The organism is Mucilaginibacter sp. CAU 1740, assembly GCF_039839285.1.
Taxonomy (GTDB): Bacteria; Bacteroidota; Bacteroidia; order Sphingobacteriales; family Sphingobacteriaceae; genus Mucilaginibacter.
The window spans coordinates 634,387-692,057 of the sequence record NZ_JBDOQS010000001.1; the positions used below are offsets into that span (position 1 = coordinate 634,387).

Annotated in this window: 53 protein-coding genes (2 of these 53 only partly in view); 35 read left to right on the top strand and 18 right to left on the bottom strand. The window is 48.7% G+C overall.

Going from position 1 to position 57,671, the window contains the following annotated elements:
- The 17 genes from AAFN85_RS02835 to AAFN85_RS02915 form a co-directional block, all read left to right on the top strand.
- Positions 1-1,531 carry the end of a SusC/RagA family TonB-linked outer membrane protein gene (locus AAFN85_RS02835; protein WP_347525440.1) on the top strand. It extends 1,793 nt beyond the left edge of the window, so only the last 1,531 of its 3,324 coding nucleotides appear in the window; its start codon lies beyond the left edge, outside the window; its stop codon occupies positions 1,529-1,531.
- Position 1,532: 1 nt separating this feature from the next.
- Positions 1,533-2,987 (top strand): RagB/SusD family nutrient uptake outer membrane protein, encoded by a 1,455-nt coding sequence (locus AAFN85_RS02840; protein WP_347525441.1) that lies wholly within the window; start codon positions 1,533-1,535, stop codon positions 2,985-2,987.
- A 59-nt stretch (positions 2,988-3,046) separates the two neighbouring features.
- Positions 3,047-5,680 (top strand): prolyl oligopeptidase family serine peptidase, encoded by a 2,634-nt coding sequence (locus AAFN85_RS02845; RefSeq protein WP_347525442.1) that lies wholly within the window; start codon positions 3,047-3,049, stop codon positions 5,678-5,680.
- An 18-nt stretch (positions 5,681-5,698) separates the two neighbouring features.
- A complete protein-coding gene (locus AAFN85_RS02850) occupies positions 5,699-7,099 on the top strand; it encodes a thioredoxin fold domain-containing protein (RefSeq protein WP_347525443.1) in 1,401 nt (466 codons plus the stop codon).
- A gap of 101 nt (positions 7,100-7,200) precedes the next feature.
- On the top strand, positions 7,201-9,561 hold the full coding sequence (locus AAFN85_RS02855; protein WP_347525444.1) for a sugar-binding domain-containing protein: 2,361 nt from the start codon (positions 7,201-7,203) through the stop codon (positions 9,559-9,561).
- 80 nt (positions 9,562-9,641) lie between these two features.
- The gene (locus AAFN85_RS02860) at positions 9,642-11,186 is read left to right on the top strand and encodes a right-handed parallel beta-helix repeat-containing protein (protein ID WP_347525445.1); all 1,545 of its coding nucleotides are present in this window, start codon (positions 9,642-9,644) and stop codon (positions 11,184-11,186) included.
- Positions 11,187-11,197: 11 nt separating this feature from the next.
- Entirely contained in the window at positions 11,198-12,664 is a 1,467-nt protein-coding gene (locus AAFN85_RS02865) for a S8 family serine peptidase (RefSeq protein WP_347525446.1), read from the top strand.
- Between the two features lie 24 nt (positions 12,665-12,688).
- On the top strand, positions 12,689-13,522 hold the full coding sequence (locus tag AAFN85_RS02870; protein WP_347525447.1) for a helix-turn-helix transcriptional regulator: 834 nt from the start codon (positions 12,689-12,691) through the stop codon (positions 13,520-13,522).
- 176 nt (positions 13,523-13,698) lie between these two features.
- The gene (locus AAFN85_RS02875) at positions 13,699-14,583 is read left to right on the top strand and encodes a multidrug resistance efflux transporter family protein (protein ID WP_347525448.1); all 885 of its coding nucleotides are present in this window, start codon (positions 13,699-13,701) and stop codon (positions 14,581-14,583) included.
- Positions 14,584-14,585: 2 nt separating this feature from the next.
- On the top strand, positions 14,586-15,602 hold the full coding sequence (locus AAFN85_RS02880) for an NAD-dependent epimerase/dehydratase family protein (protein ID WP_347525449.1): 1,017 nt from the start codon (positions 14,586-14,588) through the stop codon (positions 15,600-15,602).
- Positions 15,599-16,606, top strand: a complete 1,008-nt coding sequence (locus AAFN85_RS02885) for a PLP-dependent cysteine synthase family protein (protein ID WP_347525450.1) — start codon at positions 15,599-15,601, stop codon at positions 16,604-16,606. Before AAFN85_RS02880 ends, AAFN85_RS02885 begins: the two co-directional genes overlap by 4 nt.
- Before the next feature lie 100 nt (positions 16,607-16,706).
- Positions 16,707-17,582: an AraC family transcriptional regulator gene (locus tag AAFN85_RS02890; protein ID WP_347525451.1), complete on the top strand. Its 876-nt coding sequence runs from the start codon at positions 16,707-16,709 to the stop codon at positions 17,580-17,582.
- A gap of 135 nt (positions 17,583-17,717) precedes the next feature.
- Entirely contained in the window at positions 17,718-19,007 is a 1,290-nt protein-coding gene (locus AAFN85_RS02895) for an aminotransferase class I/II-fold pyridoxal phosphate-dependent enzyme (protein WP_347525452.1), read from the top strand.
- Positions 18,982-19,635 carry a TetR/AcrR family transcriptional regulator gene (locus tag AAFN85_RS02900; RefSeq protein WP_347525453.1) on the top strand — a complete coding sequence of 218 codons (654 nt, stop codon included), beginning with the start codon at positions 18,982-18,984 and terminating at the stop codon, positions 19,633-19,635. Before AAFN85_RS02895 ends, AAFN85_RS02900 begins: the two co-directional genes overlap by 26 nt.
- A 367-nt stretch (positions 19,636-20,002) precedes the next feature.
- On the top strand, positions 20,003-20,689 hold the full coding sequence (locus AAFN85_RS02905) for a hypothetical protein (RefSeq protein ID WP_347525454.1): 687 nt from the start codon (positions 20,003-20,005) through the stop codon (positions 20,687-20,689).
- Between the two features lie 255 nt (positions 20,690-20,944).
- A complete protein-coding gene (locus AAFN85_RS02910; RefSeq protein ID WP_347525455.1) occupies positions 20,945-23,068 on the top strand; it encodes an AAA family ATPase in 2,124 nt (707 codons plus the stop codon).
- Between the two features lie 11 nt (positions 23,069-23,079).
- A complete protein-coding gene (locus AAFN85_RS02915) occupies positions 23,080-23,313 on the top strand; it encodes a hypothetical protein (protein ID WP_347525456.1) in 234 nt (77 codons plus the stop codon).
- A gap of 205 nt (positions 23,314-23,518) precedes the next feature.
- Here the strand turns inward: AAFN85_RS02915 and AAFN85_RS02920 are convergent, their stop codons facing one another.
- A complete protein-coding gene (locus tag AAFN85_RS02920; protein WP_347525457.1) occupies positions 23,519-24,550 on the bottom strand; it encodes a hypothetical protein in 1,032 nt (343 codons plus the stop codon).
- A gap of 104 nt (positions 24,551-24,654) precedes the next feature.
- On the opposite strand from AAFN85_RS02920, the gene AAFN85_RS02925 reads away from it, so the two are divergent.
- The 3 genes from AAFN85_RS02925 to AAFN85_RS02935 are packed head-to-tail and all read left to right on the top strand — an operon-like array spanning position 24,655 to position 26,580.
- On the top strand, positions 24,655-25,338 hold the full coding sequence (locus AAFN85_RS02925) for a hypothetical protein (protein WP_347525458.1): 684 nt from the start codon (positions 24,655-24,657) through the stop codon (positions 25,336-25,338).
- Positions 25,339-25,384: 46 nt separating this feature from the next.
- On the top strand, positions 25,385-25,798 hold the full coding sequence (locus tag AAFN85_RS02930; protein ID WP_347525459.1) for a hypothetical protein: 414 nt from the start codon (positions 25,385-25,387) through the stop codon (positions 25,796-25,798).
- 8 nt (positions 25,799-25,806) lie between these two features.
- Entirely contained in the window at positions 25,807-26,580 is a 774-nt protein-coding gene (locus AAFN85_RS02935; protein WP_347525460.1) for a DUF6615 family protein, read from the top strand.
- Between the two features lie 10 nt (positions 26,581-26,590).
- On the opposite strand, the gene AAFN85_RS02940 is transcribed toward AAFN85_RS02935, so the two are convergent.
- The 3 genes from AAFN85_RS02940 to AAFN85_RS02950 form a co-directional block, all read right to left on the bottom strand.
- On the bottom strand, positions 26,591-26,791 hold the full coding sequence (locus tag AAFN85_RS02940) for a hypothetical protein (RefSeq protein ID WP_347525461.1): 201 nt from the start codon (positions 26,789-26,791) through the stop codon (positions 26,591-26,593).
- Positions 26,792-26,833: 42 nt separating this feature from the next.
- Positions 26,834-27,322: a hypothetical protein gene (locus AAFN85_RS02945; RefSeq protein ID WP_347525462.1), complete on the bottom strand. Its 489-nt coding sequence runs from the start codon at positions 27,320-27,322 to the stop codon at positions 26,834-26,836.
- A gap of 130 nt (positions 27,323-27,452) precedes the next feature.
- Positions 27,453-28,520, bottom strand: a complete 1,068-nt coding sequence (locus tag AAFN85_RS02950) for an MBL fold metallo-hydrolase (RefSeq protein WP_347525463.1) — start codon at positions 28,518-28,520, stop codon at positions 27,453-27,455.
- Between the two features lie 35 nt (positions 28,521-28,555).
- On the opposite strand from AAFN85_RS02950, the gene AAFN85_RS02955 reads away from it, so the two are divergent.
- From AAFN85_RS02955 to AAFN85_RS02965, 3 genes are all read left to right on the top strand, one after another.
- Complete coding sequence (locus AAFN85_RS02955; protein WP_347525464.1) at positions 28,556-30,121, top strand: hypothetical protein; 1,566 nt, start codon at positions 28,556-28,558, stop codon at positions 30,119-30,121.
- An 8-nt stretch (positions 30,122-30,129) separates the two neighbouring features.
- Positions 30,130-30,327, top strand: a complete 198-nt coding sequence (locus tag AAFN85_RS02960) for a hypothetical protein (protein WP_347525465.1) — start codon at positions 30,130-30,132, stop codon at positions 30,325-30,327.
- Positions 30,328-30,548: 221 nt separating this feature from the next.
- Entirely contained in the window at positions 30,549-31,178 is a 630-nt protein-coding gene (locus tag AAFN85_RS02965) for a hypothetical protein (RefSeq protein ID WP_347525466.1), read from the top strand.
- A gap of 186 nt (positions 31,179-31,364) precedes the next feature.
- Here the strand turns inward: AAFN85_RS02965 and AAFN85_RS02970 are convergent, their stop codons facing one another.
- Both AAFN85_RS02970 and AAFN85_RS02975 read right to left on the bottom strand, forming a co-directional pair.
- A complete protein-coding gene (locus AAFN85_RS02970; RefSeq protein ID WP_347525467.1) occupies positions 31,365-31,544 on the bottom strand; it encodes a histone H1 in 180 nt (59 codons plus the stop codon).
- A 276-nt stretch (positions 31,545-31,820) separates the two neighbouring features.
- Entirely contained in the window at positions 31,821-31,964 is a 144-nt protein-coding gene (locus AAFN85_RS02975; RefSeq protein ID WP_347525468.1) for a hypothetical protein, read from the bottom strand.
- Positions 31,965-31,994: 30 nt separating this feature from the next.
- Here AAFN85_RS02975 and AAFN85_RS02980 point away from each other — a divergent pair, with 30 nt between their 5' ends.
- Positions 31,995-32,411 carry a DUF5655 domain-containing protein gene (locus AAFN85_RS02980; protein ID WP_347525469.1) on the top strand — a complete coding sequence of 139 codons (417 nt, stop codon included), beginning with the start codon at positions 31,995-31,997 and terminating at the stop codon, positions 32,409-32,411.
- Position 32,412: 1 nt separating this feature from the next.
- On the opposite strand, the gene AAFN85_RS02985 is transcribed toward AAFN85_RS02980, so the two are convergent.
- Positions 32,413-32,745 (bottom strand): hypothetical protein, encoded by a 333-nt coding sequence (locus tag AAFN85_RS02985; RefSeq protein WP_347525470.1) that lies wholly within the window; start codon positions 32,743-32,745, stop codon positions 32,413-32,415.
- Positions 32,746-32,786: 41 nt separating this feature from the next.
- Entirely contained in the window at positions 32,787-33,332 is a 546-nt protein-coding gene (locus tag AAFN85_RS02990; protein ID WP_347525471.1) for a hypothetical protein, read from the bottom strand.
- A gap of 430 nt (positions 33,333-33,762) precedes the next feature.
- On the opposite strand from AAFN85_RS02990, the gene AAFN85_RS02995 reads away from it, so the two are divergent.
- On the top strand, positions 33,763-33,897 hold the full coding sequence (locus tag AAFN85_RS02995) for a hypothetical protein (RefSeq protein ID WP_347525472.1): 135 nt from the start codon (positions 33,763-33,765) through the stop codon (positions 33,895-33,897).
- Positions 33,898-34,122: 225 nt separating this feature from the next.
- Here AAFN85_RS02995 and AAFN85_RS03000 read toward each other — a convergent pair whose 3' ends face one another.
- Complete coding sequence (locus tag AAFN85_RS03000; protein WP_347525473.1) at positions 34,123-35,772, bottom strand: hypothetical protein; 1,650 nt, start codon at positions 35,770-35,772, stop codon at positions 34,123-34,125.
- Positions 35,773-35,892: 120 nt separating this feature from the next.
- Here AAFN85_RS03000 and AAFN85_RS03005 point away from each other — a divergent pair, with 120 nt between their 5' ends.
- Together AAFN85_RS03005 and AAFN85_RS03010 are read left to right on the top strand one after the other, a co-directional pair.
- Positions 35,893-37,281, top strand: a complete 1,389-nt coding sequence (locus tag AAFN85_RS03005) for a HAMP domain-containing sensor histidine kinase (protein ID WP_347525474.1) — start codon at positions 35,893-35,895, stop codon at positions 37,279-37,281.
- Positions 37,250-37,933: a response regulator transcription factor gene (locus AAFN85_RS03010; protein ID WP_347525475.1), complete on the top strand. Its 684-nt coding sequence runs from the start codon at positions 37,250-37,252 to the stop codon at positions 37,931-37,933. The genes AAFN85_RS03005 and AAFN85_RS03010 overlap by 32 nt, the downstream gene beginning before the upstream one ends.
- Before the next feature lie 32 nt (positions 37,934-37,965).
- Here AAFN85_RS03010 and AAFN85_RS03015 read toward each other — a convergent pair whose 3' ends face one another.
- From AAFN85_RS03015 to AAFN85_RS03030, 4 genes are read right to left on the bottom strand one after another with little or no spacing between them, the layout of a single operon-like run.
- Complete coding sequence (locus tag AAFN85_RS03015) at positions 37,966-39,132, bottom strand: PepSY-associated TM helix domain-containing protein (RefSeq protein WP_347525476.1); 1,167 nt, start codon at positions 39,130-39,132, stop codon at positions 37,966-37,968.
- On the bottom strand, positions 39,116-41,788 hold the full coding sequence (locus AAFN85_RS03020) for a TonB-dependent receptor (RefSeq protein ID WP_347525477.1): 2,673 nt from the start codon (positions 41,786-41,788) through the stop codon (positions 39,116-39,118). The genes AAFN85_RS03015 and AAFN85_RS03020 overlap by 17 nt, the downstream gene beginning before the upstream one ends.
- A 36-nt stretch (positions 41,789-41,824) precedes the next feature.
- The gene (locus AAFN85_RS03025) at positions 41,825-42,775 is read right to left on the bottom strand and encodes a FecR domain-containing protein (protein WP_347525478.1); all 951 of its coding nucleotides are present in this window, start codon (positions 42,773-42,775) and stop codon (positions 41,825-41,827) included.
- Positions 42,776-42,828: 53 nt separating this feature from the next.
- The gene (locus AAFN85_RS03030; protein WP_347525479.1) at positions 42,829-43,359 is read right to left on the bottom strand and encodes a sigma-70 family RNA polymerase sigma factor; all 531 of its coding nucleotides are present in this window, start codon (positions 43,357-43,359) and stop codon (positions 42,829-42,831) included.
- Between the two features lie 151 nt (positions 43,360-43,510).
- Between AAFN85_RS03030 and AAFN85_RS03035 the strand changes: the two genes are divergently transcribed.
- Together AAFN85_RS03035 and AAFN85_RS03040 are read left to right on the top strand one after the other, a co-directional pair.
- On the top strand, positions 43,511-44,317 hold the full coding sequence (locus tag AAFN85_RS03035) for a helix-turn-helix domain-containing protein (protein ID WP_347525480.1): 807 nt from the start codon (positions 43,511-43,513) through the stop codon (positions 44,315-44,317).
- 64 nt (positions 44,318-44,381) lie between these two features.
- A complete protein-coding gene (locus AAFN85_RS03040; protein WP_347525481.1) occupies positions 44,382-45,839 on the top strand; it encodes an alpha/beta fold hydrolase in 1,458 nt (485 codons plus the stop codon).
- A 225-nt stretch (positions 45,840-46,064) separates the two neighbouring features.
- Here the strand turns inward: AAFN85_RS03040 and AAFN85_RS03045 are convergent, their stop codons facing one another.
- From AAFN85_RS03045 to AAFN85_RS03055, 3 genes are all read right to left on the bottom strand, one after another.
- Positions 46,065-47,252, bottom strand: coding sequence for an FAD-dependent monooxygenase (locus tag AAFN85_RS03045; protein ID WP_347525482.1), 1,188 nt, complete (start codon positions 47,250-47,252; stop codon positions 46,065-46,067).
- A 76-nt stretch (positions 47,253-47,328) separates the two neighbouring features.
- Positions 47,329-48,186, bottom strand: a complete 858-nt coding sequence (locus AAFN85_RS03050; protein WP_347525483.1) for a helix-turn-helix transcriptional regulator — start codon at positions 48,184-48,186, stop codon at positions 47,329-47,331.
- Entirely contained in the window at positions 48,179-48,427 is a 249-nt protein-coding gene (locus AAFN85_RS03055) for a hypothetical protein (protein WP_347525484.1), read from the bottom strand. Before AAFN85_RS03055 ends, AAFN85_RS03050 begins: the two co-directional genes overlap by 8 nt.
- A gap of 78 nt (positions 48,428-48,505) precedes the next feature.
- On the opposite strand from AAFN85_RS03055, the gene AAFN85_RS03060 reads away from it, so the two are divergent.
- Complete coding sequence (locus AAFN85_RS03060) at positions 48,506-49,795, top strand: HAMP domain-containing sensor histidine kinase (protein WP_347525485.1); 1,290 nt, start codon at positions 48,506-48,508, stop codon at positions 49,793-49,795.
- 347 nt (positions 49,796-50,142) lie between these two features.
- Positions 50,143-50,403, top strand: a complete 261-nt coding sequence (locus tag AAFN85_RS03065) for a hypothetical protein (protein WP_347525486.1) — start codon at positions 50,143-50,145, stop codon at positions 50,401-50,403.
- 53 nt (positions 50,404-50,456) lie between these two features.
- Here the strand turns inward: AAFN85_RS03065 and AAFN85_RS03070 are convergent, their stop codons facing one another.
- Positions 50,457-52,820 carry a phosphoketolase family protein gene (locus AAFN85_RS03070; protein ID WP_347525487.1) on the bottom strand — a complete coding sequence of 788 codons (2,364 nt, stop codon included), beginning with the start codon at positions 52,818-52,820 and terminating at the stop codon, positions 50,457-50,459.
- Between the two features lie 132 nt (positions 52,821-52,952).
- On the opposite strand from AAFN85_RS03070, the gene AAFN85_RS03075 reads away from it, so the two are divergent.
- Genes AAFN85_RS03075 through AAFN85_RS03090 form a run of 4 tightly spaced genes read left to right on the top strand, consistent with a single transcriptional unit; the run spans position 52,953 to position 57,481 of the window.
- Entirely contained in the window at positions 52,953-53,345 is a 393-nt protein-coding gene (locus tag AAFN85_RS03075; RefSeq protein ID WP_347525488.1) for a hypothetical protein, read from the top strand.
- 46 nt (positions 53,346-53,391) lie between these two features.
- A complete protein-coding gene (gene pta / locus AAFN85_RS03080; protein ID WP_347525489.1) occupies positions 53,392-55,485 on the top strand; it encodes a phosphate acetyltransferase in 2,094 nt (697 codons plus the stop codon).
- Positions 55,486-55,500: 15 nt separating this feature from the next.
- Positions 55,501-56,715, top strand: coding sequence for an acetate kinase (locus tag AAFN85_RS03085; protein WP_347525490.1), 1,215 nt, complete (start codon positions 55,501-55,503; stop codon positions 56,713-56,715).
- A gap of 43 nt (positions 56,716-56,758) precedes the next feature.
- Positions 56,759-57,481, top strand: a complete 723-nt coding sequence (locus AAFN85_RS03090; RefSeq protein ID WP_347525491.1) for a TIGR00730 family Rossman fold protein — start codon at positions 56,759-56,761, stop codon at positions 57,479-57,481.
- Between the two features lie 3 nt (positions 57,482-57,484).
- On the opposite strand, the gene AAFN85_RS03095 is transcribed toward AAFN85_RS03090, so the two are convergent.
- A protein-coding gene (locus tag AAFN85_RS03095) for a hypothetical protein (RefSeq protein ID WP_347525492.1) crosses the window boundary here: on the bottom strand, positions 57,485-57,671 show its 3' portion. 5 nt of this gene lie beyond the right edge of the window; only the last 187 of its 192 coding nucleotides appear in the window; its start codon lies off the right edge, out of view — the gene reads right to left on this strand; its stop codon occupies positions 57,485-57,487.

The following is a 57,671-nucleotide window of genomic DNA, read 5'->3' on the forward strand; positions in this document are numbered from 1 at the left end:
GCCATTTACTTTGAGGGAATCAGACTTTAATCAAAATGATATCCAATCTATAATAATTGAACCACAAATTACTTTTTCACCAAAAGTAGGCAACGGATTATTAGATGTACTTCTTGGAGCAACCTACCAAAGCAAAACGGCAACTTACGAAAATATACATGCTTATGATTTTCCTAATGATCAATTAATGAATTCCTTGGCGGCCGCTTCCCGATATACAGGCAGCAACCCCACTTCGCAATACAAATACAATGCGATATTTGGTAGAATTAGCTATAATTTAAAAGATAGGTATTTATTAAATGCAAACTTAAGAAGGGATGGCAGCAGCCGGTTTGGACCAGGTAAACAATTTGGAAATTTTGTTTCTCTTGGAGCAGCATGGGTGTTTTCTGAAGAATCAATCATTAAAGATAAAATTTCCATTCTAAGTTTTGGTAAACTTAGAATTAACTATGGTACTTCCGGAAATGACGGAATACCCGATTATGGATATTTTGAAAGGTACAATCCAACGTTTAGCACTTATCAGGATCAAAAAGGGTATTTGACCTCAGGCGTTTTCAATTTAAATTATGGATGGGAAAGTACAACGAAAGCTGAATTAGGAATCGATGCCAGTTTTTTTCATGACAGATTATTGTTAAGTTTCAATTTTTACCGGAACCGCTCATCCAATCAACTTGTTAATTATCCACTTCCATCAATATCGGGCCCTGGCAACTACACTATCAATTTACCCGCTGTAGTGCAAAATAGTGGATTTGAATCATCGGTTAGTGCCAAAATCATTGATAAAGCCTTTCTTAGATGGACCATGTCCGGAAACATCAGCATTAACCGAAATAAATTAGTAGAATACCCAAATCTCGCAAGTTCATCGTATTATCTTGATTATGCAATTGGGTCACCGATTGGAATGGTAAAGGCTTATGATTTCGCCGGCGTAGACCCAGCTACAGGGCAATATCAATTCCGCGACAAAGACGGCAAATTTACATTTGATCCAAGCCAAGACCCTCAAAATAAGACGCAGTTTATCGATTTGCAGCCAAGGTTTTATGGTGGCTTACAAAATAGTTTCACATATCAAAATTTGACTTTTGATTTCCTTTTTCAATTTGTGAAGCAAAAGGGAAGAAATTATTTGTATGATTTCTCTAATACTCCCGGCTACATCGGTATAAATCAGCCTATAGAATTGTTGAATAGGTGGAAGAGTCCCGCCGAGCTTGGGAAATATCAAAGATATAATCAAGATATATCGCTATCAGATGCATACACATTTGCCTCTCAGAGCACCGCAGCCTATACAGACGCATCCTTTATTCGCTTAAAAACTGTGACCTTATCATACAGTCTTCCAATAGCATTAAAATCAAACCTGGGAGTTAACGATCTAAAAATTAATGTTAGCGGGCAAAATCTTTGGACCATAACAGGTTATAAAAGTCTGGACCCGGAAACGCAAAGCGTCAGCACACTACCAACGATGGCTATAATTACAATTGGCCTTAAAGCAACTTTTTAAAATGAAAGAAAATGCCATGAAAAAATTTGAAAAAGTGAAGTATAATATTGCATTTAAAAAAATTTGTTTATATATTTTTTATACAACGACTATAATTTACACTGCATCTTGTAAGAAATTTGTGGAAATCAATCCACCTAGTGATCAATTAACAGGGGCTAATATCTACAATGACCCAGGTACTGCAGCTGGAGTACTTACTAGTATTTACCATCAATTAAGTGTCGGCAGCTTTGCTGCAGGTGGAAATAGTTTGTCGGTAGATGGTGGCCTTTCAGCCGATGAGCTGGATCTCTTAAACAAAAATGAGGATTATTCGCTTAGGTTTTACATCAATAAGTTATCTGCCAACACAAATCCACCCAGATTTTGGTCTGAATTTTATGAGTTTATTTTTCGAGCAAACTCAGCTATAAAAGGGTTGAACGCATCGCATTCCTTAAATGATAAAGTAAAAGTTCAGTTATTAGGTGAAGCGAAATTTATTCGTGCACTTTGTTATTTCTACCTTGTCAATCTGTATGGGGATGTGCCACTTATTTTAACTACTGATCCGAAGGAAACTGGAAATATCAGTCGTACTCACAAAACTGTTGTTTATCAACAAATAATCGTCGACCTACTAGACGCTCAACGACAACTAAATGAAAATTATTTAAAAGCAGATGCGCTAACGCAAATAGAAGACGAAAGGGCGCGACCAAACCGTGCCACGGCTACCGCTCTTCTTGCCAGAGTTTATTTGTACTTGAATCAATCAGCAAACGCTGAAAAGCAATCAACAGTAATAATTGAAGACAGCCGTTATATTCTTTTGGATAGTTTAAACGACGTTTTTTTAAAAAATAGCAAGGAGGCAATTTGGCAGCTGCAACCTATTAATAGTGGAAACACCCCCGATGGAGGTTATTTTATTCCAACAGGAGACGCGCCATCTGTATTTTTAAGTAACGACCTATTCCAAAGTTTTCAGTCAAACGATAAACGAAAGTTTCAATGGATAGGCAGTATCACTGCAAACGGGAATAGTTATAGCTACCCGTTTAAATATCAAATTAAAATATCATTCGACGCGCCTCAAGAATATACCATGGTTTTTCGCTTAGGTGAACAATACCTAATAAGGGCGGAGGCGCGGGCCATCTCAGGTAATCTAAGTGGAGCTCGTGATGATTTAAATAAAATTCGCCATCGAGCAGGACTTGGCGATACACCAGCTGGGACACAAACTGAAATTTTAGATGCCATTTTGAATGAACGTCGCCACGAATTATTTAGTGAATGGGGCAATCGCTGGTTTGATCTGAAAAGGACCGGCAAGATCGATCAGGTAATGAGCACAGTCACCCCTCAAAAAGGCGGTACATGGAGTCCGAACTGGGCACTTTACCCGATACCACAAACAGACATCAACAGAGATCCTGCACTTGCAGGTCATCAGAACCCAGGTTATTAATCTTCAAACACCGGGAACGTGACGGATTCCCGGTGTAACTAACAACTTATTTATTGCAAATGAAACGACCAATAATTTTATTGATCCTGCTTGCCCTATGCCTTTATGGGAAAGGACAACAACCTGCCAAACCCGCTGTTACGGAAAGCATATTTGATCATTGGAACCAATTGCAGGGGCAGGGTATCAGCAATGACGGCAAGTATGTCTGGTATCGCTACGGCCCTGTTGGAAATAAAAACTGGTTATGTATACGAGCTGTAGGCAAAGGCTTCAACAAAAAGATAGCCAACGGCGACCAGGCGCAATTTAGTAAAGACAGCAAATACTGTTTTTATCAGACAAGTCAGGACAGCTTGTTCCTATTGAACCTAAAAACAGGAATCAGCCAGTATATCAACAAAGTGAATTCTTTTCAACTCGCCGAGCGTATGGAAAGAACCTATTTGTTGTATTCGCACGGAACCGAAGGCCGCAGCTTGACCGTCAAAGACTTAAAAACGGGTTTATCAAAGACGCTCGATAGCGTCTCGCAGTATCATCTATTCCCGGAAAATCAGGGGCTGGTGTACGCTAATAATAGACAATTACTTCAATTCGACTTTGAGGATTTTGATACAAAGATATTAACCAGCACCGAGAACATTTCCAATATAGCCATAAACGCCCAGGCGAACAAAGTTGGCTTTCTAACCGGTGGGGAACATCACAAACAACTGCACTTTGTCGCGCTTAATGATCAACGGCCAATTGAAGAAACGGCTGTTTTGAACCTTCCGGCTGATTACTACCTAAGCGATTTTCCATTGAGGTTCACTCCTGACGGCAGCAAGCTATTTTTTAGGATACAAAAAGACGACGTTAAAAAGGAGAAGACCTACAATGGTGCGCCTGATGTATGGGCTTTCAATGATAAATTTATTCAGCCTGAACAGCTGCAGCAGGATGAAGGCAGATCTCTCCTTGCAGTTTATGATATATCCAAGCAAAAATTGTTGCAATTGGATAACGCGCAGCAATCCGCCTACCTTCTCGGAAAGGCAAGCAATCAGTGGATGCTGATGACCGAAAATTACGGGCTGGGTGAAGCACACTGGAACCCGTCCCAAAGATTGAGACTGTACCTTTCGAATCTGAATACAGGAAAGCAAGATACAATCGCAAGCAAATACGCAGGAATGGCGAACTTCCAGCTTTCCCCTGATGAACGCTATGTTGTGTATTATGATCGTAACGACAATCATTACTACAGTTATGAAATTGCATCCCATCGCACCTATAGTCAGATCAGTAAAGGTCTACCCTTTCCGCTGTTCCAGGATGAATTAAACTATCCCTTGATTTTTGGATCGCCCGGATGGCTGAACGGTAAGCTCTTGCTTTATGACGAATACGATTTATGGTTAGTGGATCCTACCGGCCAGCAAAGCCCTAAAAATATCACCAAAGGCTATGGGCGCAAAAATAATACGGTGCTGCGACTAATGGGTAATCAGCCGATATATAAAAATGGAGATAAAGTTATACTGCTTGCTCTGAATAAGGAAAATAAAGACAACGGCTTTTTTCAGATCACGCTTAATAGCAATGCAGAACCAATTGAGTTATCCATGGGACCTTATTTCTACCATATGAAGGATATGTTTCTGGGTTTTATGAATTCGGAAAGTGCAGCGCCTCTGAAAGCGAAAAACGCGAACGTATACCTGGTAGGTAGGCAAAGCGCCGAGCAGTCACTAAACCTGTACGTCACCAAAGATTTTAAGCGTTTCGAAAAGTTCACCGATATCCAACCGGAAAGAAATGTTAATTGGCTAACTACGGAATTAATCAAATTTCCGATGGGCAATGATGAAACCGGGGAAGGCGTGCTGTTTAAGCCGGAGAGCTTTGACCCTAGTAAAAAATACCCGATCATATTTCATTACTATGACGAGTACCGGAGTAATGAACTTCATATGTACAAAGCGCCGCATTATACGGGAGCCAACATTGATATTCCTACCTATGTCAGCAACGGTTATTTGGTGTTTTTAAGTAACCTAAAAATTGAAGCTCAAAATACAGCCGAAAGCATTACCCGAACGGTTGTTTCAGCAGCCAATTATCTAAAGCAATACCCATTTGTAGACTCCAGTAAGATGGGATTGCAAGGACATAGCTATGGAGGATACGCTACCAATAGTATTATCACCCATTCTAAATTATTTGCCGCAGCCTGTGAAGCCAACGGCCCGGTGGATTTCGTTAGCTATTATAACGGACTGTTTGATAACGAAAGAACCAGCCACAGCACTTTCGAAGATGGATGGGGAGGTTTAAAAGCAACCTTATGGGAGCGGCCTGACCTCTATATCAAGAACTCGCCGATATTTCAGCTAAACGAGGTGACGACTCCATTACTTATTATCCATAACAAAGAGGATTTCCGGGTACCGTTTAGTCAAGGTATTGAACTATACATGGGCATGCGAAGGTTGCAAAAGCCTTGCTGGCTGCTACAATACGACGGGCAAGGACACACGACGTTAAACGGTTCTGAAGATATGACCCGCCGTATGCAACAATTCTTCGATCATTACTTAAAAGGAAAACCGGCACCCGTCTGGATGACCAAGGGCATACCAGCCAAACTACAAGGCATTAATAGCGGACTGGAATTGGACACATCAAGTACCGCAAACAATAATTAATAATTCAAAACAAAATTTATGAAAAGAACAATCAATCTCTTAATAGCCATCTTCTTACTGATCAGCAACTACGGCTATTCACAGGGCATACAATTTACTTCTGCCGCCAACTGGAGCGAACTCAAAGGAAAAGCCAAAGCCGAGAACAAATTCATTTTTATGGATGCCTTTGCCACCTGGTGCGGCCCATGCAAGACCATGGATAAGGAAGTATTTCCACAAGCTGAGGTTGGCGAAGCCTTCAATGACAAGTTTATCAGCGTTAAAGTCCAAATGGATAAAACCAAGAGCGACGCTGAACTGGTTAAGGGCTGGTATAATGATGCCACCGCGATCGAAAAAGACTACAGTATATCCGGCTACCCAACTTACCTTTTCTTTTCACCGGAGGGAGAACTGGTCAATAAAGTTGTAGGCGCTATTCCAGCAGAACAATTGATTAAAGAAAGCCAGTTTGCCCTCAACCCTAAAGACCAGTATCCGGCTTTACTAAAGGCCTTTCAGCAGCATCAGCTCGCGAAATCTGACTACCCTAAACTGGCAGACCTTGCCGTTAAACTGGAACAGTACCAGGTTATCGGACCATTGGTCACCGAATATTATGCTGGCCTGAAACCAAATGAACGTTTCGACAACGAGCATCTGCTGTTTCTCGCGCGTTTCCTGTCCAAGTCCAGCGATCCGCAATTTAGCTTCCTGCTCAATAATACGGCAAAGATCAACCAGGCACTCAAACTCAAAGAAGACCGTGAATTTGTAAAAAACAAGGTGAGTGATATTATCTACAACGAAGCGTCGGCGCCCTACATCGATCAGCAGACCAAAAAGATGGATTATGCCAAAATCAAAGCGGCGTTAAATAAATATGGCCCAAGAGGAACTGCTATCTACAAAGAGCGCGTTGAGCCCCTATATATTAATAACGAGATCATTATCCCACTGAGTAAACCAGGTGCCAACCCAGACTGGGCAAAGGTGGAAAAAGAAGTGGTTGCCAAATACGGCGCGAACGGTGAGCAGGCAATTTGGGATGCAATTGCTTTTCAATACTATGCAAAAAAAGATGTGCCTGCTTTTGTTCAAATGAAAAATAAGATTCAACGCAAATACCCTTCGCGAATAGACAACTTTACCAAAGGCAATGATGCCTGGTTCGTTTTCGAAAACGCGAAAGATAGCGATAATACCAGCTTGCAAGCTGCGCTTAAGTGGAGCAAAGCCATCGTTGACGAAGAGCCTAATAACGGTGGTAACCTGGATACCTATGCCAACCTGCTCTATAGGCTCGGCTACAAGGATGAATCGTTGGAATGGGAAGCCAAAGCGGTCAAAGCAGATCCGCTGCGCAAGGAGATCGGCGAAAACTTTGAGAAAATGAAACGTGGGGAGCCGACCTGGCCCACACAACCGTCGAAATAGCAGGATTCAGCTTCGAATTCGGCGGAAATCACTAAAAATATAATAACCATGACTGTACTAAGATCAATAAATGATCTTAGTACAAAAACTATTACCCGATTATGATGATAAACTATAAGTTGAGAAAGCTTTTTGTCACGGCGATGCTGGGCCTTTCTGCCAATGCAATGGCGCAGGATTACCAAATGCAGGCTGTGCCTATCCAGTCGCGCTGGGCAAAGGACGTTGGCCCTAGCAATGCTTTGAAAGAATACCCGCGTCCGCAGCTTGTCCGCAGTAACTGGCAAAACCTGAACGGCATGTGGCAATATGCCATTACAAAAAAGGATGCGCCGAAACCATCAAGCTACGATGGTAAAATATTGGTACCCTATCCGATCGAGTCCGCCTTGTCGGGTGTTAAAAAAGCATTGCAGCCAACGGATAATCTTTGGTATAAGAGAACATTTAATTATTCCGGTAAAGGAAAAACACTGCTGCATTTTGGTGCGGTGGATTTTGAGGCGACGATATTTGTGAATGGCAAAGAGGCCGGTAAACATACGGGGGGCTATACGGAATTTACCTTTGATGTGACCGCTTTGCTGCGGAATGGGGACAATGAGATTGTCGTAAAAGTCTGGGATCCATCTGACCAGGGATACGGCCCGCATGGTAAGCAGGTGCTCAATCCGCAGAATATTTATTACACGCCAACTTCGGGCATTTGGCAAACCGTATGGCTGGAAACGGTGCCGCAGCAGTATATTGAAAGTTTGACCATTACCCCGGATATCGACAAAAAGCAGGTTAGCATTACGGTACATTCAGCTGCCGCAACCGGTTTCAGCCTGACTGCAGCGGGTAAGACCGTTAAAGGCAAAGCGAATGCTGTGATCGTTTTACCGGTAAAAGATATGCACCTGTGGTGCCCCGGCGATCCCTACCTTTATGACCTGACTGTCAAACTGGGGAGCGATGAGGTGAAAAGCTATTTCGGGATGCGTAAAAGCAGCATCGTAAAAGATGAAAAGGGCGTTGACCGAATTGCCCTGAACAACAAGCCTTACTTCAATTTGGGTACGCTCGACCAGGGTTTCTGGCCGGATGGCTTATATACCGCACCTACCGATGAAGCTTTGGCTTTTGATATCAAAGCCATCAAAGCCATGGGTTTTAATACCATCCGTAAACACATCAAGGTGGAGCCGGCAAGATGGTATTACTGGGCGGACAAGCTGGGCATGCTGGTATGGCAGGATTTTGTAAACCCGAATCAGGGTTTGCCGGAGGGTGCGAAGCAGGCCTTTGAAAAGCAGGCCGCTGAGGAAATAGTGCAGCTGCATAATTATCCAAGCATTACGACCTGGGTATTGTTCAATGAAAAATGGGGGCAATATGATCAGCAAAGGCTGACTGAATGGGTAAAGAAAACAGATCCGACGCGTTTGGTGAATGGGCATACAGGGGAACTGTTGTATGTCAATGAGCATTTACGTTCGCCATCGCCAAATGCTTATGTTTCGGCAGATATGACGGATGTTCATGCCTACCCTGATCCCATGATGCCGGTTAAACAGCCGGGTAAAGCACAGGTGGTGGGTGAATTCGGCGGTATCGGTGTTTTTATACCGGACCACCAGTGGCTGACAGGTTCAGCCTGGGGGTATATACAGGAAAAACCGGCCGCCTTAAAAGCCAAATACACGGTAATGAACCAGCATTTGCAATTACTTCAACATGATGGCTTATCGGGTTCGATCTATACGCAACCTTTTGACGTGGAAGGTGAACAGAACGGCCTAATGACCTACGACCGGGAAGTGGTCAAAATACCATTTGCGTATCTACTTAAGATTCATAGTACGCTGAACCCGGATGTGAATATCCACGTGCCTGAAGTTTCTGCGCAGGATGCCGACGTGACGGAACCGGCGCAACTTTACAGCGAACTTTTGCAGCAGTATATTGATGGCAAGCGTGATGCTGCGTTCCTGAAACGATTGTCGCAGCTGGCGGCGCAGGCGGGTGATAAGCCGGGCAGCCGGCTTGCAGGCAATGCTTTGGTTGCTGGTTTGAAAGCGCCTTTCAGCGATGAGGATATTCAAACGACTTCCCAATTCACGGGTAGTACGAAGGATGCCGGGTTTACAATGATGCAGCAACACGCTGATCAATTCAGGGAGGTCTTGGGGGATCGTAAATATACCGTGGCCATGATGAATTTGATCTTTAAAGGAGAACTGGAGCCGATGATCAACGCGTCAGATAATCCTGACTGGAAAATGATCGAAGCTAAAGCAAAAACCTTTGGTGCACCTGGTGAGGAGATCCTTTTACGCGCGGAAACAGTACATTTTATCAATCATCAGGACTGGGCGCGCTATGTACCTGCTGCAACAGTCTACCTGGCAAAGTATGGTCAGAATATACCGGAGGAGGAACGCAACGCCTTCCAGCAAAACATTGATCAGCATAAATGATCCGGGTTAGATTTTACAGACGGGCTTTATGTTTCGGTTTGTCACTTTGCTCATTGGTCAGTTATGGAAGAGAGATCCATGTGGCTAAAAATGGCAGTGACAGCGAAACTGGCTCGGTTAATCATCCCCTTCTGACCATCAACCGGGCCGCTGCGATTGCGCGGCCTGGTGATATCATTACCGTGCACCAGGGGATCTACCGAGAGTGGGTGAAGCCGCTATCTGGCGGGTCTTCAGCCAACAAGCGTATCATTTACCAGGCGGCCAAAGGAGAAACCGTTGTGATAAGCGGTGCTGAAACGGTATCCGGCTGGAGGAAATTAGATGGCCATGTTTGGCGGCTGGTGTTGTCCAATCAATTTTTTGGAAGCTATAATCCTTTCGGTGATCTGATCCGGGGCGACTGGTATTTTGGTAACATGCAATTACCGGCACCACTGGACCTGCCGAAGTTTCACGGGCATGAACTGCATACAGGCGAAGTTTATCATAACGGCATGCCGCTGCACGAAGCATCGCTGGAAGAAGTGATGGAAGATGTAAATGTTGGCGATCCCTTTGGTAAAGCGTTACAGGCGCTCAGTGGACAGTATACCTGGCATGCTGAAGTATTGCGGGACTCGACCGTTATCACGGCCAATTTTCAGGATAATGATCCGAACCATGCTTTGACCGAAGTGAATGTTCGCCCGTCTTGTTTTTATCCGGAGAGGCCGGGTATTGATTTTATTACCGTTCGCGGCTTCCGGATCAGGCAGGCCGCAACCCAGTGGGCCGCACCTACAGCCGAACAGGTCGGCGCGATCGGCACGCACTGGAGTAAGTGCTGGATTATCGAAAATAACCTGATCAGTGAATCTAAGTGCGCGGGCATCACCTTGGGCAAGGATCGGGCGACCGGCCACAATGAATGGAGTGACGATATGAATGCAGATGGTAGTGTGATTTATAACCGGGTGGTTGAGCGGGCCATTGCTGCCGGCTGGAACAAAGAACACATCGGTTCTCACCTGGTTCGTCATAACGAGATCTACAACTGCGGGACGGCGGGTATCTGCGGCAGCCTTGGCGCGATCTTCAGTACCATCGCAGGAAACGATATACATGATATTTATACAAACCGCAGGTTCTGGGGCGCTGAAATGGGCGGCATTAAGTTGCATGGCGCGATCGATGTTGTGATCAGCGATAACCTGGTCCGTAATACAAATATTGGCATCTGGCTGGACTGGATGGCGCAGGGTACTACGATTCTGCGAAATTACTGTTCCGAGAACGATTATGTGGATCTGTTCATGGAGGTCAATCACGGACCTTACCGGGTAACCGGTAACTCTTTCATGAGCAGGTTTTCGCTGAAAGACTGGTCGGAGAACGGTACTTTTCAGGGAAATACCTTTGCCGGGATATTGTCATTCGCTCCGCAGGACAGGAAAACGCCGTTTTTTAAACCGCACTCCACGGTTTTGCTCGGAACGCGACCGATAAGCAGCGGTAACAATCACTTTGATAACAACCAATTTTTAAGCAAAGCCAGTGAGGTGTTTGTGCCCTTGCCGGGGGCGGTCATTCCCTGGGATGGCGTCGATAAACTTTCCGGCTATCGCCCACTGGCAATAAAATAATTTTTTTGAATATGACTTATAGAATTTCTTATAAAGTATTGGGTCTGATGTTGATGACTTCATTTGCCCATGCGCAGGAAATCCCTAACTGGCAGCATAAAGACCTGGCTAAGGACAGTCTGTTTGGCATCAGTACGGACAAAGGTTATGCTTTGTTAAAAGGTAAGACCGCTAAACCGGTTGTCGTTGGGGTGATCGATTCAGGTGTGGACACCTTGCACGAAGACCTGACCGGGGCGCTTTGGGTGAACCCAAAGAAAAAGAGTTTTGATAACGGTACTTATGGTTGGAGCTATATTGGTTCTGCTAAAGGTAATGTACACTATGATAATCTGGAGCTGACACGGCAGGTGCGGCAGGTCGAACAGCGGGATACTACTAAACTATCACCAGCTGAGATGACGACCTATCATGCTGAAAAACAATCCCTGGTTAAGCAATTGGCTGAAGCGTCTAATATGGTCAATGGTATCGGCAACTTTAAAGCGATACTGGAAAGCATGGAGCGCAAGATCGGCAAACCGGAATTGAAATTTGTTGATTTGCAAGCCTATCCGCCGGTTGGTCCGGGGGAAACGCAGGTGCGGGAGACTGTCCTCAAGATGCTGAATGGTGGTGCGGATTATGCGGCATTTAAACATGAGCAGCTGGATGAGGTGATCGCACATTTTAAATCGCTGGTGGATTACCATTTGAATTTGTCCTATGATCCTCGGTCGGTTGTCGGCGATCATTATTTCGACAGTAAAGAACGGAATTATGGAACTGGTGATGTGATGGGGCCGGATGCAGAACATGGTACGCATGTGGCGGGGATCATCTGCGCGGTACGCGGCAATGGTATTGGTCTGGACGGTATTGCAGATAAAGTTCGGATATTGGCGGTTCGCGCTGTGCCGGATGGCGATGAGCGGGATAAGGATATAGCCAATGCGATCCGTTATGCGGCAGATCATGGCGTTTCTGTGATCAATATGAGCTTTGGTAAAGCTTACAGTCAGGATAAGAAAGCGGTGGATGAGGCGATCGCCTATGCCTTGAAGAAAGATGTGCTGCTGGTACAGGCGGCGGGTAATGACAATAAGAACATTGACAGCGCAGCTAATTTTCCACGCCGGGTTTCTGCATCATTGGCTTACATAGTGGTCGGTGCTTCGGGGTTGAAAGATGATACAACCTTGAAAGCACCCTTCTCTAACTATGGAAAATCTTCAGTGGATGTATTCGCGCCGGGAGTACAGATCTACAGTTCGGTGCCGGGTTCAAAATATGCCTATCATGACGGTACCAGTATGGCTGCGCCGGTAGTGACGGGTGTAGCGGCTTTGATCCGGGAATATTATCCCAAATTATCGGCTTTGCAGGTAAAGGAAATTATCCTGAAGTCCGTGGTAAAGCGGGATTTGCTGGCACCTTATTGCGTAACCGGTGGCGTCGTGAATGCTTATAAGGCCTTGCAACTAGCTGCGACTTATTAATGAGGTGGTAATGGAGGATGCACGATGGTACTGCCCTTTCAAAATATTCCGGGTCCGGAAGCTTTGCAGGTATTCCGTATCAAAGACTACCTGAACGAGGGGTCGTTTGCGCCGCACCGGCATCATTTCTATATGCTGTTGTGGATCGTAGATGGCGCGGACGGTTTACATCAGATCGATTTTGAGGACTACGAACTGGCGGATAACCGGGTGTTTCCGGTGGCGGAGGGCCGGGTGCACCGGATCATTAGGCCGGCTGCGGATGGCTGGATGATCAGTTTCCGGGAAAATGTGTTTCATGCTTTGCAGCAGGGCAGCGGCGGGATCGATGCGGCGGAATTGTTTCACTGGCCTTATGTGGACCTGGATGCGGAGGAGGCGGAAAACTTTGCTTTTCTGTGGAAGCTGTTTCTAAAGACGATGGGAAAAAACGCGGGCGATCCGATGCTGATCAACCAGCTACGGGTGCTGTTTGGCTGTCTGCTGAACTGCACGGACCAGCGGAAGCGGCTGTCGGTGCATGGCGGTCATTACCCGGTATTGCAGCAGCTAAAGCGGCTGATCAATGATTACTATAAGGTGCGGCAGGACCCGGATTTCTATGCGGATATACTGGCGGTCCCTTTATGGAAACTGAACAGCTGGTGCCGGGAATCGCTGGGCAACAGTGTGAGCGGCTTGCTGCTGGAACGCCTGGTGCTGGAAGCCAAGGCTTTGCTGGCGACTACCTCGCTGTCGGTCAAGGAAGTGACCTTTGAACTGGGGATGGATGATTCTTCTAATTTTGCGAAGGTCTTTCGCCGTTTTACAGGGGTATCACCGGCAGATTACCGTTCTCAAATCTACCGAAGTTCCTGAAAAATCTACCGAAGGGCTGATGCCCGGTCAGCTAACTTTGTTTGAAATCCATTACCAATTTTAAAATTTAGTTTGAAGCGCCCTCCGGGGCGCTTTGTTGATGTACGATGCAACGACCGCAATTGATATTCGCATTTATACTGGGCATTCTAAGCAGCGCCTTTATGTCCAGTGGCATGATCGTGAACAGCCTGCTGAATGCGCATGGCCTACACTGGGCCAGGACGGCTTGTTTACGGTTTTTGTTGTTGTTGCCGATGTTGCTCGTGGTGGTAGCCGGACGTAAGCGTTTAGGGAATTTGGTCGCCGCGCTTTGCCGTTTGCCCTGGGTGTTTCTGTTATGGGGGAACCTGGGCTTCGGGGGCTATTATGCGCTGCTGGTTTACGCCACCCGTTTTTTACCATCCTGGCTGGTGATGGCGGCATTTATGACAACGATCGTGATTGGGATCTTGCTGTCGCCGCTGATCTATAACGATCATCGGGCGGTGGTGCCGCGCCGGGCACTGGCCTTCGGCTTTTTGCCGTTAAGCTATCTGGGTTTGATGGAGCTGGACCAGTTGCAGCACCTGCAGTATTCCTGGCTGGCGGTATCGGGCTTATTGCTGGCGGTGGGTGCCGCGGTACTTTGGCCGCTGAGTAATCGGATGCTGCTATTAAAACTGGAGGGAAAGGGGTTATCGCTTGATCCTCTGCAACGGTCATTAGGCATGACGATCGGTAGTTTGCCGGTGCTGATAGCTTTAGGGACCTATGCCTGGTTGCAGGCCGGTCCGCCCGTAGAATTGCAATGGCTGAGCAGTCTGACGGCTGCTTTTTTATCGGGACTGGTGGGTTGCGTGCTTTTTTTTAAAGCATTAAGCCTCACCCACCGTCAACCGATGGCGATGGCTGCGGTGGAAGCGACGCAGGTACTAATGATCTTTTTTACACTCTTGGGCGAAAGTATAGTTAGGTCTTTACGCACACCGGGGCCATGGGCGATTACCGGAATGATCGGGATCGTCCTGACCCTGGGCACTTATATATTTCAGACAGTCGGTAAAATTAGCAGTGATTGAACATGGATAAGATATTGGTTACAGGGGCGCTCGGGCAGATCGGCACCGAACTGGTGCCGGCGCTCCGGGCGAAGTATGGCCGGGAGAATGTGGTGGCCAGCGATATTCAGCATCCTTCGGATGGTTTATTTGCAGACGGTCCCTATCTGAAACTGGATGTGACCAATCCTGACCTGTTACAGCGGGTATTGCTAAGCGAGCCCTGGACACAGGTTTACCATTTGGCGGCGGTATTGTCGGCCAGGGGCGAAAATGATCCTTTGGGTACCTGGGATATCAATATGCAGAGCCTGCTGGTGATCCTGGAGACGGCCCGTCATCTGAAGAATTGCCGCCTGTTCTGGCCGAGCAGTATCGCGGTATTCGGGAACAATGCGCCGAAGGCATTTTGTTCGCAGCATGTGCCGCATCAGCCGACAACGGTTTACGGGATCAGTAAAGCAGCGGGCGAGTTGTGGTGCCAGTATTATTTTGAGCGTTATGGAATTGATGTGCGCAGTATCCGCTATCCGGGGCTGATCAGTCATACGGGTTTACCTGGCGGAGGAACGACGGATTATGCGGTGGCGATTTTCCATGAGGCTGTAAAGTTCGGGAAATACACCTGTTATCTGGAGGCCAATACTTTGCTGCCGATGCTGTATATGCCGGATGCTATCCGGGCGACACTGGAACTGATGGATGCCGCTTGTGACAAATTGAATGTACGCACCAGTTATAATATATGGGGACTGACCTTTCATCCGGCGGAGCTGGTTCAGCAGATCCGTCATTATTTGCCGGAGTTTAAAGTGAACTACGCGCCGGACTTTCGCCAGACGATCGCAAATAACTGGCCGTCCAATATCAACGGGCACCAGAGTTCCACGGACTGGCATTGGAAACTGGGTTTTCAGTTGCCGGACATGGTGGCGGAAATGCTTTGGCATCTGGGCGATGATCAGATAAAAAGGATTGTAGAAGAAAAAAGGCCGCATGTGGTTGAAGCAGCAGGCAGTGAAGGGGCGTATATGTTATGACCACATCAAGGATAGCCAATCTCTGGCGGATGGTCGGGCAGACACCGATGTACGCGATCGTTTATCGTTATGATAAGGGGCCGGAGCAGCAGGTGCTGGTCAAATGTGAGCATTTGAACCTAACGGGGAGTATCAAAGACCGTATGGCTTTATATATCTTGGAAAAGGCGGGCAAGCTGGGTAAACTGAAACCCAATGATATGATCGTGGAGGCTACCTCAGGTAATTCCGGGATCGCTTTTGCAGCAATCGGACGGGCGCTGGGTCACCAGGTACGGATACTGATGCCGGACTGGATGAGTATGGAGCGGCGGGCGCTGATCGAAAGTTACGGCGCGGAGGTGCAACTGGTGTCAAAAGCACAGGGTGGTTTCCTGGGCAGCATCCGGATTGCGGAGGATATGGGCAGGCAGCCGGGTGTTTTCCTGCCGCGGCAATTCGAGAACGAGTTCAATGTGGAAGCACACCATGAGACCACCGGCCGGGAGATCGGGCACCAGTTATTGCTGCAGCGTTTGAAACCTGATGCCTTTGTGGCCGGGGTCGGCACAGGCGGCACGGTCATGGGTGTGGGCAAGTACCTGCGGATGTTATATCCGGCGGTTAAGATCCATCCTTTGGAACCTCTGGAAAGCCCGACGATGAGTACGGGTTATAAGGTGGGCAGTCACCGGATCCAGGGGATCAGTGATGAGTTTATTCCAGAGATCATCAAACTGGACCAGTTGAATAAGATCATTCAGGTGAGCGATGGCGATGCGATCCTGATGGCTCAGCGGATGAGCCGGGAATTGTCATTAGGCGTCGGTATTTCTTCAGGTGCGAATCTGCTGGGTGCTATCCGGCTGCAACAGCAATATGGTCAGGGTAGCACAGTGGTCACGGTTTTCCCGGACAGCAATAAAAAATATGTGAGTACGGATCTTTTCCGGAAAGAACCGGTTAAAGGGCATTACCTGAGTCCGCGGGTGGAACTGCTGGATTGCCGTTTTCTGGAAAAATAATGAATTGAAGTCTCCACGTTCTTATAAGATCAATTAGTTAATAAATAGAAAGATATCAGCGTCCGGCCCTGGGAGCAGCCGGCGCTTTTTTATTGGAGCGATGATCACAGCTTTGCAGCAAAAGGAAAGAACGTTTTTTACGCGTAATTCGTTCCCGGTTTCAGGGATCAGGGATGGAATGCCCTGGCAACTGGAGCGGTTCGACGGCCGGAGGGTCGGCCCTGATAATTACGGAAAATCCGATCATTTTATTTTATGCTGGTCAACCAGGGGCTGCGGAAAAATGCGTTTGAGGATGATGGACCGGGATCTGCCGAAAGGGAGGTTATTCTTTTTGCGGCCGGGTATGATGCAGGCTTTCAAAGTACTGCCACCTGCCGGCTGGCTGGTCCGTTTTCGTCCGGCTTATCTGTTAAAACCGGTAGCGGAAAAGATGCGCCTGCATTTTTTGGCGCAGCGTCCTTTTGTGGATCTGTCCGATGTACAGCTGGCTGCGCTGGAGGTTCTGGCTTTACAACTGGAAGAGCGGCAGCGCTTGCCACCGGAACCTGATCTTTCCAGGCTGTATCTGACGTTGCTGACCGAACTGACGGCTACCTATTACCGGCAGGCCAATGGGATAAAGCCGGTGCACCCGCATGAGCGGGTGGTGATCAAGTTGCTGGAACTGATCGACAGGCATTTCCGGGAGCAACTGACGACGGATTTTTATGCGGGCAGGCTGGGTATCGTACCGCGGAAGTTAAATGAGATCAGTTTGATGGGCACGGGCTTCCTGGTGGCTGAACTGGTCGAGGACCGCCGGCTGGCGGAGGCAGAACTTCTGTTATCCACGACCAAATTACTGATGAAGGAGATCGCGGTCAGGCTGGGGTTCATCAATGGTTCTCATTTCAATTTCTGGTTCCTGCAGCGGCGGGGTGTGTATCCAAAGGCCTATCGCATGCTGGCGCTGGAAGATTGTACCTATCGCTAAAGCTTTACACCTTTTTGGAATAATCTGATTTGCAGCGATTTAATTTATATGAAAATAAATTGTCAAAAAGTGCCCCTTAATTCCCCGACAAGCGCTTTTTTGCCTTTTACCTTCGACCTAAACAATTATCATTTCATGGAAAATCTGATCAACAAAACATTCAAGGATTTTGAGAACATTACGGGTATGGGGCCTTATGAGCGCGCCGCGGAGTGGGCTGCCTATGTGGCGGACTGGCGTTCACGCGGCCACTGGAATTACCGGCAGATGGCCTTTTCGGGCTGCGGACCGAGGGTCGGCCTGCAACTGGAGCCGGGAAAACGGATGGATTATGTAAGCCTGGTATCAAACGACTACCTTGGCTTTACCCAGCATCCGAAGGTAAAGGCGGCAGCGATAGCGGCCATTGAGAAATATGGTACGGGCGCGGGGGCCTCTCCTGCTATCGGTGGGCATTATGATTTTCATGGGGAACTGGAAAGGGCGATCGCGGGATTCTTTGGCAGGGATGCGGCTATCGTTTATTCAACGGGTTATACGGCGAACAGTGCGATGCTGCAATGCCTGTTGAAAAAGGAGGATCTGGCGATCTTTGATTCTAGTGTACATGCTTCGGTTTTTGAGGGAGGGCTGACAACAACGGTAAAGACCTTTCCGCATAATGACCTGAATGCGCTGGAACATATCCTGCGTTTGAATGAGGATAAATACCGCACCCGACTGGTCGTGGTGGACGGGGTGTATTCGCAGGATGGCGACCTGGCCCCATTGGATAAGATCGTGGCGCTTTGTAAACTGTATAATGCGATGATCATGGTGGATGATGCCCACGGCACGGGTGTGATCGGCGAGCGGGGACGAGGGGTGATGGAACTGTATGATCTGTTCCAGGAAGTGGATCTGATCACGGGTACCTTCAGCAAGACCTTCGCCCATGTGGGCGGTTATGTGGTGGCGAAACCGGAACTGGTGGAGTACCTGAAGTTTCATTCGCGCCAGCATATTTTCTCGGCGACCTTGCCGCCGCCTGCGGCTTGTATCACGACGGCTATCGGGCTGGTGGATGAGGAGCCCCAATGGATGAGGAAATTGTGGGAGAACGTTTCCTATTTCCGTAATGGCCTGATCGGCCTGGGACTGGATGTAGGGAATACGGCATCGGCGATCATACCGGTAAAGGTGGGTGATCCGCTGGTAGCGGCGGAAGCCACAAAATTATTGCTGGAGGCGGGTGTCTATGCGAACCAGATCGGGTATCCGGCGGTGTCGAAAAAGGATGCACGGGTGCGCCAGAGTCTAATGGCAATGCATACGCAGGAAGACCTTGACCAGGTGCTGAATGCCTGGGAATGGATAAACAGCCGCTTGCGGCTTAACGAAAGAAAGGGGGAAATTGCCTATGGCTACAAAGAAGAAGCGACATAAGATCAGGGATCCCGATGAAACGCGACGGCGTTTGATCGAAGCGGTAGGCGCGATCCTGGAAGAATCCGGTTACACGGACATCAAGGTCAATGCCATCGCCCGTCACCTGGGGCGTGACAAAAATCTGATCAGGTATTATTTTGACAGCCTGGCCAACTTGAAGAAGGCCTACATTCATGAGAAGGATTACTGGCCGCCGTTCTTCGAGCGGTTCCGGCAGGATGAGCCGCCGGACCGGGAACAGGTGAAAACCTTATTCACGGAATTGATGCAGGAAAACTATATGTTCTTTAAGGATAACCCGGAGATGCAGCGGATCATCCGCTGGCAGATCAGTGAAAGTAATCCGCTGCTGCGCGCGATCTCGGATACGCGGGAAGCGAACGGTGACCGGCTGCTGGAACTGACGGACCGTTATTTCCGGGACACGGGTATCAATTTCCGGGATGTAATTGCCCTGCTGCTGGGTGGCGTGTATTACATTGTTTTACACGCGCGGACCAATGGCAGCCGGGTATGCGGCATCGACATCAATAATGAAGAGGAAAGCAGAAGCCTTTGGAAAACGATCGGTGTGATCGTGAACTGGGCTTTTGAAGCGGCAGCCGCCGCAGGCAATATTTTATAACTATAATTATCTACCTTTATGGCGAACAAATTTGAAGTAAGAAACAGAACAGTATTTTAACATACATAGCTAATTTTTAGCATTCACAACATTCTTGGTCTTTTGAAAAACTGGTAATTTTTTAAATAGGAGGCCTAAGAACAAGTGCAATGCCCGCTTAAGCGCGGGCGTACTTGTTTGCGTTCTCCTAGGGTATACCAGTACCTTCAAAAGGCGCATACTTGTACCAACCCGCGCTTTTGCTTTTTATTCAAGCGACTTCATCAAATCATTTTCCTGGAAACCAATTGAGCGGCAGCAAAGGCTGTCGGTTAGGGAAACCGTGTATAAATTTTGGAGCCGCCAGTAGGAACTTAAAAATAGCGGAATGAGTAAGAGCGTAAACGATGAAAAAACCTATCCCTTCTTTTGGCTGGATGAATTACTGGAAGTAACCTTAAATCCGGCAAAGACCAATATAAAAACCTTATCGCCTGAATTACAGGAAAGTATTAAAGACCGGCTGCTGGTAGAGATCGACCGGGTAAGCGCCTGTATGAAGACGCAGGCCTTTTGTTTGTACTGTAGTGAGCAACTGAAAGTGGTTGCCGGGCATTATGATCAGGCTTTGCGTCTGCTACAACGCCAAGCAGCTTCCAATCTGGCTGCTTATCCTAAAACAGGCCCTTTGCGCGTTTTGGGTACGCTGATCCGGCAATCACTGGACGAGTTGGCCCAAAGTGTGCAAGCGCGTTACCAAACCTACTTACCGGAAAAAGTTGAACCCGTCGCTGATAGGAATCCTTCTGAGCAGAATTTTTTTGATAAAGTGTTATGTGCACTGAGTGCGGACCAGTTGGGTATCGTTTTGAAGTCTGCTTTTGACGTGAAGCTGATCTTAGGCAAAAGTTTCCGTAAGGTGTGTAAGGCGGTTGCTCCGTTTTTATCGACACCCTGGAAAGCAGATATCTCTTGGGATACGATCCGCAGTATCGCGGGGCGTGCGGAGCCGAGGGATAAGGAGATTGTGATTGAGTTTTTGGAGAAGATGATTTTGAAGATAAAAGACAATTAGACATATTAGATGACCATTTCCGATGGACGTCTTGTAGCCTAAGCGATGGCAGAAAGGCAGTAACTATGTCAGTTTCTTAAAATCATGATGGTTTTGTGTGATTCAAATATGTTAGGCGGTTTTTTTTAGATGTGTTCTATCTACACTTACTCATTTTTTTTACAAAGAACTTAAGACACAACGGCAGTATATATTATGCATTTTACTGGAAATCAAATTGGTATGGCATTTGAAATTAGTTATTAAAAAACGTATATGCCAACAAAATTACTAAGATATAAGGTGATCAACTTTCGTTCAATTGAGGAAAGTGATTGGATAGATGCAGGTGATAACACCTGTTTAGTGGGAACTAACGAAGCTGGTAAAACGAACTTGCTGATAGCGCTCTGGAAACTCAATCCAGCGAATAAGGAGCCGATAATTCCTCTAGCTGACTATCCACGTCATTTGTATAGCCAATACAAAGCCGATGGACATGAAAAAGATGTTTTCATTAAGGCCGATTTCGAACTTGATGAACAGGTAAGGGATAAAGTTGCAAAAGCATGTTTATGTGATCCGGAGCAAGCGCGAATTACTTCAATCGAACGAAGATACGATGGGTTATATCACATCTTGCTTCCATATTCTAAAATTGAGCAATATCCCAAATCAAAGGTGCAAAAGTTGTTATCTGATTTTAAAACCATCTTGGAACAATCAGAACACTTTGTAAAAGAACCTGATGCATTAAAAGAAAAAGTCCGCGGCAGTCTCGAAACCTTAATACCCGATAACGGAAGTGATAATCTGCAAAAGGAAGATATCCAAGTGATGTTGGAAAACTTGTCCAAATTATTAGTTGAATTTGGAAAAAAGCAGAATTTACCTGAGTTTTTTAACACGAGATTAATTAGCCCTTTGGATAAGATTTTAAAGTCTTTTGAAGGGAAAGCTATTGAAACGACCAAAGAAATACGGCAGGAAATTTTAAATCACATTCCTAAGTTTGTTTACTACTCAGATTATGGTAACCTCGATAGCGAAATATACCTGCCACGTGTTATCGAAGACCTTAAACGTACAGATCTTACCGAATCAGCACGTGCAAAAGCACGTACTCTAGATGTATTATTTAAATATGTGAAGCTTTCAGCTGAAGAGATATATGAGTTAGGTAATGATCGGAAAATAGTTGTTAAAAAGTATGATCGTTACGACCAAGAGGTTAGTTCTGAAGAGTTGAATTTGACCGCTGAAGAAGAAAAAGAATGGGCAGAAAAAAAGAAAGAGAGAGGTGTTTTACTTCGCTCGGCTGCCAGCGAGTTAACTAAAAGTTTTAAAAAATGGTGGCAACAAGGTAATTATGTTTTTGCCTTTGAAGCAGATGGAAGTCATTTTCGAATTAATGTTTCTGATGAACTGAGAACGGAAGCCATTGAGCTTGAAGGACGAAGCCGTGGTTTACAGTGGTTTTTTAGTTTTTTCTTGGTTTTTTTGGTTGAAACCAAAAATCAGCATGAGAATGCGATTTTGTTACTTGATGAGCCAGGACTTTCACTGCACCCATTGGCTCAATATGATTTGGCTGCATTCTTCAGAAGTTTGTCTGAAAATAACCAGCTGATATATACTTCTCATTCTCCATTTTTAGTGGACATGGAGAATTTAGCAAATGTTAAAGCCGTATATGTTGATAAATCAACTGGCAGAACTAAGGTGTCGTCTAATCTACGTTACGATGAAGTTGATGCTGAAAAGTCGATTTATCCGGTTCACGCCGCTTTAGGGTTAACTGTTTCAGATACTTTGTTGTTGGGATGTGTGCCTGTTTTAGTAGAGGGACCAAGCGACCAAATTTATTTGTCAATGATCAAACGTTTCCTCATAGGAATCGGTAAATTATTAAATTCAAAAGAGTTTGTCTTTATTCCTACCGGCGGTGTTCGCGGGATGAGTCCTGTAACAAAACTAGTAACGTCCCGAGACGGCCAGCTTCCAACGGTTTTACTTGATTCAGACCGGTTAGGTAAAGATCAGATCAAACAATTAAAGGATAATTTATATAAAGAACAGCCAGATAAGGTCTTGGAAGTATCAGCCTTTTTAGGTGATAAGGCGTTTGAGATTGAAGACTTACTCCCAGTTCAGGCATTCATTAAAAATATCGATAGAGAGTTCAGAGCCAAAGAATTTTTTGAAGATGCCTATCAAGCTGGTGAGCCAATCGTTGATCAGATTGAAAAGTGGGCTGCACAAAATGGTATTGTTCTTAAAAAGGGGTGGAAAGTTGACTTTGCCCGAGTGATGATTAATAATTTTGATAAAGTGATGAAAGATGTTCCTGCTGATTTGATAGAAAATTGGACCAAGCTTTTTGAAACTTTTACAGCTTAAATACATCCGAAATGAAAATCGTAAACGTTCGTACTGACGCCAGTGTATCAGCAGTTCCCATTGCTGTGAATTTTCAAGCTGCTCCTGGTGATAAATTTTCGCACTTAGAACAGGTATATATACAGCTCGTTAATAATGATGGCGATAAGGTCGGAAAACCTGGAGTCCGAAGTGTGGTCATGATAAATAGCGGGGATGATCATAACCTGCCATGGTATGAAGCGTTTATTCCTGCCCAAAAGTAATTGGGTGCCCTGTAATTGTAGAAAGCCCCGAAAGGGGCATTTTAGTTTAACACAACAGAAATATGCAACACTGGCCATCTTGTTATCGACAAGTCTGTTTACGGTTTTCATCCGCCTAAATCCTTTTGCCTCGGAAAATGTACACCGGGTATTCTATCAAACCCTTAAATAATATTAAGGGCAAAGGATATTGTTTAGAATCGGGTTACTTACTTTCAATTTTAAGGCTTTCAAAGTAAACCGAAAGTTCAGAGGCAATAAGTTCCATGACTTCTTTTTTACTATATTTTTTGCCGCTAGGTTGATCGGAATCGGGAATTTTTATTGCGATACCTTTAATGGTATCTGCTGGCAGCTTGCCGTTAAATCCAAAATAAATTTTTGCTGTACCAATAATAAGCCCGGAAAAATAATTTGTCTTTAGCTCGCTCATTTTTAAGGCAAGTTTATTATTTGCTGCCAGGAATACATCATCAGGGACAGCCAATATTTGTTCCCCTGTTGTGCTTGAATTGACTTTTGCATCAGCAACTACTTTTTCAAAACCAAAAAAATCATCGGGTATTTGCGCAGTTTTTACCTGATCAAAGTAAAGGAAGGCAGCGTACTCGCCTATAACTGCGCAGTACGGCTCAGTTTCAGCGGGGTCAAATGAGATAAAGCCTGTTAACTGTTTGGCAAATCCGACACTCCGGATAATCTTATAGCGCAAAGTTTGCAATCCTTCAGGTTGGTCACTGCCAGCGTCACTCTCCGTATAATAAACCAAAATGCTGCGCAACTGCTCCTGTTCGTTTTCGCCCAAGGAAAAGCCATAGGTGCCGGCAGCAGAGGCGCGCCAAAATATTGATAACCAAAAAAGGGTCGCAGTCAGCGGATCATCGGTACTTGGATAATTATCTTTACCATCTTTACTCAGCGTTGGCGCATAAGCACTTTCCAATTTACCAAAAAACTTCTCACAATTGCTGCAATAAACATAATCGCGAATGGACGGTGAAGGGTAATTCCTCAGTTCCTCTTCAGGTAACTCACCCATTACTTCGGTAATTTTTTCGCCCGAAACAGCACGCTCAAAATGTACTTCGGTATCTTCTGCTGTTAATCGAAAACCCAAACCTCGGTCACGTTTGTTGGAGCCGTCGTAGTTTTCTACCATTTTCAATAAAAAAGACGGGATGAGATGTGATCCGGTTTTATCAGCAGGCTGTTTTTGACAAAGTGTACAAGCTTCCATATGCAGATTTAATGTTGGGTTAAAGATACTGAGTTTGCTTTGTCTGAAAGTTTTTTTAGGTGATTAATACTCGTGTGATCAAATCTATTATCGTAACATTGTTTATGTCAGAGGAAACAAAATTTCTACATGCAATTGATCTCAACAATCAGCAAACATGCCAGTTCATTGTTCAAAGCGGGAGCATCAATTCTTTGATGCAGTTGGGGTTCTGGACTGAACTTCCAATGGATTATTATCATTATAGTTTGGAAGAGTTAAGAGATAATGCTGATCAAATATTTGAGAAAGCAGTGAGTCCGCGCGGAGAGATTATGTTTCTGGCGTCTCAACTACGTAAAGGTTTAACCCTTAAGGTTGGTGGTAACCCACGGGAGTTGACTGATGAAGCGAAAGAAAAATTACTTCGCAAGAGCGATCTTGAGCTGGAAATGGAGCGTGGCAGACGTTTATATAAGCATGATGCACCTGGTCGTCTGACCTGCCTTTATTTTGCTGAAGATAATGACGAGGGCCGTGCAAATTTGGGAAGGATGCTGGCACATTTTAAGCAACCCTATTTGCTTGACGTAAGGGTTATGTACCCCACAATGGCAGATCACCGGGTTGATAATCGCTGGTACGAAGCCTATGCGGATGACCCAAAAGAAGAATACCTCGAAAAATATTGGGTCGGCGAGCCATTTAACGATCTGCCTGCCTGGGAATATTTGTTGGAAGGAAGTTTGATGGTCGCTGATGCAAAACAGAGGCGCTACGTGGAATTGTACGGCAGTTGGCAGGAATAGCGTTGCTTTATTTATATTTGGGCAGACACTTATCACATTTTATTTCATGGCAATATACGGCGTAGGTACAAAGATCAACAACCGCCAGGTACGTGACCTAATGATCGGGGGAGATATCATTGGAACCGGCTGGAGCATAAGTGATGCAGCCGATTTACATGAAGTTTTCCGGTATATGAATACGGGCGATATCGTATTTTTGAAGTCATGCTCTTATAGCAGTGATATTCAGGTTTATGCAATTGGCCTGGTCGTCGATAATCAAATACTTTCTTCTTACCATAACCCATTAATAGAAATAGGCCGTCGTGTCCGCTGGTACAGCTTGCAGCATTTTAGGATAAGCAAGCCTTCTGATACCAAATTCAACGTTCGGGGCAACACAGTATACCAGGAATTTCATCCAACGGTTAACGCCGCGATCATGGCAGAACTATCCTTATTTATCGGCCCTTTATAACCTATACTATGTCATCAGCACTTTGCCAAACATTCAAGGAACTCGCCACGGATACATTTCGATTGATTAGTCATTCAAGGGCAGTAGCTTACCAGCTAAAGGAGGAGTCTTTTACTGACTTTAATTTGATCCGGCTAAAGATCATGCATCCAGATGAAGTAAAAATAAAAGCCTTTACCCGGATTGAAGAAGGGGTTACTGGTGCAGATTGGGAATGGTGGTTGGGTGACCAGTATAACCGGTGGATCGGATTCCGTGTGCAGGCCAAGATCATTGCCGCCGAAGCGGATGAATTCAAACATTTGCATTATAAGGGTAAAGCCAGTATTCCGCAATGCGAAAAACTGATTCTACAGGCGGCGGCTAATCCGACCTATCCCTGTATTCCTTTATATTGCTTGTATCTTACGAGAAGTCCAGGCGCAGGCTTGCCCGGTTCAGATGTACCGCTATACGGTTGTTCTTTGCTCAGTGCGTTCAAGGTAAGGGGACATCGCGCAGCGGGTGAAACGCGACTTTCCATACTTTGGCCGGATTTAAAACCCTGGCATACACTTGTATGTTTTGGCGATCAGCAGAGTTTTTCCGACCACATTATCCGGCAGGCAACTAACTACTTTTTAGCAGATGATAATGCATCAGGGCAATACCTGTTAACCGAACCGCCGCCTTATGTTCAGCAACTATTGAACAGCGACAGCGGTCAGATTGATCTGCCTGCAAAAAGTCTTGACCTCGCAGGTGTAATGATCCTACGGCAGGAACAAAAAAGGCCCCGTTAGGAGCAGTTATTTAAAACGATAAGTCAAGTCGACAACGGCCGTCCTGGTTATCAACGATTCTGGTTACGATTTTTAAACGCCACTCCCCGGTTTTGGGGTTGTAAAGTTCAAAGTCTTCACCGAGGCGAAAGTTTTCGGCGCTTAAAGCCGGGATGGATGTCGCGAAGAGCAGGCATCCATCATCTGTTTTTACTCTTCTTCTGTTGAGCATGATGTTTGGATTAATATAAATTCGCGATTTTTTTATTGAATATTATAAAAATACAAAACTCCGGGCATATATCAAAATGAACTCCAGGTGCAGGCTTGCTCGGCACAGACGGCAGGCAGGTAGTTTAAAAATGACGGGATTGGGTAGTATGGGTAATTTGGCGAATTTGAGCACTTCGAGGCTGGCGAAGCCGAACTCTGCAACAACCTTGCCGAGGATCAGGTAACAGCCTTTGCCCCGGAAAGGATATTGCGGGGTGTCGTTCGGGAAATGTACGGTATCGAAGGCATTGCCTTCGGCATCTAGGAAGTTGCCGAACCACATGCGCTGGTTGTTTTTGGTGTGAACGGTTTTCTCGCAAACGTACTCACCCACCATTCTGACGGTCTGGCCGACGTGGTTGATGAGGTCATTGGCGTGGATCTCGCCGCGGTAGCCGGTTTGCAACAGGTCGAACAGGGTCATGCTGAGCGGGAAGCCGAGCAGTTCCAGTTCATGGTAAGCATTTTCCAGTTGAGTGTTTACGAGCACGGGCAGGGTATAGTTTTTGGCTTCGACCCGGAACAGTTCAGTACTTTGGCTGCGTTTCGCTTTATTATTGCTGTTAGGGTTATAATTGTGATTCAGGTGGTGTACGATAAATTGTTTGTTTTAATGCATTTTAATCGGAATGTTTTGCCTCGGATAGCCCTTGCTGGCAGTTAAAGGTCTCTTCGAACACGATGGTTCCGTCATCTCTGGTGGTTTTGAGATTGCAGTTGATATGTTCAAAACATTTCACGACTTGAGGGGAAATATGTTTATTGCCGGAAATGACGGCGTGAACCGGTCGCATTAAGGTGATCAGCTTGCTGTCGAGGTTGTTTTTACTGCCATGGTGGGGAACTTTTAACCAATAGATACCGGCCAGTAGCTCGTCGTGATCCGGGATAGATGTCAAAGACCGGATACCTGCGTCGCCTGCGAAAAGTAGCTTTTTGCCGCAAACGGTAAGTAACAAAACCGCGCTGTTGACATTGGTGGGAGTTAGAGTTGTTTTTGGTAAATGATCCAATGCCTGGTTTGGGTCTTCGCTGATCGCGGACACACCCTCCGCTATTTCCTCACCTTGTAATTGCGATACCTCGGCACGGATGATCGCGGCGCCTTTAAATTTCGCCGGGAACAAAGACCTGTAAAGTGTTTCAGTAGGGCTGATGATCGTTAGCTCCGGCCAGCCCTCAATGATAAACTGACCGGCTACCGGCTCTTCGGTGTTGATGGCTAAGGTTTTTAAAAGGTCAAGGAATTTTATCTCCTGCTGCAGGTCTCGGATGACGCGCTGGTATTGGGTGAATTCAGCGTAAGAAGATGCCTGAAGATAGCGTCCGGACTGTGAAGGCAATATGCCTCTGCGCTTAGGTCTTGAAGCTATTTTACCGGTCAGTATTTCTTGTCCCACCTTGACCGAGGTTTTGTGCAGCCAGATGGTTTTTAACGTTTTGGCATATTTTTTTGCGATCTCGGGTAAGCCGCCGATATGATCATCATCATAATGCGTGCACAGGATAAATTCCGGGCCTTCTATCCCAGCTTCTTTAAGCATTTCTTCAAGGGCAGGCATGACGACGTCTGAATTCCTGGCGCGCCCGCCGTCGATCATGAAAACGATTTTTTTCTCTTCCTTCCGCAGACTGACAATGATCGCGTCCCCGTCCCCGACATTTAAGACCTTTATTTTTATATGCATTAATTACAAATCATATATATTTGTGAAACAACCATATGGACCAATCACCTTCAATAATCGACATAATCACCGAAAATATCAAAAATCCTTTGCGGGTGGAGATATTCCCTATCGATCAGGTAGCCGCGCATATCAGCACCTTATTTGTGGAAGATTACGGCCTGGCGGTAGCTGTTGCGGATAAGATCGTGGCTAAACATCTTGTAGATTATTTCAAAACACTTAAAGAGAACCTGTATGTACTTGTTGAACGGAAATATGTGGACAAGATGTATCGTGATGCTTATTATCATTATTATTCATCAAAACTAAACCCATATTACCGTGATTGTATCAGACTGTCTTTTTTTGATACGGAAATGGTCACCGATGATTTTAAACGTTTTGATGCGACGGGTATTGAAACCTTAAAAAGCCGTATCAGTGAGCATTATTTAGGGTTTCTGGTCTTGCGTCCTACGTTTCCCAGGATTATCGGGCGTAACGCCTTATCACCAAGAGCGATCATCAACGACAATATTGAATGCTGTCTGGCGAAGATTGCCGCAACGGTATACGCTGTAAAGCAAAAGGTATTGGCCTTTCCGCATGCCAGCCAGGATCACCAGACGATGACCTGTGCCGAAACTACGGTTTGGTCTATCCTGGAATATTTCGGTAATAAGTACCCGGAATACAAACCGGTGCTGTTATCGACCATTAATCAAACCTTACACAAGTTCTCTTATAAACGGCTATTGCCTTCTGACGGTCTGACCGCCGAACAGATCACTTATGCCATACGGGATTTCGGCTTTGGCGCGATGATCTATTCGCGCGAGGAGCAGGAGAAGGTCAGCTACGATTTTAATTCCATTATCAGCACCTATGTGGAATCAGGGATACCGGTCATTGCGGTACTGGAAAATGAAGAACTCGGCCACGCGGTAAATATTATCGGCCGCACAAAACATTCACCCGGATCGGTTACCGGTACAGAGCCGCATGTAACCCTATCAAACGGCCTGGCAGTGATCGATTTTAATAAGATCGAAAGAAAATATGTGCTGATCGATGACAATCAGCCACCCTACCAGCTGGCTAAGTTGGATAAACCCTGTGAGGACTATATCACCGATGAAAGGTGGCATAGCTGTGATATCACCAACATCATTGTTCCGCTTTATCATCGGATCTATTTGGATGCTGTGGTCGCTACCAAAAACTTTTACAACGCTTTCAGGAACAGCATCATAGGTGTCAATGATGGGGAAAAAAGAGTAGCGCGGATCTTCCTGGCATCAACCCGCACATATAAACAATATGTCGCAATGAACGAAACACTTAATATTTTAGTGAAGGAAATGATCCTGGCCTTACCGATGCCTAAGTTCATTTGGGTTGCGGAAGTTTCTAAATTAGATTCTTATGAAAAGGGAGATTGTGATGAACTTTACATACAGGACGCAACCGAACCTTACAAGAATTCTGACGTGCTGAGTAACCTGTCATTTCTGGCTTGTTATACGGACGGCACATTTTTTGTTCAGAATTTTGGAAAGTTCGAGCGAGTTCGTACCTTTGCCCATCCATTTCAGCAATTTAAAGAAAACTTAAACTAAAAGAACATATGACAGGATCGAAAAGCAAATATGAATTAATGCTTGCAGATATCGCCGCTAAGTCAAAAAAAGTTCCGATTACAGATGCTGAAAACTTCCAGATCATCAGGGAGCTAAACGAAGGAATGGAAGATTTTTTGTTAACGCAAAAAAAGATAGAGAAAAACTCTGCTAATCATCTGCGCGGCGTTTGCTTAAATGCATAGTGTCAGGCACACATCATAGCGAAAAGCCCGGTCCGATAGGATCGGGCTTTTTGTTTAACAGGTTTTCTTCTTAAGTGAGTTCGCGACCTGTATTTTATATTATGCAGGATGTACAACTTTGATTTGCTCATAGGTGATTTAGTCTCGTAAATAAGGTTAACCGCTAATTGCCTGTCATACTGTATCTTTAGGTTTGACTTTATACCTCTACTGATATTTTGATGAAAAAGATCACCAAACTCAAACGCTACACGACCCTGCCGATCCTGCTGGATATGCTGGACCGGAAGAAACTGACCCTGCTGACACCGGATCTTTGGGATGATAAGAACGATTCGGCTGTAATCCATGCATATAAAAGCCGGAAGGCTATTAAAAGCCTGCATGCGGTCTGTCTTTCGCAGGGGGATGATACGGTACACCACTGGAAAACGTTTTCCGGCGGTGGCAGTGGTTGCATGATCGAATTTGATGCGCCAAAGTTGTTCGAGTTGCTGAAAGGTATTCCGGGCATAAGGCACGGTGTGGTGAGGTACAAAAAGCTTTCCGATGTTGAAGGCAAAAATTTCGTCATCGATCTGGATCAGATGCCTTTTACCAAACGCTGGCCGTATCGATGTGAAGAAGAATACCGGATCATTTTGGAAGGTGACCATCCGGAAAGTTTTTATGACATCGATATGCCGCTGAACCTGATCAGGCGAATCACGGTCAGCCAGCAAATGCCCCGTAGTGTTTTCAAAACGATCAAAGGCTATTTAAAAGGCATCACCAAAAATCCTGAAAGCAAAATATACCAATCTACCTTATATGAAAACAAGCGCTGGATAAAATGCTTTTCTCAGGATTGAATACGAGGAAAACTTGACCATTGTTTTTCCAGCCTTTGGCGGTAGGGTTTGTTGATGGTTTTGAGCTGAACCTGGGAAGATTACAGCCACTTTTGTGACTGGACAGTTTTTCGCCTCTTCTGCCCCAAAATAAAGCCCCGCTTTTCAGCAGGGCTTCCCCAAAAAGTTAAACTTGATTATTGTGAATTATTTTGCGGCGTTCTTTTTTTCGGTCACGTCTTTGCGCAGATCGGTCGCCAGTACTTTGATCTGCTGTAAGGCGTTGCGCAAACGTGTGCCGGCTGCCTTGTTATTTTTTTCGTAGAAGGCCTGGCCCTCTTTTTCTGCTGATTCCAGCAGGTTTTTTAATTTTTTTAATTTTTCCATATAGAACGATTTTGATGTTAACAAGATAACGAGGGGCAAATATAGACTATGCCGCTATTATACTTTATGACGCGCATCATAAAACTGTCTTTTACGATATTCAAGCTAAATTGTTGCGCCTTCCGAAATATGAGAAAAATACCATTCCCCTTTTTTTTCTGTTGCTTGCCGGGGCCTGTCATGCGGAAATGGTATCATTTACCGGGCAGCAAGTCCAACAGGTCAATACACAGGAATTAGAGGTCTGCTACACTGAGTTTACCTGTGATGTGCAGATTAAAGTGGACCGCTTTTATAAAAGCGGGGACTGGTCGAGCCGACAACGGCTTTGCCGTAAGGGTTGAGCAGCGCTTTTAACACTGTGAGGTGACCGCCATCGTGCTGAGGCCTTGGGAATACCTGAGCGGGCCTTGGCGGCATAGTTTTGGCTACGATTTTTGAAAAAAAACGATGAGCTGGACCTGCCCGAACTGTGACCGTGAACTGCCCTGGAAGGATTACCGCCACTATTGTGAGCGGGTAAGCCTGGACAGTTTATTCGAAGGGCGTTCGCCGGAACTGGTGCTGGCTTTTGACAAGATCCTGGCTGAAGTGTCGGAGTGGGAAAGGGTGCTGATCGGTGTTACGCCGAACTGCATCGTTTTTACCCGCCGGGTTGGCTTTCTGATCATCCGGCCGATGAAAAAATGGCTGGACATTAAATTCTACTCTGCGGCTGCCCACCCGGAAAAGCCGGTGATCAAAAGTGTTGCCGCCGGAAGAAAATTCGAGAATCATATCCGTGTGGATTCGCTGGATGATATCCGGCCTGCCTTATTCGTTTACATCCGGGAATCATATGAGCTCATGCGAAAGAAACCGGCTTGAACTACGTGCCGAACACTTTGAAGTTCAAAATGACACGGCCTTTGCCGGTCATCGCAATGGCCTTGATACTGGCTGGTGCAGAACTGGTTTCATCAAGAGCCTTCAAAATGACTTGTGTGATCGTTAGACCTTTGGCGGGTCTAAATACAAAATCTCCGTTGCTTTCTGCCGCTCCGCTGACCGGCTGTAACAGGCTTGCGGGCTGTTTGCCATTCTTGATACTGATGTGGCTGGCAGCGGGGTAGCCATCAGCATAGTCCAGCGAATAAATGAATTTGCCGCTCCTGGCAATGTAATGCACGACTTCATAGGCCTTGGCCTGCTGGGCATGCAAGTCATTACCGCAGAAAAGGCAGAAAAGAATGGCTAAATATTTTATATGCTGGGATCGGGGTAAATCTGATAAAGAACGCGCCCGCTCCAGCGGTTCGTTTTAACGCGTTGCATGGACAATCGCTTTTTCATGGCTCGCAGCAATTTTCTGAGTTTCACCGCTTGCTCCTTGTCTTTACGTTCAAAAATGCGGGTATCGGTGATATAAATTTTGCTGCCGTTTTTTAGGCTGATGCAAAAGTATATCCGGGTGCGCTCACGGGCTTCATAGTCGTAAGTTTCTATTGCGCTGATCTCCTGGCGAAGGTATCGTTTGCCGTCTATGAACAGGGACTTGTTATCGAGGTAAAGGATAACAGTTTGGGCATGCACCTGCAAGATAAGCATCATGACCAAAATCATCAGGCCGAAGGCGAGGGCCAGGCCGCCATGAAAAAAAATATGCTGAATAACAAATACATAGATCAGAGCGGCTAAGATAAATCCACTAAGCGTGGCCAGGTAGATCACTACGGGCGGGAGCAGCATGACTTTGCCCAGAATAAAATCCTCTGTGCAGTATTTACGGTGGTCGGACGTAGCGGTCATCTATCTGTCCAACAAGCCGGCGCCCCTAATTGTTTATATCTACCCTTCTCCGATCAGCATCGCAATAAGTGAACAGCGGGCGGATCTGGTGTTAGAGACGGGAAGACACCGGCACGACTATTTACGTCAGTTTGCCGCTGGCAAGTTTATAAAGCATTATCATTCTGATCATTTACAGCGGAATTTTCAGGCTCAAATTAACAAGTTCGTAAAAATGCGCAAATCTGCCAACGAAGGTGAACAAATGCTTCTATTACAAGTATATAGTTATATATCGTGCAAACAGCTGAAAGGCAGCGCCAGTGGTTCGATCCCGCGTTTGCGGCTCTTCTCATAATTTAGGTTTATAATTGGTTAGAATGCGCCCCTGCCCATCAGGGGCGCTTCTTATTTAACGGAAACAAACGCGACATTCTTAAGTTGTTAATTCATGGAACATTTTCCGATCACGATCAGCCACGACAAGCAAGTCTATCACTTTAAAGTGAGCGAATACCCGCACCACGATAGGGAGCGCTGCAAATACAAGGTATTTCAGGAAAGTACCCTGATCACTTTTTATTGAACAACGTATTGGAGCCCCGCCTGACAGCAGCCGGCGTAGACAAACACGTCCGGGGCTGGGAGCATTCCAGCGATCACGGACCGGCCTGGATCGAGCTGACCGATATAACAGCGGTTTGATCAAACCGCAAACTTATTGGTCGCCGCAACGCGGGCAGGATGTTGATCTGGAGGATATACCTTGCCCGGAATATCTATTCTTACTTCGGCAGCTAGTGAATTCAGATTATTGTTTAACGATTTCCAGGTTTCCTTTATCCCCTTTGGGTTTGACGACCCACCCCGGATTGAGCAATAGCTCATAATTTGGACCGGTAAGTTTGCTACCTTCCGTCCTGAGGGGCAGCGGAAAGATGAACTCGCGGTTGTCCGGGCTACCCAGGATCCCGGCGGGCTGATCCGCAGTGCCGGTATTGGTGGTCTGGAAACTGCCGAAGTTCTTTCCGGTGATATCTGTTCCCCGAATGGCGGTGTAAACGGTGCCTTTATCTTGGAGGACGAAGGTGCCATTCATATCAAAGGAGCGGCTGTAAGTATCCGTCGAGAGCCGTGCATGCAGGACCGGGGCATCCACAAGGGTTTTGGTGAACCAGGCGGTCTTTTGGTCAAAGATGGCTTTGCGGTCGAGTTCTTCCTTGTGGATGCGGTTGTAGTCATGACGATTTGCTGCGGCATGAAAGGCGGCACTGTCGGTGGCGACCTCATTATGGAGATAGCGTATCTCGAAGATCCCGCCGAGGTTATAGCGTTTGTTCAGTCCGCTGCGCCATTCAATTCCGAGCTGGTCAAACAGGAGTCCATAAGCCGGGCCGGTGGCATAGGGAAAGGTGCGGGTATAGGTCGGCGCGCTTTCCCTGCCGTTGATCTCTTTAATGGCCAGCGCGAACTTGTCCCTGCGGTCAGATAAGCGGAAGCCGGTATAATTGGCCAATCCCTCGGAACTTTCGATATCGATCTCGGCATCGGCTGTCTCTGGAGAGAGCGCCCTCCTCAGTTTACGGAAGCAGACGGCATCGCTGAGCTGGGCGGCCATATCGTTTTTCGGGGCATTTTTCCGGGCCAAAGAAAGTGCCTCCCTCAGGGCATGGTATTCAAGGCGCAGCAGCTCGCGCGCCTGGTAGCCATCGAGGTAGTTCAGAGGATTGCCGTTGAGCTGTACCTGTTTTTCCTGCGCAAGGTGGAACAGTTCATGGATCAGTGTGGCACTGCTGTCAGCAAGGTAAGTGGTCATGACCACCGCGTAGCGGCTGCCGGCAAAGTCCTGCGGCGCATTGCTCTGGTTGAGCGTGCGGTCCGGCAGGGTCCGTGACCAGAGTGAATCCTGAAATACTGCGTCCTCTAAGGGTTGGGCGCTGTAGATCTTATTCTTCGTATCGAGGATCAGCAGGTGACTGCTCCAGAGGGGCGTGCCCCACATCGCGCCATTGTCTTTCTTCAGTATTGTTTTTGCACGGGCCAGTGCGTTTCTGATCGTTCGGGCGGTACGGGCGGGTTCGCTTCGCTTGTTCTCGTTCACCTGAGCAATGAGTTTCTTCCAGCGGTCGGTCTGTCGCAGGGCGGACAGGTCGCTGTCGGCTTCCAGGCGGGCGGCATTGCTCATCAAAAACTGAGCGGCAAGCCTCTCCAGCAGTTCAAAGGCTTTGGTACTTTCCCCGGCCATCGCATAGATACAGGCGCTGTTGTAAAGTTCATTACTACCGAGGTTTTGTTTTTTGGCTTTGATGAACAGATCAAGCACAGTTGCTGACTGCTTAAAATCCTTTTGTTCGTAGGCTTTCATCGCACGGTCATAGTATTCCTGCTGTGCAAAAGCGGATTCATTACGGAAGGTGAACAGGATGAGGGTGAATAACAATAGTCTGCAAGTAGGTTTCATAATGATATTTTTTACAAAAGACAGGTTCTGGCGGCAGAAAGCGGGTTAAGGAAAGGTTAATGAAAAGTTAAAGGGCCCTGCGGTCTGTTGCTTGCCACGGTAATGCGCTTATATTTGGGTATGTCATTTCCCGGAAAATTCGGCCTGCTGATCGCGGGAAGCTTGCTTGTCTTTGCCGGCCTGTGCTGGATGCAGTATCGTCTGCTGGCGGGTACCCACCGGCTGGAAAAGGCGGCCTGGCTGCGGCTGGTGACGGAAAGGATGGGCCTTGCCCCGCAGGCCGCCGTCGACTCGCTGAACCACCGGGGAATGCAGTTGCTGATGGATTCTGTGAAGGCTGGGATACGTTCAGGGCGTATGCCGGATGTTTCGGGGATGCAGGGCGTATATAACAGGTTGTTAAGGAGGGAAAATGATGCCGTTTTGCGGGCTTTGGCGGGTGACAGCCTGCTGCGGAATACGCGGTACCGGTTCTCTTATAGCCGGGTGATCTTATATAACGGTTTACAGGCGGACACCTTATTGAATGGTTCGGGATCAAACGGTGCAATCGGTTCGCTGGTATTGACAGGAAGTGGCGGGGATAACACTGCAGCGGCCTTTCAGGTTGGGCAAAGTATGCAGCAGGCGGGTTTTCCTTTGGATGGCAAAATTTACCGCCTGGGGGTCTGGACGGAGAGCACGCTGGATGCGCCGGGCTGGCAAAGATTGGTGTTTAAGCGAATGGCTTTCACTTTAGCGGGCAGCGCTTTGCTGATCGCCGCGGCACTGGCGATATTTGTGCTGGCCTTCCTGGCCATTTTCCGGCAAAAAAGAGTGGCGGATATTACGACGGATTTCGCGAACAATATGACGCATGAGCTCAAAACACCGCTGAGCGCGGCCGGGGTCGTGGTGCGTTCGCTGCGCACCCCGGAAGCCATGGCGGATCAGGTCTGGACGGCGGAATTACTGGATCAGCTGGAAAAGCAGCTGGGCCGTATCGGGCGGATCATGGATAGTGTGATGGGGAGCGCCCTCGGCGCTCAGGGGACTATTTTTGGTTTACGAGCAGTAAATCTGCAGGAGGTAGCCGAAGACCTGCGGGAACTGGCAAAACAGTCCGGGCGGGAGTTGATCTGTTCTGTTGACGAGGGATTGACTGGTTATACCGATCCGGACCGGCTGACCGGCATCCTGGTCAACCTGCTGGATAATGCCATCAAATATACGGAGGGTCCGATCTCGCTGCGGTTTACCCGGGCGGGACGCGAAATGCATCTTTCGATCGGCGACCGGGGGCCGGCTATTCCACATCGTTACCGTCCTTACCTCTTTGATAAATTCTTCCGGGTGCCGCAGCCGGATGCTCATGATGTGAAGGGCCTTGGGCTGGGATTGTATATCTGTCAGCAGCAGGCGGCTTTGCTGAACGGCAGGATCCGTTACGTGGAATCGCCGGATGGCGGGAACTTATTTACCTTAATACTCAAAGTGAATGGAACATCGGATACTGATCGTCGAGGATGATGCCGATCTGGGGAACCTGGTCCGGCGTTACCTGGAGGTCAAGGGTTTCGGGGTTACGCTGATAACGGATGGGCGAACTGCCATGCAGGAGCTGGCCATCGGATCTTATGCTATCGCGGTACTGGATGTCATGCTGCCAGGCGCAGATGGTTTTGTGCTGGCTTCACAGATCCGGCAGGCCTATCCGTCGCTCCCTTTTCTTTTTCTGACCGCAAGGCGGCAACAGGCAGATGTGCTGAAAGGGCTAAGTCTCGGAGCCGATGACTATATGCTTAAACCTTTCGATGTGGATGAGCTGGTGTTGCGGATCGCGAATATCCTCCGGCGATCGGGGGATCGGGAAAAGCCATCTCAACATTATGTCTTGGGTGATTATCATTTTCATCCACAGGAACTATCCCTGGAACTCAATGGTCAGCGCAGGCTGCTGACCGAAAAGGAGTCGGCGTTGCTGGAAATGTTGTGCCGCGAACCGGGCCGATTGCTCAGGCGCACTTTTGTCCTGGAATCTCTTTGGGGCAGCGCGGACTTTTTTAACGGCAGGAGCCTGGATGTCTTTATCGGGCGGCTCCGTAAGTTATTAGCGGGTGACCCCCGCCTGGAACTGGAGGTCGTTCGCGGTGCGGGTTTTATCCTGCATACGGGTGCATGATGTATTCGTTTGCCAGTTGCATGAGCCATCGTTCAGGCACTTATCCTGCTCGACCATGCCTTATCTTGTTTATCCCCTCCTGTGCTTTTTGTGTCTTCCATTTCCATCCATATGAACAGCCCGGTAAGGGGCAGTGAGGTGGCGACCAGACTGGCAAGAAAGGCGAGTATCCTTCCGGTCATGCCTATGGCGCTTCCGGTATGCAGGTCATATTGCAAGGTCCTGAACTGATCGGCAGTGCCGAGCTGACCGAATTTTGGGCTGCGGTCCAGTTCGGTGCCGGTATACTGATCGTAGCGGAATTGCTGCCGGTCATAGAGATGTGACGGGTCGAAATAGGCGGTGAGGGTATAAGTGCCTTCCGGACCTGCAGGATAGTTCAGGTAAAGGTACCCGGCACCGGGCGCGGATCGTTCTCCTTTTTTTATGATTTTGCCCAAGGCGGTTTTGATACTTGCTTTGCTGACTGACTGTGTCGTATCGGAGCTGACGGGCTTTATCGTTATCCCGTTCAGGCCATAGGACATCATAAGCCCGGTGAGCGCGATAAGCAACAGTATGAGCAAGCTGTAAAAGCCGGGAACGTTATGCAGGTCGTAGATCAGGCGTTTGAACCCGGCGTTCCAACTGATGCTCAGGTTGTTGCTGAGTTGCTTCTTTTTCCATGTTTTTGGCCACCAGAGAATGATCCCGCTGATAAGCAGCACGAGGAAGATGATAACGGACACACGGATCACCTGCTGCCCAATGGGTTTGCCGAGCAGGAGGTTGAGGTGCATGGCTAAAACAACGGTGAAAAAATCGTTCTTTCCGTTCTCCACATGGATGACCTTCGCGGTATACGGATCGACATAAACCAGGTCGTAGTAGGTATAATACCGGCTGTAGCCAAATGCGGCAGGGTCGATCTTCAGTGCTCGGAACTGCCAGGTACGGCGCTTATCCTTGAAGAGTTGGGCGCGGGTAATGGTGTGCCTGCTGTCGATGGCCGATTGTGCGGCTTCGCGTAATTGGTCCAGCGGAAGGGTGACCGGTCCGGGATGCGGAACATAAAAGCGATCCCGGCAGCACCATTCCTTGAGCTCGGGGGCAAAGGCATAGATGCAACCGGTCAGCCCTAGGATAAACACCACCAGCCCGGACGATAGTCCGAGCCAGCGGTGCAGCAACCGAATGCCTTTTTTAAAATTTGAACGCAACGGAAGCGAGGAAATTTACGGGTTTTTGCGGCCTGCCGTCGATGGCCCATGATTGCACATCGCCGATATTATTAGCTTTGAAGTTCAGGCGGTATTTCGGTTGGTCATAAAATAAGGCGGCATCGATAAATGTATAGGCCGGTAAGGTAAAGGTATAATCGCCGGTATTTGCAAAGTAGGATGAGGATACATAGTTACCCCCCGCGCCGATGCCCAGTCCGCTGAGTTTACCGGCGGTCAGGGTGTAATTCACCCAAAGGTTACCGACATTGGCCGGGGTCAGCAGGGCGCGTTTGCCTTCCACTCGCGGTGCGGCCTTGGTGAACTTATTGTCATTATAGCCATATCCCGCCACGATGTTCAGCCCCCGGATGGGATTGGCGATCAGCTCAAAGTCCACGCCCTTGCTTTTCTGGGTGCCATCCTGTACCTGGAAATTCTGGCCGTCACGGATCTCGAAGCGGGTGGAGTTCTTCACGTCGATATTGTAATAGCTGACGTTGGCAACGATACGGTGGTCCAGCAGGTCTACCTTGACCCCACCTTCCCACTGGTTGGCCTGCTGCACTTTGAATACATCGATGGTGCCGTCCGGCTGTATGGCGTTCGGCAGGTTCTTAAAGCCGTTCATGTAGTTGGCGAACAGGGAAACCTTGTCTTTGATGGGTTGGTAGATCAGGCCGAACTTCGGCGAATAAGCGGTTTGCTTATAATCTCCGGTGGTAACATTTGTGCTGAGGCTTTTGGAACCTTTATTGACAAAGCGGTCGCCGCGCACGCTCAGCATGACCATCAGGCGGTCGGTTACATTCACGAGGTCAGAAACATAGGCGGCATAGCTATCCTGCCCGGAATCAGATTGGGGCGCATTCATGGCGGCAAAAGCATTGTTGGCCTGCTGAAGGGTGATGCCGGGAATGGGTTTGGTCAGGTCGATCATGTCCAGGTTCACCTGCGCATAAAGCAGCTGGCGGTACTGGCTGAGGTAATCCAGGCCGATAACCAAGCGGTGGCGGAGCGGGCCGGTCTTGAAATCACCGGTGAAGTTCTGCTGCAGCTGTTTACGGCCCCATTTGTCCGGCGCGAAGAAGCGCACTTTCCGGTTGATGGTGCTCTCCGAGGTGTACACGAAATCGAACTGGTTGAACTGGTCGTAAGCGCCTAAGGAGTAAGCATAATTGGTCTGCGAGCGCCAGTTCTCCGAGATCTTGTAATCGGCCTGGAAGAAGATATTGTTCGAGGACTGCTGGCTGGCCAGGGAGTTATCGATCAGGGATTGCCTGTAACCGACCGGCAAATCTTTAAAGCTCTTGCCGTTAAAGGCGTTGGTCGGAATGGTCAGCAGGATGGATGATGTCCCTTTCACCCGGGTGAAATCCCCGTCGAGGGTGAACTTTAGGCGGTCGTTGATCTGGTAGGTAAAGCTTGGCGAGATCACCTGCAGGTTCTGGAAACCCTGATCCTGGAAAGAGTTTTCCTTGTGCAGCGCACCGGTGACACGGAAAAGCAGGGACTTGTCCTGGTTTAGCGGAACGTTGACATCAGCGGTCAGTCTGCTGAGGTCGAAGCTGCCCGCGGTATAGCTGACCTCACCTCCAAAGGTATCGTAAGGTTTTTTGATCACGTAGTTAACCAAACCACCGAAATTGACCATAGTAGACCCGAAAAGTGTGGAGGACGGGCCCTTGATGGATTCCACCCGCTCTACGATCACCGGATCGATATTGGTTTTCAGGAAAGTGGCCATACCGTTGCGCAGGTTGTCACCGGTCGTAAAGCCCCGGGCGGTAATGGCGGGCATTCCGGCACCGGTGCGGGATACCAGGGCGCCGGGGATATTGCGATAGGTCTCGTCCAGCGTGGTGGCGATCTGGGTGGTGAACAATTCTTTCCGCACAACACTATAGACCTGCGGGTTCTCGAGGTTCTTAATAGGCAGTCGGGCGATGTACTCGCTTTCCTTGCGGCCGTATTTGTTCACTTTCGAGCCGCTGACCACGACCTCCTTGAGGTCCTGCTGGCTTTCATGCAGTTCAAAATTTGCGGTTTGCGGTGCCTCCGCGCTAACGGTCACCTGCTGGCTCTGGGTCTCAAGTCCTACATAGGTGGCCGTTAACGTATATTGGCCGGCGGGCACGTGACGGAAGGTATAATAGCCGTTCTGATCCACGGTGGTACTACGCAGGCCGCGGATAGTAACGGTCACCAGGCGGGCAGGTTCGCCGTCGCTGGTGGTGACACGTCCGCTGACGGTGCCTTTTGGCGTCAGTTTTACGGCGATGTCCCTGCCGCTGCCGGTCAGGGTCAGTCCGGATTTGAATGCGATCTGTTGCAGCAACTGTTTGACGCTGCCGGAGGCGGGATCGAGGGTGATGCTGCGGTCGAGTTCGGACTCCACATTGCCGTAAACAAAATTCAGTCCTGCTGATTTACTCAGCTGGCTGAATGCCTCACGAACGGTCAGGTTCGAAGGGCTGATGCGCACCTGCGCATTGGGATCGCTTTGCGCGGATGCCGTTTTTAAGTTGAAAAAGATCAGGGCAGCGATGGCCGCCAGTAAAAAGTTTCTAATTTTACAAGTATTCATTGATTGTGACGATTGATGATGTTTATAGCTACCGGCGTGTTGGAGCACGTCCGGTAGTTTCTTTTGCAAGGTTTTCTCTTCTTTCCTTATTTTTCTCTCTCCCTATTAGTTTGATGTGACGATATAGTTTCCGTTCCTGTTCCCGGTAAACTTCAGCCGGCTGCTGTTTTCGATCAGCTGCAATACCCGGTCGAGGGGATAGTTGTCGAAACGCGCGGTCAGGGGCTCGTTCAGCTGTAAGGGCTCATGGGTATCAAAGCGAACACCGTAGTAGCTTTCCAATTTCACGAGTACCTGACGCAACTGTGTTTTACGGAAGGAAAGGACTCCCCGTGTCCAGTCGGTCACGGCCGTAGTGTCGGTCGCGGTCAGGCTTCTGATGCCGGAGGCCTGTTTATCATAAACCAGTTGCTCACCGGGTTTGAGGACCTTTTTGTTATGGGTGCCTGCATCGCTGAAGGAGATGCTGCCCTGGGTCAGGGTGACGAGCAACAGGTCAGGATCATTGTCATTCACGTCGAAGCGGGTGCCGAGTACTTTGATCCTTGTCCCTGCAGTTTCCAGGATGAAAGGATGGCTGGTATCATGCGCGATGTTAAAGAATCCCTGTCCGCTGAGGAGGCGGACGAGGCGTGTTTCGCCGGTAAATTTTGCTGGAAATTCCAGCAGGCTGCCGCCGGCCAGCCGGACGGTGGAACCGTCGGCTAATTGTAAACTGGCACTTTTGCCCTTAGGTACGCGGTAACGCGTGAAGGCTGCAGTGGGATTTGCCGGTAGCCCGGTGTTCATGTACAGGAGCAAACCGGCCGTCAGGAATACGCAGGCCGCAGCAGCAGCGATACCAATGTACCGGCGTGGCCATAGTTGCTTTCTTTTGTATCCTCCGGCGCTTTGGCTGATGCCGGACCAGATCTTTTGTTTGATTTCTTCCTTTTCGGTACCTGATCCGGATAAGGGTGCATCACTTTCCAGCCATTGCTCCACGCGAAGGCGTTCGGCGTCGGTGCAACGGCCCTGGGCATAGCGTTTCAGTAATTCGGGTTCCAGGTCTTCCATACTGATAACTACCATGAGTTGGCAGCTACCCTATGCTGATCTGAAAAAATAAATTATTTAATGGCGCGCAATGACCGGAGCGCCCGGCTCATGTGTTTTTCGACGGTCTTTACGGCAACGCCAAATTGTTCGGCGATCTCGCGGTAGCTCATTTCCTGCTGGCGGTTCAGCAGGAACATCGTTCTGGCAGGTTCCTCCAATGCTTCGATCTTCAGAGCTAGCTGTCCGGCAAGTTCCGAGGCGAGGTAAATAGTCTCTGGGTTATAGCGGTCTGTTTCCGTACGGTTTGTGGCACCGGTTTCTGCGGTGGCCGGTTCCAGGACCTTCCTGTCCCTCAGATAGTTCATCACTTTATAACGGGCGGCCTTTGCCAGGTATTGGGCCGCAGCAGTATCGGTCTCAAAATTCATTTCCCGTTCAAGCAGGGAAAGGAAGATCTCCTGGGTCAGGTCCTGGGCAATGACCTCATCGCCGGTGTACCTGCGGCAAAGCTGGAAAACGCCGGCCCAATGCGCATTGAACAGGTCAATGAATGCCTGATCCTTCGCCAAATGGTTGCCCGGTCGATTTTTGCCCCTCATCATAACGGCAACAAATGTAATCCTTATTTAGAATAATTAAAAATAACTTATAGCGAAGCATGTAGATATGGCGTGTTAAAACACATGCTGCACAATTTTATTGATTGACCCGTAACTATTTAACTCCGGCCGCCGTCTTATGACCAGCAGGTTTATGATGACAGAAATATTTCAGGATATTCGGGAGATCTATGACTTTGCCGCGCCCTGCGGTGAGCTGCTCCCCTACATAGAATTTTTTTCGGAATCCTCCGCTGAAAAATGTGCGCTGCGATTTGATCAGGGCCACGCCAGCGTAACGATGTTCGGCAGCTGGACCCCTACTTTTTATATTAACCTGGCGGGCGCTTATGTGATCGATGTGGCCGGTAATCGCTCTGCTGTCAGCAAGGATCAGGATATTCTGGTCCTCCGGAACGGGACGGTAACGCGGCACAATGGTCCGGAGGACCGGATCTTCACGGTGAAGTTTTACCCCGGAGGTCTGGATGCAGTATTGGGTTTGAACCAGTCAGCGATGCAGGACCGAGTGATCAGGCTGCAGGATATCCTGCCATTGGAGTTGCTTGGCGCAATGAAGGCGGCGGCCAATTTCAGCAACCGGATAGAGATCATGGAAAATTATTTATTAGGGATGATGCGCCGCAGTTCAGGTGATCATTACTCCGCATTGGTCCGTCAGGCCATTGGTGAATACAGCGCCTCGGGGATGCGGTTGAATACATCGGAGGTTGCCGAGCGGCTGTTCATTACTTCAAAAAGCATCAACCGATACTTTAACCGGGTGGTCGGTGTGGCACCTAAGCAGTATTTTTCGCTGTTGCGGGCCAGAACGGCATTGACAGCAATGATGGCTGATAAGCCGGGATTTCAACCCTGGGATTTTGGGTATTACGATCCGGCGCATTTTTATAAGGACGTGCATAACTTTACGGGGCGGAGGCTGAGTGAGATTTTTTGAGATGTCATTACAGATTGTCCGTTTTTTACTTTGCTTATAAGCCCGACCTAGTTTTCTTTGCCGTATGGAACTGAAATCGTTTAACCTTATATATTTGGTATTAATGAATGCCTTTTTGCTGTGCTTTGCTGGCAAACCGGCGCTCGCGCAAAAGTATCGAGTCAGCATTGAGCCTTATCCCAAACTGGTCAAAGCTGATCCGAAGCTGATCCTCAAGACGGGGTACCTGGTGGTGCCTGAGAACCGCAGCAAAGCGAATGGGCGAAAGATCAAACTGCCTTTTTTCTTTGTTCGCCGTCCTGATCAGGATGAGCACAAAAATATTTCCCTGTACATGACCGGCGGGCCGGGATACAGTACCACGACAGGCATCGACAGTATCAGTTATAACTCGGGTTTTTTGAAGTATGGCGGTTTTATCGCTTTTGACCAGCGGGGAACTAAACGAGCTGTACCCAACCTGGAAGCAGATAAGGTTTATGAAGCGATCAAACAAAGCTATCTGGATGGCCGGAACAAAGACAGTCTGGTCATGCAGGCGGTCAAGCGATCACGCGAGCTCCTGGTAGCGCAAGGTATTGATCTTTCCGCTTATAACACCGCGGAAAGCGTGGAGGATATTAATGACCTGCGGCTGGCGCTCGGCCTCGATTCGCTGAACTTGGTGGGGATTTCTTACAGCGGCGGTTTGATGTTATCGGTGGCAAATATACACCCGGAGGCGGTGCGCCTGCTGATCCTGAACTCTCCTTTGCCTGCTTTTGTGACCTATGAAGAAAGCGCCCTGAAAAATATCGATGAGGCGCTGGACCAGGTCTTTAAGAATTGTGCGGATTCTTCAGCAGCATATTCGGATTTAAAAGATCGCTTTCATCATTATTTTTCGGAGTTGAGTGATAGACGCTTTAAGATCCGATACCTGGAAAAACAAGGGGCGGATAGCATTACGGTGCGTTACGGTAAGCAGGAATTACTGGATGCGATCATTAACCGACTGAATACTGCGCAAGTGAAATCGGTCCCCTTTGTGATCGCAGAGATTATCGCGGGACGGGCAGAACCCTTTGTTCGTGAGGTAATGGATGGCTATTTCGCGGGAAATTCCTCCGTGAGCCTGGCGATGCGTTATTCGGTCTATTGCAGCGGCCAGATCGCCTTCGCAAGCCGATCGGTTGAGGCCAGGGAGGCCAAGCGCTATCCATGGCTGGCGGGATATAGGTTCAACAATGTTGACCATGTGATCTGCGATTGCTGGCAGGCAAAGCCCGTGACCGGATCAGTAAGGGCACCGGTCCGATCATCTGTGCCGGCGCTGATCGCTGCAGGTGATATAGATCCGTGGTGCCGCCCTTCATTTAACCGACTGATCAAACGCGGGTTGCCGAATGCGCAGCTGCTTATCTTTCACAACAAAGGTCACGGGCCGGGCTACTCGCACGCCGGGGTGAACTATATGGACAACTTTATGAACGCCCCGATGCGGCGGCTCGAAACCGCCGGAGAGGGCGTACATATAGAATAAGTATTGAAGTTTATGATTCTTACCTTAGCCATGGCCTTTTTACAGCTACCGGGGGGGCTATATTTATGGTTCGCTTACAATAAATTATCCTGTCATGAGATATTTATCATTTTTTTTCCTATTCGTGCTGGCCTGTAAGGCAGAAGGTCAAATCAATGTTCGCCTGGGAAAGACCATTGACAGCCTTTATAATGTTGACGGAAATCTTACGCTTGAGTGATTTGTTTAAGCCGGATCATGTCCGCCAAGCATGGTCACCAACTTTCGCAAGGATTCATCCGTCGGAGAAGCAAAATCTTCGATGCCCTCCAGCGTTTCCTGACTTAAGGCGGCAGCTCTCGTGACCATGATCTCTTCATAGGTCTTAACGGCTTCTTTTAGGTTTTGAATTTTATCACTGGTCAGGCAATCACTGAGATCCAGCGCATCCAGCATGGCCAGGTTAACCCCCTCGCCGTTCGGCGGCATCAAATGCGCGGCATCGCCAAGCAGGGTAAGGTTGTCTTTTGTCATCCAGCGATCCTCCACCGGGAAATAATTCAGCGGCCGCAATACAAATTGATGGCAAGCCTTAAAGAGTGTAAAAAAAACCAGGTTCCAACCTTGATGAAGCTCCGCCAGGTAAGCATACACTTCCTCCGGTTGATTGAAATCAATTCCGCTTTCTTCAGCCCAGTTTTCCGGGTACATCGATGCTGCGTAAAAAGTTAGTCCGCCGTCGCCTCTGGGTTGAACCGCGAGCGTTTTGCCATCGCCCATGACCATAAGGTTGGCATTACCCACCAAACGATAAATATCAGGGCAAGCGGTTTCGGGATCATCGATCTCGCCCTGGATAATGGTCGCGCCGGAATACAGCGCTTTGCCATCCGTCAGATATGGCCTGACCTTCGAACGGTAGCCATCAGCACCGATGACCAGATCTGCGGTGGCCCTCATGCCATTCCTGAACCGCAGCTCCCAACGTCCATCAACTTCCGCCATGTCTGAAAACTGGCTGTCCCAGACCACGGTGTCCGGCAGTAAAACTTCGATCAGCAGATCGCGAAGCGCCCCCCGGTCGATCTCCGGTCGGAAGCTTGGGTCACCAAAACCCACTTTACCACTTTGGTTGCCGTCGTCTAACAGGATGTTTCCGGCGGGATCCAGCAAGCGATATCTGTCCGCACCTGCCATATAGCTGGCTTTGAATGCATCCGTTAAGCCGGCGGCCTCGATCACCTTTAATCCCGAATCAAAATGCAGATCGACAATGGCGCCCTGCACGCGCGAGGCCTGGCTACGATCACGTTCATAAACTTTAACCTCAGCGCCCTTTTGTTGTAACAGCCTGGCGAGCGTCAGGCCGCCCGGGCCTCCGCCGACGATAGCTATTTTCTTATCCTGTAAAATATTTATAGTTGATGTTGCCATATTCCTTGTCATTTATGACAGCAAAGAAACACGGTTTTAGCCGTCGGGAAAATAACCAGAGGTGGTAAGTGTAGGACTAATCAAGGTTTTTGTCGCGAAAAGCCAAAGGTGTCAGGCCGGCAACCTTGGTAAACAGCCGGGTAAAGTACGAATGATCATCATAACCAAGTTCAGCGGAGATCTCTTTAACCGATCGGGTGGAGTGATAAAGCATCCGCTTGGCTTCCAGGATTACGCGTTGCTGGATATGCCGGGATACGGATCTTCCGGTGCTGGCTTTGACACACTCGTTCAGATAGGACGTAGTGATGTTCAGGCTGCCGGCATAAGCTGCCGGGCTTTTGATCGTTTTGAAACTTTGTTCCAGTTCATGTTTAAACGCCCTCGTCAATTCCTCCATCCGCGAATGTTCACCGGTAATATTGCCTTCGGACAAATATTGAGAAATCACGAGCCCTACGAGAGTATTGCAGCTATCTTGCAAAAGCGTGGTTTGCAGCTGATCGGTTTTTTGATCAGCCAGTTTCAAACATAAAGCTGCCGCTTCCGAAAGGGTCGTCACCGTTGCTGTCTGGACGGGCAGGGTTCTAACCGGCGTCAGCGTGTTCAGCAGGCTTAGGTACTCCGGGCGGAGATTTTCCTCCGTGATCATCCAGGTGCTGATCGTAGCGGCTTCAAAGGCGATCACCCGGTGGACCTGGTTGGGATGGATGAAGACAATACCGGGTGCGCTCAGGCGGCAGGTTTGAAAATCGATCTCCAGGTAGGTTTTCCCTTCTTCCTGGACGATAAAGGTGTAACCGCCATCACGGTGCGCACGTTCGATGTGCTGCTCTTCCATGGAGCCGTCAAATGCATCGCGCATGATCATGATACCGCGCTTGGAGCCGGGGGAAAGTCCGTAGACTGGGATATGCCAGCTTTTCTTACTCACTATGGGTTATTGAATTTGATACGGCTATATTGGGCACCAGGCGATCATGGGTATGGAAAGCTTTGTAACGCATGATGCAGTTGGTCTCCGGATCGTACCTGCGCTCTATATAAAAACGGGGTATGGAAAATAATTGAATGACCTGGCCCTTAGCGCGGCGGTCATCCAAGAACTGTCCCATTATCATCGCTGCGTATTGCTGGTCTTGATCAAGGCAATTGAATTCTTCAGCGCTCTCCATTGTTCAAAGATAATGAACAAAATAAAATGAATGGAAGCTAAGCCGAACTAAACCACGCGAATATACGTATCTATGTTCATGAAAAACTATGTATTGGCCTGCCTCTTAGGGCTTTCGTGTTTTACCGGCTGTCAGGGGCAAACGCCGGCCCCGGTGGATAGCGCGCATGTCAATACTTACAAGCAATTTACCGATTCGGCTAAAAGATTCGCAGCAGGACAGGATACGGACAAAGCCTTATACTATCACAAAAAGGCGTTAGCGCATGCCCGCCGCCACGGCTTGCATGAACATGAGGCGCGGGCGCTGGTGCATATCGCTTTATTGCTGAAGGGGCAGCGATCCGATCAAAGTCTGGCTTATCTGAACGGCGCCTTGCAGATCGCGGAAGGCCTGGATAAGCCGGAGCTGTGCGCCGATATTCTAAAAGCTATCAGTAGCGTGTACAAGCAGCAGCAGAACTATAAGGAATCTCTGGCTGCTTTAGAAGCGCACCAGAAATTATTGCAGGCAGTTTTTGAAAAGAGCCGTAAAAAAGAGGCTGAGCATCTCCGGGCCGATGCCATACGAACCAGGGAGCGGACCATCGGGCTGACGGTAACGATCGCACTAGCGTTACTGACTGGTATTTTTGCCTACTACTACCGCAGCACCCGGCGGCTGAATAAGGCGCTGGCCAAATCCAACCAGATCAAGGATACCCTCTTTTCCATCATCGGCCATGACCTGCGCGGCCCGGCTGGTGGCATCATGCAGGCGCTTGAGATGGTGGATGCCGGACTGCTGGATGAGGAAGAACAAAAGGAAGTGATCAGTCTGCTGAAACAGCAGAGCCGGACGTTCAATGAAACTTTGAACACTTTGCTTAATTGGGCTAGCGCCCAATTAAAAGGCGCGCAGCCGAAGGTTGCTTCGATCAACGCCATGGATGCGATCCAGCGTTCGCTCGACCTCCTCAAAGCACAGGCGGCAGTAAAAGCGGTACGGATCAAACAGCCTGACGCGAATGGCTTAACGGTACTGGCTGATAGTGACCAGTTCGATTTTGTCGTGCGTAACCTGATCAGTAATGCCATCAAGTTTTCTTATCCCGGCGGAGAGATCGATATTACGGCGGAAAAAAAGGCAGACGAAGCCGTGATCGCTGTTCATGACAATGGCCAGGGCATCCCGGCCGATAAACAGCGAGAACTATTTGAGGAGGGCAGGCTGAACAGCACTTTCGGCACAAAAGGTGAAAAAGGCACCGGTTTGGGCCTCATGCTTTCGTTAGACTTTATCCGGGCCAATGGCGGGCGGATCTGGTGCCAAAGTCGCGAAGGCTCTGGAACCACCTTTTTTGTGAGTTTGCCGCTGGTAACTTCATAGAGCATTATCATTTTCATTATTTTCCATTGCGCTGGAAGCTCCGAAAAGTTCATGGGGGCTTTGTGGCCTTCCCTACGATCGCTGTTTCAACAACTACTTTTACTCGTAGAAAGTGCTGCCATCGGAACAATTTAAACCCATCTCTCTTTATTATTTTTATGCCCATGAAATGGGTGCTGGTGGCGCGACAGATTATCTTTTTTTCTGAATGTGGTCGATGAGGCCGGGGTCAATAAAAACGTAAGAAGATCGTTTGAAAGTGAAGTAATTGACAGGCGGTTTGTACAGGTGCTGGCAATGTCAATACTGGCGGCAGAAAATCGACGCAGGCTTCGCTGCCTTTGCCTTTGTCGGCCGAACTCCGGGACAAGTATGGCAATGACTTTAAACAGGCAGCATCATTTGGATCTGCTGATGACCGGTATCTGAATCGCAACGTCTTCATAACTCACGACATTCTGCCGCAATTTTTCAGGTACCGGGCGGCAGGCGCAATATTGCTGATGGGCCTGATGCCACTTGATCCGCTGTGCTTTTGTTGGATTCCGGAGCATGGGATTTGCTGCGTGCCATTCTTTGTTCATAACATTGTTTTGATTGTCATTTGATTACTGTCAGACTGGCGAAATACCCTTAATAAATAGCAGATGCCATTGGATAATTAAGGCGCGCCCCATTTCCATTCCTTTACTTCCTGCATATCGATCCCGTTTTCGTGTATGTAAAGCCGGTGTTCGATCAGTTTATCCTTCATTCCCTGCTTTAGATATGACGCCCTCGCCCCCAATTGTGGCAAACGGTCGATCACATCCTGCACCAGATGGAAACGGTCCATTTCGTTGAGTACCGTCATATCGAACGGCGTGGTGATTGTGCCTTCTTCCTTGTAACCACGTACATGAATATTGTGGTGGTTGGTACGGCGGTAGGTCAGGCGGTGGATCAGCCAGGGATAAGCGTGAAATGCAAAGATCACAGGTTTGTCCTTCGTGAACAGGGCATCGAAGTCGGTGTCGCTCAGTCCATGCGGATGTTCCTGTTCGGGCTGAAGTTTCATCAGGTCGACCACGTTCACCACCCGGATCTTCAGTTCCGGCAAGGCTTTTCGTAGGATTGATACCGCTGCCAGCGTTTCCAAAGTGGGCACGTCGCCCGCACAGGCCATGACCACATCAGGCTCCAGCCCTTCGTCGTTACTTGCCCATTCCCAGATCCCAATGCCTTTGGTGCAATGCAGCGCCGCTTCATCGATGGAAAGCCATTGCGGCGAAGGGTGCTTGCCGGCGACCATCACATTCACGTAATGCCTGCTGCGGAGGCAATGGTCCATGACCGACAACAGACAATTGGCATCCGGCGGCAGGTAGACGCGTACCACACTGGCTTTTTTGTTGACGACGTGATCCATAAATCCCGGATCCTGGTGCGTAAAACCATTATGGTCCTGCCGCCAGACATGCGAGGCCAGCAGGATATTCAGTGAGGCCAGCGGCCGGCGCCAGGGTAGCCCGGCGGTCACTTTCAACCATTTGGCGTGCTGGTTGAACATCGAATCGATAATATGAATGAAGGCTTCATAACAGTTGAACAGCCCGTGCCGCCCGGTAAGCAGGTATCCTTCCAGCCAGCCTTCGCACTGGTGCTCGCTGAGCATTTCCAGGATGCGGCCCTCCTTGGCTTGCAGCACGTCAGTCTCCAGGGTTTCCGCTTCCCATTGCCGGTTCGTCACCTCGAATACGGCGTCCAGCTTATTAGAAAGCGTTTCGTCAGGTCCGAAGACCCGGAAGTTCCGGCTTTGCTGGTTCAGCCGGATCACATCCCGGACAAAGTTGCCGACAACTAATGTATCCCCGGGTCCGTTGTTACCGCGTTCGGTTAGCCCCAGTCCGTAAACCTTAAAATCAGGCATCCGCAGATCTTTTAAAAGCAGGCCGCCATTGGTATGCGGATTAGCCCCCATCCTCCGTTCACCGGCCGGAGCAAGCGAAAGCAACTCCGGTATCAAACGTCCGTCTTCGTCGAATAATTCTTGCGGACGGTAGCTTCTCAGCCAGATCTCCAGTTGCATGAGATGTTCGGGATTCGCGGCCGGATCAGAAAGAGGTACCTGATGCGCACGGAAAGTACCCTCGACCTGCAGGCCGTCCACCACTTTCGGGCCCGTCCAACCTTTTGGCGTCCGAAGGATGATCATCGGCCAGCATGGCCTGGCCTCATCCGGATCGGTCGCAGCCTTCGCTTTGATCTGCCTGATCTCCTCTGTTATGTTTTCCAACAGTTCCGCCATTTCCCGGTGCATGATCATCGGCTCGTCCCCGGAGATCAGGTAAGGCTTCCAACCGTATCCTTCGAAAAGCGCCAGCAATTCCTTTTCCGGGATGCGTGCCAGGACCGTCGGGTTAGCGATCTTGTAACCGTTCAGGTGCAGGATCGGTAAAACCACCCCATCGGTCACCGGGTTCAGGAATTTATTGGAATGCCAGGCGGTCGCCAGCGGTCCGGTCTCGGCCTCGCCGTCGCCGATGACACAGGCGGCGATCAGGTCCGGGTTATCGAACACCGCACCAAAAGCATGACTGAGGGAATAACCCAGTTCACCGCCTTCATGCAGCGAACCCGGGCATTCCGGGGAAACGTGGCTGGGTATGCCTCCCGGAAACGAAAACTGTTTGAACAATTTCTTCAGGCCCGCTTCGTCCTGGCTGATGTCAGGATAGACCTCGCTGTAAGTGCCTTCCAAGTAGGTCTGGCTCACCATCGCCGGGCCGCCATGGCCGGGCCCGGAAATATAGAACATGTTCAGGTCGTACTTCTTGATGATCCGGTTGAGGTGCGCATAAATAAAATTTTGCCCCGGCGTGGTGCCCCAGTGACCGAGCAGCATGCGTTTGACGTGTTCGATCCGCAAAGGTTCGCGCAGCAAGGGGTTATCGCGCAGGTAGATTTGGCCGACCGAAAGATAATTAGCCGCACGCCAGTAAGCGTCCAGCAACCGTAATTCTTTTTCTGTTATAGGATCTTGCATAAAAATGTGCTGATGAGACAAAAATCAATTAAAAGGAGTGCCTGAATTGTGATAAGGATCATTTTTAGGGATGATGCTGAGCCTTAAACTATTAAGCGTTGAAGCGGATATTTGTTTTATAAAAACCAGGATATGAAAAAGACCAACGAAGACCCGGAACTGGAATTTGAATTGCAGGAGGTTTACCTGACCGGCAAGCAGTGGCAAAGTGACCTGTCTTTTCTCGAGGAGGAAAGCAATTTTCTTGCCGGACAACTCTCAGCACCCTATCCACCTGCTATCGCACCCCCGAGTCAACACAACCTGGCGGCCCGGTTAGCAAATGCGCGTGATATACAGGGCGGCATACGGATTAAGCTGGATAATTTTATCCAACACCTGGAACTGCTGTTGCTGGTGACTGAACCGGAACCGGACCTGGCTTTGCTGGAAGATTTTGTCGCTTTGCAGGCTGCTGTCCGTGATGCATTGGACGTGCTGAAGGGCATCAAATACGCCTTGGTCGAGGCACGCCGGGCAGCTTGAACAAAAGCTGCACCTGTGTGTTTAATACCTTTAAATATCCAAAGCATTGACAAAAAGTATATTTATAGCTTCTGCCGAGCCCTATAGCGGAAAATCCATACTAGCCTTAGGCCTGGTCAACATGTTATTGACACGTGCTCAAAAGATTCGTTATTTCAAGCCCGTGATCAGCTCCGCGGCGCCGGCAGACCCGCACATCCAGGCGGTACTGTCACACTTCCAGTTACAACAGGCGTATGACGAGGCCTGGGTCTTTACCCGGCAGGAGGCGCTGCATCATTTAAAAGAACACCGCCAGGGCGAGTTACTTGATCAGTTGATCGGCCGTTTCAAAGCACTGGAAAAGGCTTCCGACTTTACGATCGTGGAAGGCTGTGATTTTACCGGTGGAGGCACCGCCGTCGAATTTGAACTTAACCGATTAATGGCCCGGAACTTAAATGCGCCGGTCGTGTTGCTGGTATCGGGTAATAAAAAGTCCGTTGCCGAGACCGTCCAGGATGCATTGAACTTCTGGCAGGCTTACCAGGAACAGGATATCCCGGTACTGGCGGTCGTCGTTAATCGGATGGCATCCACACTTTCAGGGGAAGCCAGTGAGGAGCTTCAAAGGCAATTACCGCCTGACGTCCTGACCGCGGTGATCCCGGCAGATAAGGCGCTGGAAAATCCCAGCGTGGGCGAGATCTTCAGCCGTTTGGACGGCCGCCTGCTTTTTGGCGAGACACTATTGGAAAACCCGGTGGATAACTTTGTAACCGGGGCGATGCAGGTGCCTAATTTCCTGAACTACCTTAAAGAGAACGTTCTGATCGTCACACCCGGCGACCGCGGGGATATCATCATCAGTTCGCTGCAAGCCAACATGTCCTCCAGTTACCCAAGAGTTTCAGGTATCGTGCTCACGGCAGGCAGTGTTCCCGAAGCGCCCGTGATACGGCTGATCGAAGGCTTGCAGGTGGTTGTACCCATCATGGCCGTGAATACGGGCACTTTCGAGACAACCAACTTCGTTGCAGGTGTGCATTCCCGTATCCGCCCGGATGATAATAAAAAGATCCGGCTGGCAATCGAAACTTTTGATCGTTATGTCGACCAGTCCGCCTTGAACGAAAAGATCGTGCTGCACCGGTCAGCGGCCATGACCCCGCACATGTTCCAGTACCAGCTGACCCAATGGGCGCGCCGGCAAAAAAAGACGATCGTTTTACCTGAAGGGAACGACGACCGCATCCTGCAGGCTGCCGCCCGGCTGGTCGCGCAGGATGTCGTCAACCTGATCTTGCTCGGCGACCCTGTCGAGCTTGCTGCTTCGGTAAAGCGGCTGGGTCTGGACCTGGACCTGCAAAAGCTCAAGGTGATCGATCCGGCCAACGCGCCGCAGCTGGAAGACTATGTGCAGACCCTTTACGACTTACGCAAGCAGAAGAACGTAACCCTAGAGATGGCACGCGACCTGATGACCGATGTTTCCTACTTTGGTACCATGATGGTCTATAAAGGCGAAGCCGACGGCATGGTCTCCGGCGCGGTCCATACCACGCAGCACACGATCCGCCCTGCCCTGCAGTTCATCAAGACCAGGCCTGGCATCTCCACGGTATCATCGATCTTTTTTATGTGCCTGGCCGACCGGGTATCCGTTTTTGGCGATTGCGCGGTGAACCCCGACCCGACATCCGAAGAACTGGCCGAGATCGCGATCTCCTCGGCCGATAATGCCAAACGGTTCGGTATTGAGCCCCGCGTGGCCATGTTATCTTATTCATCCGGGACTTCGGGTGCCGGCGAAGATGTCGACAAGGTTCGGCGGGCTACCGGACTGGTCAGGGAAAGGCGTCCGGACATCAAGGTGGAAGGACCGATACAATATGATGCCGCCGTCGATCCGGTCGTGGGGAGGCAAAAGCTGCCCGGTTCGGAGGTCGCCGGGCAGGCCAGCGTGCTGATCTTCCCGGACCTGAACACCGGGAATAATACTTACAAAGCCGTACAACGCGAAACCGGCGCATTAGCCATCGGTCCGATGCTGCAGGGCCTGAATAAACCCGTCAATGACCTGAGCCGCGGATGTACGGTCGACGATATTTTCAACACGGTCATTATCACGGCGATTCAAAGCCAGGAAGAGACCAGTTAATTATTATTTTTGTTCATGTATATATTGGTGATCAATTCGGGCAGCAGCTCTATCAAATACCAGCTTTTTCCAAAAGACAGCGATCAGCCGCTCTGCAGCGGGCTGATCGAACGCATCGGCCAGGACAACGGACAGGTAACGCACGAGATCTTTAAAGCGGGTGCTGAACAGCGGATCAAATTGGACCAGCCGGTTAAGGATCATGAAGCGGGCATGCAAACCCTCGCAGGACTGCTGACCCGGCCGGACATCGCGGTCATCGGCAGCCCGGACGACATTGTAACCGTTGGGCACCGCGTTGTTCACGGTGGGGAAACCCTGACGGCGACCACGCTCATTACCGATGAGGTCAAATCGAAGATCAAAGCACTTTATCCTTTAGCGCCGCTGCACAATCCGGGCCATATCAAAGGCATCGAAGTAGCCGAAAAATTATTCCCGTCAGCAACCCAGATCGCCGTTTTTGATACGGCTTTTCACCAAACCGTGCCCGAAAAAGCTTTCCGTTATGCGATCCCGGACAAATTTTACCAGGAGGATGGTATCAGGGTTTATGGCTTTCACGGCATTAGTCACCAATATGTAGCGAATGAAGCCATGACCTGGCTCGATAAACCGGAAGCCAAACTGATCACTATCCACCTTGGCAACGGCTGCAGCATGGCTGCGGTAAATACCGGGCGATGTATCGATACCAGTATGGGCCTTACCCCGCTGGATGGATTGGTCATGGGAACGCGCAGCGGAACGATCGACCCGTCGGTGCTGCTTTACCTGCAGCAGCAAAAAGGATATAGCGCTGCACAGCTGACCGAACTGCTGAACAAGCAAAGCGGCATGCTGGCCCTGGCCGGATCCAACGATATGCGGGACATCAGCAAATTTTACCAGGAAAATGATCCCGCCGCGATGTTGGCCTATGAGATCTATACTTACCGGATCAAAAAGTTCATCGGCGCGTATGCGGTGGCCTTGAACGGCCTGGACGCCATCGTCTTTACGGCTGGTGTCGGCGAGAACGATCCGCTGACCCGCGAGCTGGTCTGCCGTGATATGGACATACTGGGCATATATATCGATAGCGCTAAAAATTCTTCGAAAGAAAGAGGGACACGCGATCTGAGTGCAGATGATAGCCGTACACATATCCTGGTCGTGCCGACCAATGAAGAACTCGCGATCGCCCGGGAATGCCGCCGGCTGACCGCCGGGGATCACCGAAGCGCGTGACGACGGTCACTTGTCAGAGTACCGGCCGTGCTTAAGTTTGCGCATGGCAAATACTTCCGAGATCAAATTCCTGGACGGCCCGCAGTCACGCTGGCAGGAACTTAAATTTACATTCCAGACCATGACCGGGCTAATCCGCGGTTTCCGCGCCTTGCACTTCATCGGACCTTGCATCACCGTATTTGGTTCAGCACGTTTTAAAGAAGACCATCCCTTTTATGAACAAACCCGCCAGGCCGCTGCAGCTTTTGCCAAATTGGGTTTCACCATCCTGACCGGCGGTGGACCGGGGCTGATGGAGGCCGCCAACCGCGGCGCCAAAGATGTCGGCGGTAGGTCCGTCGGTTGCAATATCCGGCTGCCAGTCGAGCAGCAGCCCAATCCTTACCTGGATAAATGGGTCTATATGAAGCAGTTCTTCCTGCGCAAGGTACTGCTGGTGAAATACAGTTTTGCCTTCGTGGTCATGCCCGGTGGTTTCGGCACGATGGACGAATATTTCGAAGCGCTGACGCTAATCCAAACCCGCAAGATCAAAAATTTCCCGGTCATTATTTTTGGCAGGGAATATCACCGGGACATGATCCGTTATATAGAAAACATGAAAAGCTGTGGGACCATCGGAGAAACAGACACCGGCCTATTCCTTGTTACGGATGATCTAGAGGAAGCGGTGCAACTCATCAAAGAAAAGAGCATCAGGGAATTTGGCCTTAAACCGGTCAGCAAACAAAAACCTTTCGGCTGGTTATTTGAGAAATGGTAAGCATTAGTGGTTTATGCAGTGCAAAGGGTGACGGCTGTGGAACAAACTGGCTTCGGCATACAAAGATGTTTTGAATAAGCCGTTATCTTCTTCCACCCCGAAGGCCTGGGTGTGCTGAAAGCTCCGTCCCTCATGTTCCCATTCCAGTACCAACTCCCATGTGCCACTTTCCAGCCAGTCCTTTTCGATC

Coding starts and splice junctions, on each gene's coding strand:
- AAFN85_RS02840 (WP_347525441.1), top strand. CDS start 1,533: ATGAAAGAAAATGCCATGAAAAAATTTGAAAAAGTGAAGTATAATATT.
- AAFN85_RS02845 (WP_347525442.1), top strand. CDS start 3,047: ATGAAACGACCAATAATTTTATTGATCCTGCTTGCCCTATGCCTTTAT.
- AAFN85_RS02850 (WP_347525443.1), top strand. CDS start 5,699: ATGAAAAGAACAATCAATCTCTTAATAGCCATCTTCTTACTGATCAGC.
- AAFN85_RS02855 (WP_347525444.1), top strand. CDS start 7,201: ATGATGATAAACTATAAGTTGAGAAAGCTTTTTGTCACGGCGATGCTG.
- AAFN85_RS02865 (WP_347525446.1), top strand. CDS start 11,198: ATGACTTATAGAATTTCTTATAAAGTATTGGGTCTGATGTTGATGACT.
- AAFN85_RS02870 (WP_347525447.1), top strand. CDS start 12,689: ATGGTACTGCCCTTTCAAAATATTCCGGGTCCGGAAGCTTTGCAGGTA.
- AAFN85_RS02875 (WP_347525448.1), top strand. CDS start 13,699: ATGATCGTGAACAGCCTGCTGAATGCGCATGGCCTACACTGGGCCAGG.
- AAFN85_RS02880 (WP_347525449.1), top strand. CDS start 14,586: ATGGATAAGATATTGGTTACAGGGGCGCTCGGGCAGATCGGCACCGAA.
- AAFN85_RS02885 (WP_347525450.1), top strand. CDS start 15,599: ATGACCACATCAAGGATAGCCAATCTCTGGCGGATGGTCGGGCAGACA.
- AAFN85_RS02890 (WP_347525451.1), top strand. CDS start 16,707: ATGATCACAGCTTTGCAGCAAAAGGAAAGAACGTTTTTTACGCGTAAT.
- AAFN85_RS02895 (WP_347525452.1), top strand. CDS start 17,718: ATGGAAAATCTGATCAACAAAACATTCAAGGATTTTGAGAACATTACG.
- AAFN85_RS02900 (WP_347525453.1), top strand. CDS start 18,982: ATGGCTACAAAGAAGAAGCGACATAAGATCAGGGATCCCGATGAAACG.
- AAFN85_RS02905 (WP_347525454.1), top strand. CDS start 20,003: ATGAGTAAGAGCGTAAACGATGAAAAAACCTATCCCTTCTTTTGGCTG.
- AAFN85_RS02910 (WP_347525455.1), top strand. CDS start 20,945: ATGCCAACAAAATTACTAAGATATAAGGTGATCAACTTTCGTTCAATT.
- AAFN85_RS02915 (WP_347525456.1), top strand. CDS start 23,080: ATGAAAATCGTAAACGTTCGTACTGACGCCAGTGTATCAGCAGTTCCC.
- AAFN85_RS02920 (WP_347525457.1), bottom strand. CDS start 24,550: ATGGAAGCTTGTACACTTTGTCAAAAACAGCCTGCTGATAAAACCGGA.
- AAFN85_RS02925 (WP_347525458.1), top strand. CDS start 24,655: ATGTCAGAGGAAACAAAATTTCTACATGCAATTGATCTCAACAATCAG.
- AAFN85_RS02930 (WP_347525459.1), top strand. CDS start 25,385: ATGGCAATATACGGCGTAGGTACAAAGATCAACAACCGCCAGGTACGT.
- AAFN85_RS02935 (WP_347525460.1), top strand. CDS start 25,807: ATGTCATCAGCACTTTGCCAAACATTCAAGGAACTCGCCACGGATACA.
- AAFN85_RS02940 (WP_347525461.1), bottom strand. CDS start 26,791: ATGCTCAACAGAAGAAGAGTAAAAACAGATGATGGATGCCTGCTCTTC.
- AAFN85_RS02950 (WP_347525463.1), bottom strand. CDS start 28,520: ATGCATATAAAAATAAAGGTCTTAAATGTCGGGGACGGGGACGCGATC.
- AAFN85_RS02955 (WP_347525464.1), top strand. CDS start 28,556: ATGGACCAATCACCTTCAATAATCGACATAATCACCGAAAATATCAAA.
- AAFN85_RS02960 (WP_347525465.1), top strand. CDS start 30,130: ATGACAGGATCGAAAAGCAAATATGAATTAATGCTTGCAGATATCGCC.
- AAFN85_RS02965 (WP_347525466.1), top strand. CDS start 30,549: ATGAAAAAGATCACCAAACTCAAACGCTACACGACCCTGCCGATCCTG.
- AAFN85_RS02970 (WP_347525467.1), bottom strand. CDS start 31,544: ATGGAAAAATTAAAAAAATTAAAAAACCTGCTGGAATCAGCAGAAAAA.
- AAFN85_RS02975 (WP_347525468.1), bottom strand. CDS start 31,964: ATGCCGCCAAGGCCCGCTCAGGTATTCCCAAGGCCTCAGCACGATGGC.
- AAFN85_RS02980 (WP_347525469.1), top strand. CDS start 31,995: ATGAGCTGGACCTGCCCGAACTGTGACCGTGAACTGCCCTGGAAGGAT.
- AAFN85_RS02990 (WP_347525471.1), bottom strand. CDS start 33,332: ATGACCGCTACGTCCGACCACCGTAAATACTGCACAGAGGATTTTATT.
- AAFN85_RS02995 (WP_347525472.1), top strand. CDS start 33,763: ATGGAACATTTTCCGATCACGATCAGCCACGACAAGCAAGTCTATCAC.
- AAFN85_RS03000 (WP_347525473.1), bottom strand. CDS start 35,772: ATGAAACCTACTTGCAGACTATTGTTATTCACCCTCATCCTGTTCACC.
- AAFN85_RS03005 (WP_347525474.1), top strand. CDS start 35,893: ATGTCATTTCCCGGAAAATTCGGCCTGCTGATCGCGGGAAGCTTGCTT.
- AAFN85_RS03010 (WP_347525475.1), top strand. CDS start 37,250: ATGGAACATCGGATACTGATCGTCGAGGATGATGCCGATCTGGGGAAC.
- AAFN85_RS03025 (WP_347525478.1), bottom strand. CDS start 42,775: ATGGAAGACCTGGAACCCGAATTACTGAAACGCTATGCCCAGGGCCGT.
- AAFN85_RS03030 (WP_347525479.1), bottom strand. CDS start 43,359: ATGATGAGGGGCAAAAATCGACCGGGCAACCATTTGGCGAAGGATCAG.
- AAFN85_RS03035 (WP_347525480.1), top strand. CDS start 43,511: ATGATGACAGAAATATTTCAGGATATTCGGGAGATCTATGACTTTGCC.
- AAFN85_RS03040 (WP_347525481.1), top strand. CDS start 44,382: ATGGAACTGAAATCGTTTAACCTTATATATTTGGTATTAATGAATGCC.
- AAFN85_RS03045 (WP_347525482.1), bottom strand. CDS start 47,252: ATGGCAACATCAACTATAAATATTTTACAGGATAAGAAAATAGCTATC.
- AAFN85_RS03055 (WP_347525484.1), bottom strand. CDS start 48,427: ATGGAGAGCGCTGAAGAATTCAATTGCCTTGATCAAGACCAGCAATAC.
- AAFN85_RS03060 (WP_347525485.1), top strand. CDS start 48,506: ATGAAAAACTATGTATTGGCCTGCCTCTTAGGGCTTTCGTGTTTTACC.
- AAFN85_RS03070 (WP_347525487.1), bottom strand. CDS start 52,820: ATGCAAGATCCTATAACAGAAAAAGAATTACGGTTGCTGGACGCTTAC.
- AAFN85_RS03075 (WP_347525488.1), top strand. CDS start 52,953: ATGAAAAAGACCAACGAAGACCCGGAACTGGAATTTGAATTGCAGGAG.
- AAFN85_RS03085 (WP_347525490.1), top strand. CDS start 55,501: ATGTATATATTGGTGATCAATTCGGGCAGCAGCTCTATCAAATACCAG.
- AAFN85_RS03090 (WP_347525491.1), top strand. CDS start 56,759: ATGGCAAATACTTCCGAGATCAAATTCCTGGACGGCCCGCAGTCACGC.